Source organism: Arenibaculum pallidiluteum (assembly GCF_017355985.1).
GTDB classification, from domain to species: Bacteria; Pseudomonadota; Alphaproteobacteria; order Azospirillales; family Azospirillaceae; genus Arenibaculum; species Arenibaculum pallidiluteum.
In genome coordinates this window covers 52867-107881 of the sequence record NZ_JAFIQU010000015.1, presented here as the reverse complement: position 1 = coordinate 107881, position 55015 = coordinate 52867, and the positions used below count along the sequence as shown (strand labels likewise).

At 69.9% G+C, this 55015-nt stretch carries 54 protein-coding genes and 1 pseudogene (1 of these 55 cut by a window edge); 23 read left to right on the top strand and 32 right to left on the bottom strand.

Features of this window, described 5'->3' with window-relative positions:
* Positions 1-4 precede the first annotated feature (4 nt).
* Together ahcY and JUB13_RS23635 are read right to left on the bottom strand one after the other, a co-directional pair.
* Positions 5-1306 (bottom strand): adenosylhomocysteinase, encoded by a 1302-nt coding sequence (gene ahcY / locus JUB13_RS23640; protein ID WP_207483331.1) that lies wholly within the window; start codon positions 1304-1306, stop codon positions 5-7.
* Between the two features lie 136 nt (positions 1307-1442).
* Positions 1443-2276: an SDR family oxidoreductase gene (locus tag JUB13_RS23635; RefSeq protein ID WP_207483329.1), complete on the bottom strand. Its 834-nt coding sequence runs from the start codon at positions 2274-2276 to the stop codon at positions 1443-1445.
* Positions 2277-2374: 98 nt separating this feature from the next.
* Between JUB13_RS23635 and JUB13_RS23630 the strand changes: the two genes are divergently transcribed.
* The 3 genes from JUB13_RS23630 to JUB13_RS23620 all read left to right on the top strand — a co-directional run bounded on the left by JUB13_RS23630 (position 2375) and on the right by JUB13_RS23620 (position 6283).
* On the top strand, positions 2375-3268 hold the full coding sequence (locus JUB13_RS23630; protein ID WP_207483327.1) for a LysR family transcriptional regulator: 894 nt from the start codon (positions 2375-2377) through the stop codon (positions 3266-3268).
* Positions 3269-3626: 358 nt separating this feature from the next.
* Complete coding sequence (locus JUB13_RS23625) at positions 3627-5906, top strand: PAS domain-containing sensor histidine kinase (RefSeq protein ID WP_207483325.1); 2280 nt, start codon at positions 3627-3629, stop codon at positions 5904-5906.
* A complete protein-coding gene (locus JUB13_RS23620) occupies positions 5906-6283 on the top strand; it encodes a response regulator (protein ID WP_207483323.1) in 378 nt (125 codons plus the stop codon). Before JUB13_RS23625 ends, JUB13_RS23620 begins: the two co-directional genes overlap by 1 nt.
* 71 nt (positions 6284-6354) lie before the next feature.
* On the opposite strand, the gene JUB13_RS23615 is transcribed toward JUB13_RS23620, so the two are convergent.
* From JUB13_RS23615 to JUB13_RS23585, 7 genes are read right to left on the bottom strand one after another with little or no spacing between them, the layout of a single operon-like run.
* A complete protein-coding gene (locus JUB13_RS23615; RefSeq protein ID WP_207483321.1) occupies positions 6355-6810 on the bottom strand; it encodes a GNAT family N-acetyltransferase in 456 nt (151 codons plus the stop codon).
* Positions 6797-8572, bottom strand: a complete 1776-nt coding sequence (gene ptsP / locus JUB13_RS23610; RefSeq protein WP_207483319.1) for a phosphoenolpyruvate--protein phosphotransferase — start codon at positions 8570-8572, stop codon at positions 6797-6799. The genes JUB13_RS23615 and ptsP overlap by 14 nt, the downstream gene beginning before the upstream one ends.
* Entirely contained in the window at positions 8562-8849 is a 288-nt protein-coding gene (locus JUB13_RS23605; RefSeq protein ID WP_207483317.1) for an HPr family phosphocarrier protein, read from the bottom strand. The genes ptsP and JUB13_RS23605 overlap by 11 nt, the downstream gene beginning before the upstream one ends.
* Before the next feature lie 4 nt (positions 8850-8853).
* Entirely contained in the window at positions 8854-9255 is a 402-nt protein-coding gene (locus JUB13_RS23600) for a PTS sugar transporter subunit IIA (protein WP_207483314.1), read from the bottom strand.
* 34 nt (positions 9256-9289) lie between these two features.
* On the bottom strand, positions 9290-10234 hold the full coding sequence (gene rapZ / locus JUB13_RS23595) for an RNase adapter RapZ (RefSeq protein ID WP_207483312.1): 945 nt from the start codon (positions 10232-10234) through the stop codon (positions 9290-9292).
* Positions 10231-10671, bottom strand: coding sequence for an HPr kinase/phosphorylase (locus tag JUB13_RS23590; protein ID WP_207483310.1), 441 nt, complete (start codon positions 10669-10671; stop codon positions 10231-10233). Before JUB13_RS23590 ends, rapZ begins: the two co-directional genes overlap by 4 nt.
* A gap of 60 nt (positions 10672-10731) precedes the next feature.
* Positions 10732-10995 carry an usg protein gene (locus tag JUB13_RS23585; RefSeq protein WP_207483308.1) on the bottom strand — a complete coding sequence of 88 codons (264 nt, stop codon included), beginning with the start codon at positions 10993-10995 and terminating at the stop codon, positions 10732-10734.
* A gap of 256 nt (positions 10996-11251) precedes the next feature.
* On the opposite strand from JUB13_RS23585, the gene groES reads away from it, so the two are divergent.
* From groES to JUB13_RS23565, 4 genes are all read left to right on the top strand, one after another.
* Positions 11252-11566, top strand: a complete 315-nt coding sequence (groES, locus tag JUB13_RS23580; RefSeq protein WP_207483306.1) for a co-chaperone GroES — start codon at positions 11252-11254, stop codon at positions 11564-11566.
* Positions 11567-11599: 33 nt separating this feature from the next.
* Positions 11600-13237 carry a chaperonin GroEL gene (gene groL / locus JUB13_RS23575; RefSeq protein ID WP_207483304.1) on the top strand — a complete coding sequence of 546 codons (1638 nt, stop codon included), beginning with the start codon at positions 11600-11602 and terminating at the stop codon, positions 13235-13237.
* Positions 13238-13396: 159 nt separating this feature from the next.
* Positions 13397-15649, top strand: a complete 2253-nt coding sequence (locus tag JUB13_RS23570; RefSeq protein WP_207483302.1) for a CheR family methyltransferase — start codon at positions 13397-13399, stop codon at positions 15647-15649.
* 99 nt (positions 15650-15748) lie between these two features.
* Positions 15749-16168: a hypothetical protein gene (locus tag JUB13_RS23565; RefSeq protein ID WP_207483300.1), complete on the top strand. Its 420-nt coding sequence runs from the start codon at positions 15749-15751 to the stop codon at positions 16166-16168.
* Positions 16169-16204: 36 nt separating this feature from the next.
* Here the strand turns inward: JUB13_RS23565 and JUB13_RS23560 are convergent, their stop codons facing one another.
* The gene (locus JUB13_RS23560; RefSeq protein ID WP_207483298.1) at positions 16205-16618 is read right to left on the bottom strand and encodes a hypothetical protein; all 414 of its coding nucleotides are present in this window, start codon (positions 16616-16618) and stop codon (positions 16205-16207) included.
* A 216-nt stretch (positions 16619-16834) separates the two neighbouring features.
* Between JUB13_RS23560 and JUB13_RS23555 the strand changes: the two genes are divergently transcribed.
* From JUB13_RS23555 to JUB13_RS23545, 3 genes are read left to right on the top strand one after another with little or no spacing between them, the layout of a single operon-like run.
* Positions 16835-18103, top strand: coding sequence for a hybrid sensor histidine kinase/response regulator (locus tag JUB13_RS23555; RefSeq protein WP_207483295.1), 1269 nt, complete (start codon positions 16835-16837; stop codon positions 18101-18103).
* A gap of 11 nt (positions 18104-18114) precedes the next feature.
* Complete coding sequence (locus tag JUB13_RS23550; RefSeq protein ID WP_207483293.1) at positions 18115-19605, top strand: ATPase domain-containing protein; 1491 nt, start codon at positions 18115-18117, stop codon at positions 19603-19605.
* Between the two features lie 4 nt (positions 19606-19609).
* A complete protein-coding gene (locus tag JUB13_RS23545) occupies positions 19610-19969 on the top strand; it encodes a response regulator (protein WP_207483291.1) in 360 nt (119 codons plus the stop codon).
* 51 nt (positions 19970-20020) lie between these two features.
* On the opposite strand, the gene JUB13_RS23540 is transcribed toward JUB13_RS23545, so the two are convergent.
* Entirely contained in the window at positions 20021-20320 is a 300-nt protein-coding gene (locus JUB13_RS23540; protein WP_207483289.1) for a SelT/SelW/SelH family protein, read from the bottom strand.
* A 440-nt stretch (positions 20321-20760) separates the two neighbouring features.
* Between JUB13_RS23540 and JUB13_RS23535 the strand changes: the two genes are divergently transcribed.
* On the top strand, positions 20761-22638 hold the full coding sequence (locus JUB13_RS23535; RefSeq protein ID WP_207483287.1) for an ATP-binding response regulator: 1878 nt from the start codon (positions 20761-20763) through the stop codon (positions 22636-22638).
* 123 nt (positions 22639-22761) lie between these two features.
* Positions 22762-24174, top strand: coding sequence for a sensor histidine kinase (locus JUB13_RS23530; RefSeq protein WP_207483285.1), 1413 nt, complete (start codon positions 22762-22764; stop codon positions 24172-24174).
* Between the two features lie 113 nt (positions 24175-24287).
* Here JUB13_RS23530 and JUB13_RS23525 read toward each other — a convergent pair whose 3' ends face one another.
* The 7 genes from JUB13_RS23525 to JUB13_RS23495 all read right to left on the bottom strand — a co-directional run bounded on the left by JUB13_RS23525 (position 24288) and on the right by JUB13_RS23495 (position 31746).
* Complete coding sequence (locus JUB13_RS23525; RefSeq protein ID WP_207483283.1) at positions 24288-25829, bottom strand: amidase; 1542 nt, start codon at positions 25827-25829, stop codon at positions 24288-24290.
* A 60-nt stretch (positions 25830-25889) separates the two neighbouring features.
* Positions 25890-26600 (bottom strand): ABC transporter ATP-binding protein, encoded by a 711-nt coding sequence (locus JUB13_RS23520; protein WP_207483281.1) that lies wholly within the window; start codon positions 26598-26600, stop codon positions 25890-25892.
* Positions 26597-27328, bottom strand: coding sequence for an ATP-binding cassette domain-containing protein (locus tag JUB13_RS23515; protein ID WP_207483279.1), 732 nt, complete (start codon positions 27326-27328; stop codon positions 26597-26599). The genes JUB13_RS23520 and JUB13_RS23515 overlap by 4 nt, the downstream gene beginning before the upstream one ends.
* A gap of 5 nt (positions 27329-27333) precedes the next feature.
* On the bottom strand, positions 27334-28401 hold the full coding sequence (locus tag JUB13_RS23510; RefSeq protein WP_207483277.1) for an ABC transporter permease subunit: 1068 nt from the start codon (positions 28399-28401) through the stop codon (positions 27334-27336).
* A complete protein-coding gene (locus tag JUB13_RS23505) occupies positions 28401-29267 on the bottom strand; it encodes an ABC transporter permease subunit (protein ID WP_207483275.1) in 867 nt (288 codons plus the stop codon). The genes JUB13_RS23510 and JUB13_RS23505 overlap by 1 nt, the downstream gene beginning before the upstream one ends.
* A 40-nt stretch (positions 29268-29307) precedes the next feature.
* The gene (locus tag JUB13_RS23500) at positions 29308-30549 is read right to left on the bottom strand and encodes an urea ABC transporter substrate-binding protein (protein WP_207483273.1); all 1242 of its coding nucleotides are present in this window, start codon (positions 30547-30549) and stop codon (positions 29308-29310) included.
* Between the two features lie 144 nt (positions 30550-30693).
* Complete coding sequence (locus JUB13_RS23495) at positions 30694-31746, bottom strand: substrate-binding domain-containing protein (protein WP_207483271.1); 1053 nt, start codon at positions 31744-31746, stop codon at positions 30694-30696.
* A 356-nt stretch (positions 31747-32102) separates the two neighbouring features.
* On the opposite strand from JUB13_RS23495, the gene JUB13_RS23490 reads away from it, so the two are divergent.
* The 5 genes from JUB13_RS23490 to JUB13_RS23470 all read left to right on the top strand — a co-directional run bounded on the left by JUB13_RS23490 (position 32103) and on the right by JUB13_RS23470 (position 36387).
* Positions 32103-32510 carry a MarR family winged helix-turn-helix transcriptional regulator gene (locus JUB13_RS23490; RefSeq protein WP_207483270.1) on the top strand — a complete coding sequence of 136 codons (408 nt, stop codon included), beginning with the start codon at positions 32103-32105 and terminating at the stop codon, positions 32508-32510.
* A gap of 194 nt (positions 32511-32704) precedes the next feature.
* A complete protein-coding gene (locus tag JUB13_RS23485; protein ID WP_207483268.1) occupies positions 32705-33649 on the top strand; it encodes an acetamidase/formamidase family protein in 945 nt (314 codons plus the stop codon).
* Positions 33650-33795: 146 nt separating this feature from the next.
* Positions 33796-35199 carry an amidase gene (locus tag JUB13_RS23480; RefSeq protein ID WP_207483266.1) on the top strand — a complete coding sequence of 468 codons (1404 nt, stop codon included), beginning with the start codon at positions 33796-33798 and terminating at the stop codon, positions 35197-35199.
* A gap of 131 nt (positions 35200-35330) precedes the next feature.
* A complete protein-coding gene (locus JUB13_RS23475) occupies positions 35331-36038 on the top strand; it encodes a cysteine hydrolase family protein (RefSeq protein WP_207483263.1) in 708 nt (235 codons plus the stop codon).
* Positions 36039-36087: 49 nt separating this feature from the next.
* Positions 36088-36387 carry a putative quinol monooxygenase gene (locus tag JUB13_RS23470; protein WP_207483261.1) on the top strand — a complete coding sequence of 100 codons (300 nt, stop codon included), beginning with the start codon at positions 36088-36090 and terminating at the stop codon, positions 36385-36387.
* Between the two features lie 55 nt (positions 36388-36442).
* Here the strand turns inward: JUB13_RS23470 and JUB13_RS23465 are convergent, their stop codons facing one another.
* Both JUB13_RS23465 and JUB13_RS23460 read right to left on the bottom strand, forming a co-directional pair.
* On the bottom strand, positions 36443-37447 hold the full coding sequence (locus tag JUB13_RS23465; protein ID WP_207483259.1) for a chemotaxis protein CheB: 1005 nt from the start codon (positions 37445-37447) through the stop codon (positions 36443-36445).
* Between the two features lie 63 nt (positions 37448-37510).
* A complete protein-coding gene (locus tag JUB13_RS23460; RefSeq protein WP_207483257.1) occupies positions 37511-38578 on the bottom strand; it encodes a hypothetical protein in 1068 nt (355 codons plus the stop codon).
* A 159-nt stretch (positions 38579-38737) separates the two neighbouring features.
* On the opposite strand from JUB13_RS23460, the gene JUB13_RS23455 reads away from it, so the two are divergent.
* On the top strand, positions 38738-39529 hold the full coding sequence (locus JUB13_RS23455) for a DUF1194 domain-containing protein (RefSeq protein WP_207483255.1): 792 nt from the start codon (positions 38738-38740) through the stop codon (positions 39527-39529).
* A gap of 15 nt (positions 39530-39544) precedes the next feature.
* Here JUB13_RS23455 and JUB13_RS23450 read toward each other — a convergent pair whose 3' ends face one another.
* Positions 39545-40243, bottom strand: a complete 699-nt coding sequence (locus JUB13_RS23450) for a chemotaxis protein CheB (RefSeq protein WP_207483253.1) — start codon at positions 40241-40243, stop codon at positions 39545-39547.
* A 79-nt stretch (positions 40244-40322) separates the two neighbouring features.
* Between JUB13_RS23450 and JUB13_RS23445 the strand changes: the two genes are divergently transcribed.
* The 3 genes from JUB13_RS23445 (at position 40323) to JUB13_RS23435 (ending at position 43012) form a co-directional block, all read left to right on the top strand.
* Positions 40323-41033: a Crp/Fnr family transcriptional regulator gene (locus JUB13_RS23445; protein ID WP_207483251.1), complete on the top strand. Its 711-nt coding sequence runs from the start codon at positions 40323-40325 to the stop codon at positions 41031-41033.
* A 99-nt stretch (positions 41034-41132) separates the two neighbouring features.
* The gene (locus tag JUB13_RS23440) at positions 41133-42542 is read left to right on the top strand and encodes an HD-GYP domain-containing protein (RefSeq protein ID WP_328702993.1); all 1410 of its coding nucleotides are present in this window, start codon (positions 41133-41135) and stop codon (positions 42540-42542) included.
* A 62-nt stretch (positions 42543-42604) separates the two neighbouring features.
* Positions 42605-43012: a DoxX family protein gene (locus JUB13_RS23435; protein WP_207483249.1), complete on the top strand. Its 408-nt coding sequence runs from the start codon at positions 42605-42607 to the stop codon at positions 43010-43012.
* Positions 43013-43091: 79 nt separating this feature from the next.
* On the opposite strand, the gene JUB13_RS23430 is transcribed toward JUB13_RS23435, so the two are convergent.
* The 3 genes from JUB13_RS23430 to JUB13_RS23420 all read right to left on the bottom strand — a co-directional run bounded on the left by JUB13_RS23430 (position 43092) and on the right by JUB13_RS23420 (position 45058).
* Positions 43092-43997 (bottom strand): SDR family NAD(P)-dependent oxidoreductase, encoded by a 906-nt coding sequence (locus tag JUB13_RS23430; protein WP_207483247.1) that lies wholly within the window; start codon positions 43995-43997, stop codon positions 43092-43094.
* Between the two features lie 12 nt (positions 43998-44009).
* On the bottom strand, positions 44010-44759 hold the full coding sequence (locus tag JUB13_RS23425) for an SDR family oxidoreductase (protein WP_207483245.1): 750 nt from the start codon (positions 44757-44759) through the stop codon (positions 44010-44012).
* Positions 44760-44833: 74 nt separating this feature from the next.
* A complete protein-coding gene (locus JUB13_RS23420) occupies positions 44834-45058 on the bottom strand; it encodes a tautomerase family protein (RefSeq protein WP_207483243.1) in 225 nt (74 codons plus the stop codon).
* Positions 45059-45416: 358 nt separating this feature from the next.
* On the opposite strand from JUB13_RS23420, the gene JUB13_RS23415 reads away from it, so the two are divergent.
* On the top strand, positions 45417-46316 hold the full coding sequence (locus JUB13_RS23415) for a LysR family transcriptional regulator (protein WP_207483241.1): 900 nt from the start codon (positions 45417-45419) through the stop codon (positions 46314-46316).
* A gap of 81 nt (positions 46317-46397) precedes the next feature.
* On the opposite strand, the gene yjfF is transcribed toward JUB13_RS23415, so the two are convergent.
* From yjfF to JUB13_RS23390, 5 genes are all read right to left on the bottom strand, one after another.
* Positions 46398-47375: a galactofuranose ABC transporter, permease protein YjfF gene (gene yjfF, locus JUB13_RS23410; RefSeq protein WP_328702992.1), complete on the bottom strand. Its 978-nt coding sequence runs from the start codon at positions 47373-47375 to the stop codon at positions 46398-46400.
* Positions 47372-48382, bottom strand: coding sequence for an ABC transporter permease (locus JUB13_RS23405; protein ID WP_236025171.1), 1011 nt, complete (start codon positions 48380-48382; stop codon positions 47372-47374). The genes yjfF and JUB13_RS23405 overlap by 4 nt, the downstream gene beginning before the upstream one ends.
* Before the next feature lie 10 nt (positions 48383-48392).
* Positions 48393-49904 carry a sugar ABC transporter ATP-binding protein gene (locus tag JUB13_RS23400; RefSeq protein WP_207483239.1) on the bottom strand — a complete coding sequence of 504 codons (1512 nt, stop codon included), beginning with the start codon at positions 49902-49904 and terminating at the stop codon, positions 48393-48395.
* A gap of 106 nt (positions 49905-50010) precedes the next feature.
* On the bottom strand, positions 50011-50967 hold the full coding sequence (gene ytfQ, locus JUB13_RS23395; RefSeq protein ID WP_207483237.1) for a galactofuranose ABC transporter, galactofuranose-binding protein YtfQ: 957 nt from the start codon (positions 50965-50967) through the stop codon (positions 50011-50013).
* A 150-nt stretch (positions 50968-51117) separates the two neighbouring features.
* Positions 51118-51393, bottom strand: a complete 276-nt coding sequence (locus JUB13_RS23390) for a hypothetical protein (protein WP_207483235.1) — start codon at positions 51391-51393, stop codon at positions 51118-51120.
* Between the two features lie 71 nt (positions 51394-51464).
* Here JUB13_RS23390 and tyrS point away from each other — a divergent pair.
* Positions 51465-52738, top strand: a pseudogene (gene tyrS / locus JUB13_RS23385) (tyrosine--tRNA ligase).
* Positions 52739-52918: 180 nt separating this feature from the next.
* Here the strand turns inward: tyrS and JUB13_RS23380 are convergent.
* The 3 genes from JUB13_RS23380 to JUB13_RS23370 form a co-directional block, all read right to left on the bottom strand.
* On the bottom strand, positions 52919-53452 hold the full coding sequence (locus tag JUB13_RS23380) for a glycine cleavage system protein R (protein WP_207483233.1): 534 nt from the start codon (positions 53450-53452) through the stop codon (positions 52919-52921).
* A 129-nt stretch (positions 53453-53581) separates the two neighbouring features.
* A complete protein-coding gene (locus JUB13_RS32120) occupies positions 53582-54427 on the bottom strand; it encodes a TrmH family RNA methyltransferase (RefSeq protein ID WP_207483231.1) in 846 nt (281 codons plus the stop codon).
* A gap of 73 nt (positions 54428-54500) precedes the next feature.
* Positions 54501-55015: the 3' portion of an MBL fold metallo-hydrolase gene (locus tag JUB13_RS23370; RefSeq protein WP_207483229.1), read on the bottom strand. Its footprint extends 514 nt past the window's final position; the window shows 515 of its 1029 coding nt (coding positions 515-1029); its start codon lies beyond the right edge, outside the window; it ends in the stop codon at positions 54501-54503.

Below are 55015 nucleotides of genomic sequence, written 5' to 3'. Positions count from 1 at the left end.
CGCATCAGTAGCGGTAGTGGTCGGGCTTGAAGGGGCCCTGCTGGGGGACGCCGATGTATTCCGACTGCTTGTCGGTCAGCGCCGTCAGCTTGGCGCCGATCTTATCGAGGTGCAGCCGGGCGACCTTCTCGTCGAGGTGCTTGGGCAGCACGTAGACCTTGCGCTCGTAGTTCTGGTGGTTCTGCCAGAGCTCGATCTGCGCCAGCACCTGGTTGGTGAAGCTGGCGGACATCACGAAGCTCGGGTGGCCGGTCGCGCAGCCGAGGTTCACCAGCCGCCCCTTGGCCAGGACGATCAGGCGCTTGCCATCGGGGAAGACGACCTCGTCGACCTGCGGCTTGACCTCTTCCCAGCGGTAGTTGCGCAGGGAGTCGATCTGGATCTCGCTGTCGAAGTGGCCGATGTTGCAGACGATCGCGCGGTCCTTCATGGCCCGCATGTGGTCCAGCGTGATCACGTCCACGTTGCCGGTCGCGGTCACGAAGATGTCGCCGAGCGGGGCGGCGTCCTCCATGGTGACGACCTGGTAGCCCTCCATCGCGGCCTGGAGCGCGTTGATGGGGTCGATCTCGGTGACCATGACGCGGGCGCCCTGGCTGCGCAGCGAGGCGGCCGAGCCCTTGCCCACGTCGCCGTAGCCGCAGACCACCGCGACCTTGCCGGCCATCATGACGTCGGTCGCGCGCTTGATGCCGTCGACCAGGCTCTCGCGGCAGCCGTAGAGGTTGTCGAACTTCGACTTGGTGACGCTGTCGTTCACGTTGATGGCGGGAACCAGCAGCTTGCCGGCCTTCATCATCTCGTAGAGACGGTGCACGCCCGTGGTGGTCTCCTCCGAGAGGCCGCGGACGTCCGCCAGCATGGCCGGGTACTTGTCGTGCATGATCTGGGTGACGTCGCCGCCGTCGTCCAGGATCATGTTCGGCGTCCAGCCGTCCGGACCGCGCAGCGTCTGCTCGATGCACCACCAGAACTCCTCCTCGGTCTCGCCCTTCCAGGCGAAAACGGGGATGCCGGCGGCGGCGATCGCGGCGGCGGCATGGTCCTGGGTCGAGAAGATGTTGCAGGACGACCAGCGGACGGTCGCGCCCAGCGCCGTCAACGTCTCGATCAGCACGGCGGTCTGGATCGTCATGTGCAGGCAGCCGACGATGCGCGCGCCCTTGAGGGGCTTGGACTCACCGTACTCGGCGCGCAGCGCCATCAGGCCGGGCATCTCGGTCTCGGCGATCGTGATTTCCCGGCGGCCCCAGCCGGCCAGGGAGATGTCTGCGACCTTGTAGTCGGTGAAGGCGGTGGCGCTCATCGCGCGTGCTCCTGCAAATCCACGGGGTTGGCAGCGGTTTACCAGCGCCGCCGCTGACGGGCAAGCATAAAGATATCTTTATGTATCCGATCAAGGCTCCGGGCGGCGGGCCCGTCCGGGCCCGCCCCCGCACCCTTCAGGCCGGGTCCGCGTCGGTGGAGAGCGCGACCTCCCTCTGCGCCTCCAGCGCTGCAAGGCGCTCCGTCAGGGCGGCCCGGACCGAGGCATAGGCGGTGCCGCCCAGGGTCAGGCGGCGCGGCGGGTCGCCGGCATCCGCGGCCTCGATCATGCGGTCCACCATCTTGACGGGATCGCCGACGACCGCGAAGGAGCCGTCCGCCATGCCCCGGCGGACGATGTCCGCCGGCGTGCCGTCATAGGCCGGCATCGTCCTGGAATGGGCGAGGCCTCTCCCGAAATTGGTGCGGGTGGGGCCGGGCTCCACCAGGGTCAGGCGGATGCCGAAGGGCGCGACCTCCTGCGCGACCGCCTCGGCGAAGCCTTCGATGCCCCACTTGGTCGCGTGATAGAGGCCGAAGCCGGGATAGGCCATCTGCCCGCCCTCTGAGGAGACCTGCAGGATCCGGCCGCCGCCCTGGGCGCGCAGGTGGGGCAGGCTGTGCCGGATGACCGCGATGGAGCCCAGCAGGTTCGTGTCGACGATGCGCCGGATCTCGGCCTCGTCGAGCTCCTCGGCCGCGCCGAACAGGCCGTAGCCGGCATTGCTGACGACGACGTCGATGCGGCCGAGCCGGGCGAAGCATTCGTCGAGCACGCGCCGTACAGCCTGCGGGTCGCTGACGTCCAGCCGCCGCACCAGCAGGGCATCGCCATGGCGTTCGGCCAGGGGGGCGAGCGTGTCGGGATTGCGCAGGGTCGCGGCGACGCGGTCGCCGCGGGCGAGGGCCTTCTCGGCCAGGATCCGGCCGAAGCCGGAGGACGCGCCGGTGATGAACCAGGTCTTTGTCATGGTGAGGCTCCTTGAAAGGGTGCCCCCGGAAGCTAGGCGCGGTTGATTGCTGGCGGTATATCCGGAAATCTGCATGACCTGATGGGGATTCGCCAGCAATGCCGCAGCCCACGCTGAACGACCTGACGGCCTTCCTCGCCGTGGCGGAGCATCGGAGCTTCCGCCGCGCGGCCGACGCGCTCGGCCTCTCGCCCTCGTCCCTCAGCCACACGCTGCGCGCGCTGGAGCAGGACCTCGGCGTGCGCCTGCTGAACCGCACGACGCGCAGCGTCGCGCCCACGGAGGCCGGCCAGCGCCTGGTCGAGCAGCTTCGCCCGGTGCTGACGGAGCTCGACCGGGCGCTCGGCGCCGTCGATGCGTTCCGCGGGACGCCGAGCGGCACGGTGCGGATCAACGCGCCGCGGACCGGCGCCCGCCTGCTGCTCGGGCGCGTCGCGCCGGTATTTCTCGCGCGCTTTCCCGACGTGACGCTGGACATCGTCGCGGAAGGGCGCCTCGTCGATATCGTCGCCCAGGGCTTCGATGCGGGCGTGCGCCTGGGCGAGGCGCTTCCCCAGGACATGGTCCGCGTGCCGCTCGGCGGGGAGGGCCGTTTCGTGCCGGTCGCCTCGCCGGCCTACCTGGCCCGCGCGGGAACGCCCCGCACTCCTGACGACCTGCGCCTGCACGCCTGCGTGCGCATCCGGCTGCCCAGCGGCAGGCTCTACCTCTGGGAGTTCGAGCGGCACGGGCAAGAAATGGCCGTCGACGTGCCCGGCCCGCTGATCCTGGACGACATGGAACTGATGATCGAGGCCGCTGCCGCCGGCCTGGGCATCGCCTACGTGTTCGAGCGCACGGCCGGGCCCGAGCTGGATGCGGGGCGCCTCGTCACGGTGCTCGACGAATGGTGCCCGTACATCCCGGGCATCTGCCTCTACTATCCCGAGCGCCGCCAGATGCCTCCGGCGCTGCGGGCCTTCATCGACACCGCCAGGGAGATCCTGTCCTGAGTCCGCGGGATTGCAGTGCCGGTGCCGGCCTCAGCCTGCCGACCCGAAGCGCGTCGGCGACGAAAATCAAAATTACTTTATCTCTGAATTCGATATATCCCATGTGCTTTGCGATTGGTCTTGCCGGTATTTTCGATCCTCTGATCCAATTGTCGCAACTCGGCCAAAAGAACGGCTGTCACAATTGGTCCCGTGTGTCGTAATAGAGATGCGATAGTGCAACGACTGATTGAACGGCGGGAAGGCATTCCGGGACGATGCCCGCCGACACCATCGCATCCGCTCGCCCGAAGCGGCGCGCAAGGACGCGGTTCCCCGGAACGCACCGCGCCTCGGCATGCAGGGAAGACGGCCTGACATGACGCCTACGACTTCTCATGCGACCCGTCCGGCCCATGCGCCGGACGACCCGTGGACGCGCATTGCCGCCCTGGAGGCGGAGAACGCCCGGCTCTGGCGGGCTGTCCGGGCTGCGGGCTTCGTCGGCACCTGGGACTGGGACATTCCCGGGGACCGGATCGTCGCCCGGGGCAGCCTTGTCGAGTACTACGGGGCCGATCCGGAAACGAGCCCGTGCAGCGTGGCCAGGGCCAACTATCTGGCGGCGCTCCATCCCGAGGACCGGCCGCGCGTCGAGGCCGCGATCGCGCGCGCCTTGCGCGAGGGCGGCGAGTACGGCTGCGAATACCGCCTCGTCGGCCCGGGCCGGGCCCAGCGCTGGGTGCTGTCCCAAGGTCTGTGCCAGCACGACGGGAACGGCTCCCCGATACGCTTTTCGGGCGTGGTGATGGACATCACCGACCGGAAGGAGGTCGAGGACGCGTTGCGCGAGAAGGAGCGGGCGCGGGCCGAGAGCGAGGCGACGCTGCAGGCCGTGCTGGACGCGCTTCCGGCCGGCGTGCTGATCGCGGATGCCGGCGGGGCGATCCTTCGCGACAACGCGGCGCATCGCGAGCTCTGGGGCGTCGCGCCGGAGACCACGAGCTGGGAGAAGTACGCGGACTGGGTCGGCTACTGGCCCGAGACCGGCGAACGCATCAAGGCCGAGGAATGGGCCATGTCCCGCGCCCTGCTCAAGGGCGAGGTGGTCAAGGGCGAGCTGGTGGAGTGCGAGCAGTTCCATACCGGCCGGCGGCGCTTCTACCTGAACAATGCCGCGCCCATCCGCGATGCCTCGGGCCGGATCATCGCGGGCGTCGTCGCCGAGATGGACGTCACGGACCGCCGCCGGGCCGAGGCGGAGCTGGCTGCAAGCGAGGCCCGCTTCCGGGTTCTCTTCGATGCCGCCCCGCTCGCGGCCTATGTCAGCGCGCCCGGCGACCTCAGCATCGTCGACTGCAACGAAGCCGCGGCCGAGATGCTCGGCCACACGCGCGATGCGTTGCGCGCCATGCGCCTGACGGACATCGATGCCGGGCAGGACGAGAGCCAGATCCTGGAGCGCAGGGCCGGCATGAGCGCCGGGCGCCTGCTGCGCTACGAGACGCGGCACCGCACGCGCGACGGCAGGCTCCGCGACGTCCTGATCTCGGCCGTCCCGGTGGTGCTCGACGGCAGGATGCTGTTCTACAGCTCGGTCATGGACGTGACCGAGCGGCGGGAGGCCGAGGCCCGTCTCTCGGACAGCCTGGCCCAGCTCGAGGCGATCTTCGGGACGGCGCCGGTCGGCCTGGCCCTGGTCGACCGCGGCTTCCGCTTCGTCCGGATCAACGACCACCTCGCCGCGGCGGCCGGCCTTCCCGCCGAAGGCCATATTGGGCGGACCGTCCGCGAGGTGCTGCCCGATCTCGGCGAGGGCATCGAGGCGGCCTACCGCCGCGTGATCGCCGGGGAGGACGTCCTGGACCTTGAGATCCGCGGCGCCTCGCCCATGACGGGCGATCAGCGCACCTGGCTGCTGTCCTGCCGGCTGGTCGGCGGGCAGGGGGCGGAGACCGGCGGCATCCTGTGCGCCGTGCTCGACATCACCGAGCGCAAACGGGCGGAGGAGCTGCGCGAGCTGCTCGTCAACGAGCTGAACCACCGGGTCAAGAACACTCTGGCGACCGTCCAGTCCATCGCCGCGCAGACCCTGAAGGGCGGCTGCAGCGAATCGCTCCTGTCGGTCTTCGACGAGCGGCTGCTCGCCTTCGCGAAGGCGCATGACCTTCTGACGCGCGAGAACTGGAAGGGGGCGGCGCTCAACGACGTGGTGCTGACCGCGCTCCGCCCGCACATGGAGGGCCTGCATTGCGCCCGGGTCTCGGTCGGCGGCCCGAACCTTCGCCTGAGCCCCAAGGCCGCGCTCGCCCTGGGCATGGCTTTCCACGAGCTCGCGACCAACGCCGCCAAGTACGGGGCGCTGTCGACGCGGGACGGGCACGTGGACCTGTCCTGGTCGGTGGCGGAGGGTCGGCTGCGCTTGGTGTGGCGCGAGAGCGGCGGCCCGGAGGTGGTCCCGCCGGCCCATCGCGGCTTCGGCTCGCGCCTGATCGAGCGCGGGCTCGCCCACGAGCTTCTCGGCGAGGCGGTCCTGAGCTACGAGCCCGGCGGCGTGGTCTGCCGCATCGACATGCCGTTCCCGGCCCCCGCCAGTGGGGCCGCAGCCGGGACTGTCCTGGGGACTGCCCAGGCGCACACGGCGGGACGGTACGGCTGATGCTGGCGCCTGGCTCAGTCCGGGGCCGTCGCGTCCTCGTCGTCGAGGACGAGATGATGGTCGCCATGTTCATCGGGGACGTGCTCGCCGATCTCGGCTGCGTGGTCGTCGGCATGGCCTCTCGCGCCGAGGAGGCGATCGCCCTCGTCGAGGCGCGGGAGATCGACGCCGCCGTCCTCGACATCAATCTCGGCCACGGGCACACCAGCTATCCCGTGGCCGAGGTCCTGGCGCGGCGCGGCGTCCCCTTCGCCTTCGTCACGGGCTATGGCGTGCAGGGCCTGCGCGAGGACTACCGGGACCGCCCGATCCTCGCGAAGCCCTTCAGGAACCGGGACCTCGAGCGGGTCATGGCGACGCTTCTGGGGGGCGGCTGAGGGGCTCGGCCGGCCGGGTGGCCCGTCAGGGAACGGCCAGTCAGGTGGAAGGCCGGTCAGGTGGAAGCCGGTCAGGCGGAGGGCCCGTCGATGCGCCGGGCCATGAAGTGGCGGGCGCTGCCGGGCGGGTAGCCTTCGATGGTGCCGAAGGCCCGATATCCGAGCCGCTCGTAGAAGCCGCGGGCCTGGAAGCTGAAGGTGTCGAGCCACACGCCGACGCAGCCGCGCGCCAGCGCCTCGGCCTCGGCCCGGCGCATCAGCGCGATTCCCAGTCCGCTGCCGCGCATGTCCGCGGGCAGGTAGAGCAGCTCCACGAACAGCCAGCGGAGGGAATAGCGGCCGGTCAGCCCGCCCGCGATCCGGCCGGTGTAGGGGTCCCGTACGGCGAGCTGCAGCTCGCCGCGGGGCATCTCGCCCACGGCGGCGGTATTGTGCGCGACGATGCCCTCGAGGATCGCCGCGCGAACCTCCGGTTCGACGGCGTCCGAGACCTCGATCCGCTGGTCCATGGCATCAGCCCATGCCATTCAGGTCGTCCAGCAGGGTCGCGATGCGGCCCCGGTCCGTCTGCTCCATGATCTGGCCGGCGCGGCGCGTCGCCTCGACCATGTCCAGCGTGCGCAGGCGCCGCTTGACCGCCAGCAGCGAGCCCGGCGACATGGAGAGCTCGCGGATCCCGAGGCCCACCAGCAGCGCCGTGTAGCGCGGGTCGCCCGCGATCTCGCCGCACAGGCTGATGGGGATCCCCGCCCGCTTGGCCGCCCCGGTCGCGAACTGGATCAGGCGCAGCACCGCCGGGTGCAGCGGGTCGTAGAGATAGGCCACCTGCTCGTCGCCGCGGTCGATGGCCAGCGTGTACTGCGTCAGGTCGTTGGTGCCGATCGCGAAGAAGTCGCTGCACAGCGCCAGCCCGTCGGCGGCCAGCGCCGCCCCGGGGATCTCGATCATGCAGCCCAGCGGCGGCAGCGGGTCGGCCATGGGGGTCCCCGCGGCCCTGAGCCGCGCGGCCACGCCGTGCATCATCTCGCGCACGCGCCGGACCTCGACCGGGCTGCAGATCATCGGCAGCAGGATCCGCAGTGGGCCATGGGCGCTCGCCCGCAGCATGGCGGCAAGCTGGATCTCCAGCAGCCGTGGCTCCTTCAGGCCGAGGCGCACGGCGCGCAGCCCCAGGGCCGGGTTCGCCGAGGGATGGAAATGGTCGCCCAGCGCCGATGCCAGCTTCTCGCCGCCGACGTCCAGCGTGCGCGCGGTGATGGGGCGTCCGCCCATGCCCTCGACGATGCTGCGCAGCGCCTCGTACTGCTCGTCCTCGCCGGGCAGGTCGTCGCGGTTCATGTAGAGGAACTCGGTGCGCAGCAGCCCGACGCCGGCGGCGCCGGCCTCCAGCGCGCCGGGCACGTCGCGCGGCAGCTCCAGGTTCGCCAGCAGCGCGACCTCCGTGCCGTCGCGCGTGGCCGCGGGCAGGCTCGCCAGCCGCTTGAGCTGCTCGCGCTCGGTGCGCAGGTCCTGCTGGCGCTTGCGGTAGGCCGCCAGCGTCGCCTCGCCCGGGTTGACGAAGACCCGGCCGGCGATGCCGTCGACGATCACCATGTCGCCGTTGCGCACGCCCTGGAGCAGGCCCGCCACGCCCAGCACGGCCGGAAGCCCCAGCGAGCGTGCCATGATCGCCGTGTGCCCCTCGGCCCCGCCGAGGACCGAGGCGAAGCCGGCGACCCGGGCCGGGTCCATCAGCGCCGTGTCGGCCGGGGTCAGCTCCTCGGCCAGGACGATGCTGCCCTCGGGGAGCGTCGAGAAGGGCTGGTAGCGCTGCTGCATCAGCGTCCGGATCAGCCGGGAGCCGACCTCGCGCACATCCGCGGCGCGTGCCGCGAGATAGGCATCGCCCAGCCGTTCGAAGCTCTGGGACAGGGCCGTGATCTCGTGATGGACGGCCGCCTCGGCATTCATGCGGCCGGACGAGATCCGCCGCTCCACCCCGCGCACGAGGCGCGAGCCCGTCAGCATGGACAGATGGGCGTCGAGCAGGAAGCCGATCTCCTCGGCCGCGGAGACCGGCAGCGAGGAGGCCTTCGTCTTCAGCTTGCTGATCTGGCGCCGGGCCTTTTCCAGGGCCTCGGCGAAGCGGGCCGCCTCGCCGGCGACCTCGGATTCCGCGAGCTGGCGCTCGGGCACCTGCAGCTCGCGGCTCTCGACCAGGTGGGCGGGGCCGATCGCGACGCCGGCGGAAACGCCGAGCCCGCGCAGGACCCTTTCGCCTTCGGGCGGCTTGCTCCGGTCAGTCCTCATCGAACTTGCGCTCCACCAGGTCGACCAGGGCGTCGAGCGCCTCCTGCGCCTGCGGCCCCAGGGCCGCGAGGCATATGGTGGTCCCGGGAGCGGCGGCCAGCATCATCAGGCCCATGATGGAGCGGCCCGACACGGTGGTGTCGTTGCGCGTCACCTCCACGTCGGCCTCGAACTGGGCCGCGACCTTGACGAACTTCGCCGCGGCGCGGGCGTGCAGCCCCCGCTGGTTGCGGATAGTGACCGAGCGTCCGGTGCCCGGCGCCACGTGGTCTTCCATGGTTTCAGCCGTCGGAGAGCAGCGAGGAGGCGACGTTGATGTATTTCTGGCCGGCATCGCGCGCCGCCTTGACGGCCTGGGCCAGCGTCTCGGACCGACGGACCGAGGCGAGCTTGATCAGCATGGGGAGGTTGACCCCCGCGATCACCTCGACCTTCGCCTTGTCCATGATGCTGATGGCGAGATTCGAGGGCGTGCCGCCGAACATGTCGGTCAGCACGACGACGCCGGAGCCGTCGTCCACCTCGGCCACGCTGTGCAGGATGTCGAGCCGGCGCTGCTCCATGTCGTCGTCGGGGCCGATGCACACGGCGCGCACGCGCTCCTGCTCGCCGACCACGTGCTCGAGCGCCGCGACGAACTCGTCGGCGAGATGGCCGTGGGTCACCAACACCATTCCGATCATCGGTATTCCTTCCTGGGCCGGTCCGCGGCGCCGCTCACGCGGTTCCGCTGCCGGGCCGCCACCTTTCCATGTCGCGGTGGTAGAGACCAACGCGGTATCCCTGCTCGCCCAGCCATTCCGCCAGCCGGGCCGCCACGAAGACCGAGCGGTGCCGGCCTCCGGTGCAGCCCACCGCGATGGTCAGGTAGCTCTTTCCCTCGCGCGCGTAGCGCGGCAGCAGCGGCTGCAGCAGATCCTTCAGATGGGTGAAGAAGCCGGGATAATCCGGGTCCGAGGCGACCTTGCGCGCCACCGGCTCGTCCAGGCCGGACAGGGGGCGCAGCTCGGGGTCGTAGTGGGGATTGTCCAGGAACCGGACGTCGAAGAGAAGGTCCGCCTCGCGCGGGACGCCGAGGCGGAAGGAGAAGCTTGTCACGAAGACGTGGATCGGCGAATCGGCGCTCAGCCGAAGGTGGCCCGCCACCAGGCGGCGCAGGTCCGCGGTCGAGAGCAGCGAGGTGTCGAGCGTCAGGTCCGCGCGCAGGCGCAGCGGCCAGAGGATCTCGCGCTCGCGCCGGATGCCGTCCATCACCGGGCGGTCGTTGGCCTGCGGATGGCGCCGCCGCGTCTCGGTGAAGCGGCGCTGCAGCACCTCGTCGGCGCAGTCCAGGAAGACCAGCCGGACCCAGAGGTCGGTCCGCGCGGAGAGCTCGTCCAGCCGGGCGGTCAGCGCCGCGGCCGTGAAGGCGCGGGTTCGGCTGTCGACCACCAGCGCCAGCGGCCGGCCCGCGGCCTCGCCCGGCGGCACCAGGGCGGGCAGCAGCGAGAGCGGCAGGTTGTCCACGGCCTCGTAGCCGACATCCTCCAGCGCCTTCAGCGCCGTCGAGAGCCCCGCTCCCGAAAGACCGGTCAGCAGCACGACGGGGCGCCGGCCTTCGGGCCGGCCCGGGTGGCCGCCCGCAGGCCCGCCCGCCGGCTGCTCGGGGGGAAGTTCGGTCATGACGGGACCGGAGCCAGCGTTCCCGCGCCGACGCGCTCGGCGGCGATCCTGACCTTCGCGGGGGTCGAGGCGTGGAAGGGCGCCAGGGCGACGCGGCGCACCGGGCGGCCCAGCACCTCCTCGACCTCGATCTCGGGCAGGCGCTCGACGCGGTCCTCGGGGACGAGATCGACCAAAAGGCCGAGCGGCGCCTCGGCGACGCAGTCGAAGCGCAGGATGCCAAGCCCGCGTACCTCCAGCAGGCCGCGCAGCGCCGGTGGCGCCCCGGCCATCGGGCCGGACGGCCCGGCCGAAAGAAGGACCTGGTCGTCGGCGACCAGACGGCCGCCGCCGTCGATCAGACGCAAGGCCAGATCGGACTTCCCGCTCCCTGAAGGGCCGCGCAGAAGGACTCCCGTTCCGGACAGCAGCACGCAGGTCCCATGCACACGTCGCATTGTGTGCGGAGGGTGCGTCCGCCGTCCGTCGGAGTCAATGGCGCCCTAAGGATTGCCCGATCAGTGCAAGCGGAACTCCGCGTCCAGGAAGCGCATCTCGCCGGGCGAGATGATCCTGTTGTTCGCGACGCGGACCGAATGCAGCCGCCCTTCGAGCTCGCGCTCCCAGAAGGTCAGGAACCGCCTCAGGACGGGGAATTCGGGGGCCAGGTCCAGGTCCTGCCAGACATAGCTCTGCAGCAGGTTCGGATGATCCGGCATGTGGTAGAGGATCTCTGCCACGGTCAGTCGGTAGTTCTCGAGCTGCGGCTTCAAGGTGCCCATCCGGTTCTCCCTCGTGGTTTCTGCGATGGCGATCCGATCCTGCCCCCTTCTTTCGGATCAGCTTGCCACCGACCCCTTCCGAGATCAACAAAGCCGAATGAAATCAGATCCTTAGCAGCCGGCACGACAGAGTGCTGACAACCCTCTTGAACTCCGTTTCGGCTTGGATTAGATCGTTGGCACTCGCCGCTCAGGAGTGCCAACCGGGGCTCCGGCGGCGCCGCTATCCCGCATACGGATTTGGGGAGGTCGTTTCATGAAGTTCCGTCCGCTGCATGACCGGGTGGTCGTCCGTCGCATCGAGGCCGACCAGAAGACCCCGGGCGGCATCATCATTCCCGACACCGCGAAGGAGAAGCCCCAGGAGGGCGAGGTCGTCGCGGTCGGCCCGGGCGCGCGCGACGAGTCCGGCAAGGTGAACCCGCTCGAGGTCAAGGCGGGCGACCGCATCCTCTTCGGCAAGTGGTCGGGGACCGAGGTCAAGATCGACGGCGTCGATTACCTGATCATGAAGGAGTCCGACATCCTCGGCGTGCTCGAGGGTGTTGCCGCCACCGCCAAGGCCGCCTGATCCAGGGGCCACTGAGAAAGCGAGGACACGAAGATGGCTGCCAAGGACGTTAAGTTTTCGACGGAAGCCCGCAACAAGATGCTGCGGGGCGTCGACATTCTGGCTGATGCGGTGAAGGTCACGCTGGGTCCGAAGGGCCGCAACGTCGTGATCGAGAAGAGCTTCGGCGCGCCGCGCATCACCAAGGACGGCGTCACCGTCGCCAAGGAGATCGAGCTCTCCGACAAGTTCGAGAACATGGGCGCGCAGATGGTGCGCGAGGTCGCCAGCAAGACCAACGACCTGGCCGGCGACGGCACCACCACCGCGACCGTGCTGGCCCAGGCCATCGTGCGCGAGGGCGCCAAGTCGGTGGCCGCCGGCATGAACCCCATGGACCTCAAGCGCGGCGTCGACATGGCCGTCGAGGCCGTGGTCGCCGACATCAAGGCGCGTTCGCGCAAGGTCGCGACCAACGAGGAGGTCGCGCAGGTCGGCACGATCTCGGCCAACGGCGAGCGCGAGATCGGCGAGATGATCGCCCGCGCCATGGAGAAGGTCGGCAACGAGGGCGTGATCACGGTCGAGGAGGCCAAGAGCCTGGAGACCGAGCTCGAGGTCGTCGAGGGCATGCAGTTCGACCGCGGCTATCTGAGCCCGTACTTCGTGACCAACCCCGACAAGATGATCGCGGAGCTGGAGAACCCCTACATCCTGCTGCACGAGAAGAAGCTCTCGGGCCTGCAGGCGCTGCTGCCGGTTCTCGAGAGCGTGGTGCAGTCGGGCCGTCCGCTGCTGATCGTCGCCGAGGACGTCGAGGGCGAGGCGCTGGCCACCCTGGTCGTCAACCGCCTGCGCGGCGGCCTGAAGGTCGCGGCGGTGAAGGCGCCGGGCTTCGGTGACCGCCGCAAGGCGATGCTGGAGGACATGGCGATCCTGACCGGCGGCCAGGTGATCTCCGAGGATCTCGGCATCAAGCTCGAGAACGTCACGGTCGACATGCTCGGCACCGCCAAGAAGGTCCAGATCTCCAAGGAGGAGACCACGATCGTCGACGGCGCAGGCCAGCGTGCCGACATCGAGGCGCGGATCAAGCAGATCAAGCAGCAGATCGAGGAGACGACCTCGGACTACGACCGCGAGAAGCTGCAGGAGCGCTTGGCCAAGCTGGCGGGCGGCGTCGCGGTGATCCGCGTCGGCGGCGCCACCGAGGTCGAGGTGAAGGAGCGCAAGGACCGCGTCGATGACGCCATGCACGCGACCCGCGCGGCCGTGGAGGAGGGCATCGTCGCCGGCGGCGGCGTCGCGCTGCTCTACGCCATCAAGGCGCTGGACGCGCTGAAGCCCACCAACGACGACCAGCGGGTCGGCATCGAGATCGTCCGCCGCGCGCTCCAGGCGCCGGTGCGCCAGATCGCGAACAACGCCGGCACCGACGGCTCCATCGTGGTCGGCAAGCTGCTGGACCAGAAGGACGTGAACTTCGGGTTCAACGCCCAGACCAACGAATACGGCGACATGTTCAAGTTCGGCGTGATCGACCCCACCAAGGTCGTCCGCACCGCGCTCCAGGACGCCGCGTCGGTCGCCAGCCTGCTGATCACCACCGAGGCGATGGTCGCCGAGAAGCCCAAGAAGGAAGCCGCCCCCGCCGGCGGCCCCGGCGCGGGCATGGGCGACATGGACTTCTGATCGGGAACCGCCGATCGGGGACTTCCTATCAGGAGCGTCCCCGTCGCTTCCGAGGGGCCGCCGGGAGACCGGCGGCCCCTTCTTTTCTGCGCTTTCCGTTGCATTCCGCAGAGGAATTTGCGCCTAGTGTTCGGTGGGCAGACGGGATCGGCGCGGACGATGAGCGGCAAGGACGAGGATGGCAAGGATCCGGAGTTCGAGAGCCTGATCCAGTTCATCCAGGAGGCCCGGGGGCTCGATTTCCGGGGCTACAAGCGGACCAGCCTGCGCAGGCGTATCCTGCGCCGGATGGAGCAGATCGGCTGCGACGACTTCAACCGATACCACGACATCCTGGAGGCGGACCCGCAGGAGTTCCTGCACCTGCTCGACACCGTGCTGATCAACGTCACGGCCTTCTTCCGCGACCCCGAGGGATGGGAGGTCCTGCGGCGCGACGTGATCCCGCGCATCGTCGAGAAGCGCAAGTCCGGCCCGATCCGCGTCTGGAGCGTCGGCTGCGCCTCGGGCGAGGAGCCCTATTCGCTGGCCATGCTGTTCGCCGAGGAGCTCGGCCTGGAAGCCTTCTGCAAGCGCGTCAAGATCTACGCGACCGATCTCGACGAGAGCGCCCTGGGCACGGCGCGCCACGCGGTCTATTCCACGCGCGAGGTCGAGAACGTGCCGGCGGACCTGCTGGAGCGGTATTTCGAGCGCACCAACAGCCACTACGTCTTCCAGCGCGAGCTCCGCAAATGCGTGATCTTCGGCCGGCACAACATCGTGACGGACGCGCCGATCTCGCGCATCGACCTGCTGACCTGCCGGAACCTGCTGATCTACCTGGAGGCCGAGACCCAGAACGCGGTGCTGCCGCGGCTGCACTATTCGCTGGTGAACGACGGCTATATGTTCCTCGGCAAGGCCGAGACGCAGCTCGCGCGCTCGAAGCTGTTCGAGCCCGTGGACCTCAAGCACCGGATCTTCCGCAAGGTCGCGCAGGAATGGCGGCGCAGCCTGGGCGGCAGCGTCGCCCTGGCGTCCGAGGCGGCCCAGAACCGCCCGACGCTGCAGGCCCGGCTGATGGAGGCGATCGTCGACACCAGCCCTTCGGCCTATCTCGCCATCAACCCCGAAGGGCTGCTGGTCTTCGCGAGCACCATGGCGCGGCGCCTGCTCGAGATCGGCGAGGGCGACCTGGGGCGGCCCTTCCAGGACCTGGCGGTCTCCTACCGGCCGACCGAGCTGCGCTCCCGGATCGAGGAGGTGAACCGCACCGGACGGAGCATCCGGATCGAGCACCAGGACTTTCCGCGCCAGGGCTCCGAGCCCATGCGCCTGACCATCGAGGTCTCATCGCTGCAGGGACGGGACGGCAAGGCCTTCGCCACGCTGCTGTCCTTCGCGGACACGACGCGCACCTTCCTGCTCCAGCAGGAGCTGGAGGCCGCCCAGGAAAGCCTCGAGACCACCATCGAGGAGCTTCAGTCCGCCAACGAGGAGCTGGAGACCACGAACGAGGAGCTCCAGTCCACGAACGAGGAGCTGGAGACCACGAACGAGGAGCTCCAGTCCACGAACGAGGAGCTGGAGACCATGAACGAGGAGCTCCGCTCCGCCAATGAGGAGCTGGAGGTCGCAAACGAGGAGCTTCGACGCCACTCCGAGGAATCCGGCGAGTACCGCCGCTATTCCGAAGCGGTCCTGCGCAGCATGGATGTCGGCATCATCGTGCTGGCGCCGGACTACGAGGTCCGGTCCTGGAACCGGTGGTGCGAGAACGCCTGGGGCCTGCGCAGCGAGGAGGTGACCGGCGGCAACTTCTTCGCCCTCGATATCGGCCTGCCGGTCCAGCGCCTGCGCCCGGATATCCGGCGCGTCCTCGAGAACGCGGACGCGCAGCCCCAGGTCACGCTGGACGCCCTCGACCGGCGGGGGCGGAAGATCCAGTGCCGGGTGCGCCTGACTCCGCTGCTGATCGAGACGCGCAGCCCGAAAGGCGTGGTGCTGATCATCGAGGACATCACCGAACAGTCCCGCGCCGAGGAATTCACGCGGTATCTCGGCCGCGTGATCGGCGAATCCCTGAACGAGGTCTATTTCCTGGACCCCGCGACGCTCCGCTTCGCGCTGGTCAACCGGGGCGCCGAGGAGCGGCTGGGCTACACGCTCTCGCAGCTTCGCCAGATGCCGATCACCGCGCTGATCCCAGGCGTGCAGGAAGAGGAGCTTCGAAGTTTCATCGAGCCCGTGCTGTCGGGCAGGAAGGAGGACATGGTCTTCGAGACGCGCATGCAGACCCGCGATGGCCGGCAGCGGCCGGTCGAGATGTGCCTCCAGTACCTTGAGGGCGAGCAGCCGCCGATCCTGGTGGCGATCGTGCACGACACGACCGAGCGCAAGGTGCTCACCGAGGCCGGCGGCCGAGGCTGACATTTCCCCATCGTCCCTATGATCCGGTGACACGCCCGGGGGGACGTGCGAGGTTGGCGGCGCGGCCTTGCAAGGCCGCGCCCGATCACGGGGACTGCCATGGCCAGGAAGAGATCCGTTGCCGCGCGTCCTTGGGTCCTGGCGGGGATCGCACCGGACGGATTCCTGGTCCGGCGCGTCGAGGCGGCGGCAGCCAGGGACGGTATGGCGGTCGATGCCTGGGTGGAGCGCTGGCTGGCGACGGTCCTGCGCCACCATTACGGCCCGGTGCGCGACGAGGGCGACCGGTCGCAGACGCCGCAGACGTTGATCGGACAGAGCGTCGCTGCCCGCGCCGACATCCAGCGAAATCTCACGGCCATGTCGGAGCAGTTGAGCCGCCTCTCCCGGGCCGTCGGGATCGCGCACGCCCAGGTCGAGGGCGTCGAGAGGGAAGTCCACGGGCTGGAGAAGGACGTCAGCGTCACCAGCGAGGCGATCCAACGTCTTCCGGTCAACCTCCGCGGCCGGGGGCAATGAAGGTCCGCGACGGCGGACCGGCTCGGGGCCGTGGACTCAGGAGCCGCGTGCCGGCCCGGTGTCGCCTTCGAAGCCGGATTGGCCGATCTCCCGCTCGATCATGCGCTGCTCCGCGTCGGAGGTGCGGCTGTCCTCCTGCTGCTGGCGGATGGCTTCGGCCAGGCCGCGCGTCTCTTCGTTGAGCCGCCGCGCCTGCTCCATCGCGCGCCGTGCCTCTTCCATCGCCTCGCGCGCGTCCTCCGCATAGGCCCGGGCATCCTCGGCCGCGCGGCGCGCGGTCTCGGCCTCCTCGCGCAGTGACTCTCCCGTGCGGCGGCCCTCCTCGGCGATCTCGCGCTGGGCTTCGGACCTCTGGCGGTCTGCCTCGGCATTCTCCATGCGCGTGAAGGTCTCGGCCCTGTGCTGCTCGGCGCCTTCGGCGTCCCGACTGTCCCGGTTGCGAGTGGTCATCGATCTCATCCACTTCCGGTGGCCGCAAGCCCGGCAGGGCAGGTTCCTCGTCCGAAGTCCTGTGGCGATCCGCCAGGCCATTTCGATGCCGCAGCCGCACCCGCGGCTGGAGGCTGTTGCGGACGCCACGGAGCGTGCCCCGCTGGCATACGCCCGAATGTCTTCTCCCTACCGGCCCACCAGCCTGTTAGGTCCGGTAGCCCCGGAGAGGAATGCATGCGCATCGTCATCGTGGAGAATAACGCGCTCGTTGCAAAGGGGCTTGAGCTTACCTTGCGCAATCTCGAGCATCAGGTCTGCGACGTGGCCGGCACCGCCGCGGCGGCTCTGGCCGCGATCGAACGGCACCGGCCGGACGTCATCACCTGCGATGTCGACCTCGGGTCCGGCGGCTCCGGCGTCGACGTGGCGCGCGCGGCCTATGAGCGATGGAACATCCGGGCCCTCTTCATCGCCGCCGTCGTGGACGAGGTGCTCATGGCGTCGACAGGGACCCTGGAGCCCTTGGGCTATCTGGTGAAAGGCCATTTCGGTCGCGGGCTGTCGGCCGGGACCTTCGACGAGGCGCTCGAACGTGCTCTCGGATCCGGCCTGCAATCGCGCAGCACAGCCGGGGATTGCCGCGATCTCCTGCGTGCTTCGGTTGTTGACCGCGGACAAGGGCTACAGTTATCGGGCGGCTCGCCGCGCTGCGTCGTTCACGGGTCCAGGCAACCGGACGGTCCTGACAGGGAGGTGCGGCGAGGCATGAAGGAAAACGGGCGCACGACGGAGACGGTCGACGATCTGCGGGAGGCGGTGGAAGCCAGGGACGCCTTCATCGCGGTTACGGCGCACGAGCTCCGGAATCCCATCTTCGCCCTGGCCCTTCTCGTGGACCAGGCCCAGAAGGCCGCAATCGTCGAAGGTGCCGGGAAGACGGCCGAGCGGTTGGAGCTGGTCCGGCTCGCCCTGGACAGCTACGTCGCGCGCGCGACGACCCTCCTGGATGTCTCCCGCGTCAATGCCGGGGCCATGCACCTGGACATCGAGGAGGTGGATCTTGCCGCCATCCTTCGCCAGGTCGTCGGCACGCATGCACCGCACGCGAAGCTCAATGAGACGTCCCTCCACCTGGACGCCCCGGAACACCTGCGCGGGTGCTGGGACCGGCTGGCGGTCGAGCAGGTCGCCGCGAACCTCGTGTCCAATGCGATCAAGTATGGCGCCGGCGATCCCGTGGACATCGTCCTGGCGGAGGAGGAGGGGGAGGCACGCCTGGTCGTGCGCGACCGCGGCATCGGCATCGCGCCCGAGGACCAGCAGCGCATTTTCGAACGGTTCGAACGTGTCGCGGTCCGCAGCGCACGCAGCGGCTTCGGGGTCGGCCTGTGGCTCGTCCGGCGCCTGGTCGAAGCGCATGGCGGCACGATCACGATCGAGAGCGTGCCTGGCGAAGGTTCGACCTTCACGGTCGGCCTCCCGCTCAACCGAACTCAAGCTTAGCGGAGGCGCTCATGGCGGGTCAGGATCGCGAACCGGGCATCGAGCGGTTTCCCAGCGGCATACCCGGGCTGGACGAGATCCTGAGAGGCGGCCTCCTGGTCGGCGCCGCCTACATCGTCAATGGCGTGCCGGGCGCGGGCAAGACCATCCTGGCCAACCAGATCTGCTTCAACCACGTCGCCGGCGGCGGGCGTGCCGTCTACCTGACCCTGCTGGCCGAGCTGCACACGCGCATGCTCCAGCACCTGCGGCCGATGTCGTTCTTCGACGAGCAGGCGATCCCGGACCGCCTTACCTATCTCGGGGCCTTCAAGGTCCTGGAGGAGGAAGGGCTCGGGGGATTGCTCGACCTGCTGCAGCGGGAAATGCGCGGGGCTGGAGCGACGCTGATGATCCTGGACGGGCTCGTCGCCGCGGAGGAGGCGGCCCCCTCGCCACGCGAGTTCAAGAAATTCGTCCACGAGCTTCAGATCCATGCCGCTGCCAACGGGTGCACCGTGCTGCTCCTGACCACGGGGGGCATAGGGCAGATCAGCCCCGAGCACACCATGGTGGACGGGATCATCGAGCTCGACGACGAACTCTTCGGTGTCCGCACCGCGCGCAGTCTCCAGGTCCGCAAGTTCCGGGGCTCCGGCTTTCTGCGCGGGCGCCATGCGTTCCGGATCACGTCCGACGGTCTCGTCGTGCATCCGCGTATCGAGGCCATCTTCGCAATGCCTTCGCGCCGGGACCGACCTCCGGTCGCACGGGTCTCGACCGGGACCGAGGGCCTGGACCGGATGCTTGGAGGGGGACTGATCGCCGGCACCACCACGATCGTCATGGGGCCTACGGGCATTGGGAAGACGACGCTGGGTTTCCACTTCCTCTCGGGCGCAACAGCCGAGGAGCCCGGCCTCTTCTTCGGCTTCTACGAAACGCCCGAACGCCTTCGGCTCAGCGCCAGGGAGAAGGGCATCGACCTCGAAGGCCTGGAAGCCCGGGGCGCGGTGGAGATCGTCTGGCAGCCGCAGGGGGAGCACGCCCTGGACGAGCTCGGGCACCGGCTCCTCGATGCCGTCCTGCGGCGTGGCGCGCACCGGCTGTTCCTGGACGGCGTCGGCGGGCTCCTCGAATCCGCGATCCATCCGGATCGCATCAGCCGGTACATCTCGGTGCTCGCGAACGAGATCCGGGCGCTCGGCGTGACCTCGATTCTCACGATGGAAACGCGCGAGATCGTGGCGCCCACCGTCCAGGTGCCGATCAACGGCATCTCGTCATTGTCCGAGGGATTGATCGTCCTGCGCTACACGGAGCTGGACGCCGCGCTCCTCCGGACAGCATCGGTCCTGAAGATCCGGGACAGCGATTTCGATCCGCGCCTGCACGTCTATGAGATCACCGGCAAGGGGCTGCACATCCTCGGACCCTATCGGGAGCGCTACGAGGAAATCCTGAGCGGGTCCGCGCACAGGCGACCGGAACCGCCGGCGGCCGCCAACCCGGGCGAGGAATGAGCCGATGCGCACGGTCCTCCTGGTCGAGGATGAGTTCGGCATCGCGGATGTCCTGGCACGCGTGCTCGAGGACGAGGGATACCGGGTGGTGACGGCCGGGAACGGGCGCCGCGGGCTCGAGCGGCTGGCCGAGTCGAAGCCGGACCTGGTGGTGCTCGACTTCATGATGCCCGTGACGGACGGGGCGGCCATGGGCAGGGCCATGCGCGCGGACCCCGCCTATGCCGGGATCCCGATCATCATGATGAGCGCGGTGTCGGAGGCCACGGTGCGCGCGCGTTTCGACGGCTACACCGCCTTCATCCGCAAGCCGTTCCTCGTTCCCCGCTTCCTGGACCTGATCGCCCGCACGCTCGGCCAGTGATTCCAGCGGCCTCAGGGGGCGCTGAAGATCCATGGGCCGCAGGCAAGGCCCCTAGCTTTCCCCGGCTGGTTTCCGGCGGTCGGAATGGCCCAGCGGCCTGTCCGGGGCGACGAGGTCGCGCACCCGCTGCTTCAGCTCGGCCGCGTCCGGGAAGCGGCCCTCATCCTTGCGGGACCACAGGATGTCGGCGCCGACCCTGACCACGAAGACGCCGCCGGTCCCCGGGACCAGCGTAACCCCGCCGAGCTCCTCCTCGAAGGTCGTCAGGAGCTCCTGCGCCATCCAGGCGGCGCGCAACAGCCAGCGGCACTGCCGGCAGTACTCGATCTCGACACGTGGCTTGTCGGGCATGGGCTCCGCTCCGGCTGCTCTGCCTTGCGATCATAGGGCATCGCCGGCGAGATGGCGCAGGGCAAGCCGGGCCGTCGGTGCGGCGTGCCCGCTCATTCCATGCGCGCGCGGCGCGTGCGGGCGGCCCGGGACGCACGCCGGCCGCTTCGGGCGAGACGTGCTGGACCAGGAACGGCGCCGCTGGCAGATTCCTCGGCAGTTCCGCACACAGGCGCTGCATGACGCGGACGCCGCCAGAGGGCGCCCCAGCGCGATGATGCTCCTGCGGCACGAAAGCTCCGTGACCGGACCGTTCTCGGGCGGTGGCATGGCGAGCCGGCTCGGCCCCTTTGTCCAGCAATTCTTCGCCGGCCCTCCTGTTCTAGGATCGGGGTGCTGCGGGGGAAGCATTGAAACAGCAGGGGACGGCTAGGGTGCCGGCAATCCGTGGGGGTATCGGCGTGGATGCCAATCAGGAGATGCGGCGCCTGCAGGCGGAATGCGACCAGGCGCTCGCCGCGGCCGAGGACGCCCGGGACGAGGCTTCCCGCTATGCCCAGGAGAACGCCCTTCTGGCGGCGGAGCTTGCGGCGCGAACGGCCGAGCTGGAAAGGCTGCGCGCCGAGTCCGAGCGCCGCGAAGCCGAAGCCCGCGCGGCCCTGAAGGCGGCCGTCGCCCAGGCCGGCAGCGTCCTCGCCGAGCAGGAGAGCGCGGGAATCCTGCAGGAGGAGCTGCGGGTCACGATGGAGGAGCTGCAGGCCGCGAACGAGGAGCTCCTCAATGCGACCGAGAGCCTCGAGCGCCGGGTCCTGGAGCGCACCGCCGAGCTACGCCGCAGCGAGGAACGCCTGAGGCTCGCCCAGCACTATGCCGATGCCGGCATTTGGGACTGGGACATCGTGGCCGACCGCGTCACCTGGACCGAGCCCTATTTCGCGCTGTACGGCCTGAGTCCGGCGACGACCACGCCGTCGCGCGACGCCTGGCTGCAGAGCATTCATCCCGAGGACCGGCCGGCAGCGGCGGCTGCGCTGAAACGCTGCATCGACGAAAGGACTCCCGACTTCGTGGTGGAGTACCGGATCCTGCACCCCGAGCGCGGGATCCGTTGGCTGCTCGGCCGCGGGCGGATGGAGTTCGACGCGAAGCGCAGGCCCGTCCGCCTGGTCGGCCTGAACCTGGACGTGACGGACCGCCGCCGCGCCGAGGAGGAGGCCCGGGCCGCCAGGGAGGAGGCGGAGCGGGCGAACGCCGCCAAGTCCCGGCTGCTTGCCGCGGCCAGCCACGACCTGCGCCAGCCGGTGATGGCGGCAGGGCTCTTCATGGGGCTGCTGCGGCGGCGGTCCGATCCTGCGGCGACCGAGGTGCTGGACCTGCTCCAGACCTCGCTGGACAGCCTGGACCGCATGCTGTCCTCGCTGCTCGACATGGCGAAGCTCGAGGCGGGGATCGTCTCGCCCAGGCTGCGCGCCTTCCCGCTGAGCGACATCCTGCAGCGCCTGATGCCGGAATTCGAAGGCATGGCCCAGCAGAACGGGCTGTGGTTCCGGATCCCCGACAAGCCATGCGTGCTGCACAGCGACCCGCTTCTGGTCGAGCAGATCCTGCGAAACCTGCTGTCCAACGCCATCAAGTACACCCAGGAGGGCGGCGTAACGGTCGACTGCGCGACCGAGGGGGACCGAATCCGGATCGACGTCATCGATACGGGCCCTGGTATCCCCGATGAGGAGCTGGAGCGGATCTTCGGGGAGTTCTACCAGACCGGCACCTCGGGCCAGGATCACGCCCGCGGCTTCGGCCTGGGACTCGCGACCGTGGACCGGGTCGCCCGTCTGCTGGGCACGCAGGTGAGGGTCAGCTCGGCCCCCGGGCGCGGCTCGGTCTTCAGCATCGCGCTTCCGGCCTCGGACAGCGCCGAGGCCGACGCCCCGGCCGCGCAGGCGTCTGCGGGAGGAAACCTCGCGGGCGCGCGGGTCCTGCTGGTCGAGGACGATCCCGCCGTGCTCGCGGCCATGCGCCTGATGCTGCATGAATGGGGCATGCAGGTCCATGCGGCCTCGTCCCTTGCCGAGGTCCGGCCGCTGCTGGATGCCCTGGATGTGCCGCCGGACATCGTGATCGCGGACTACAGCCTCGGCCGAGGCAAGCGCGGAACCGAGGCCGTGGCGATGGTCCGCGAGCGCTGGCCGGTTCCGGCCGTGATCGTCACGGGCGACACCTCGGCCAGGCGACTGGCCGAGGCGAAGCGCTCGGGCCTGCTCCTCGTCCACAAGCCAATGAAGCCGGAGGCGCTGCACGAGCTGCTGGGATCCCTCCTGGCATCGCGGGCGGCCTGAGCGTCCCCCGATCCCGCAGCGCCGGCCGTCGCACGCGATTGGTCGCAGAACCTCCCCTGGGAACCGACACGGCGGAACGGATATGCTGGGGCCGAGGGTGTGAGCCGGCGGCTGGGAGGACCCATGGAACTGGACATCCGCACGCTGCTGCTGGTCCATACGCTGGTCACGGTGTCGCTGGCCGCGTTGATGGCGCTGTACTGGCGTGCGCATCCCCGCACGCCGGGGGTCGGGCTCTGGACCCTGGGCACGGCGCTGGTCGGGCTGGGGACCCTGGGCGGCTTCCTGCGCGGCTTCGTCCCGGACCTGCTGTCGATCCCGGTTGCGCACGGGGCGCTGGCGCTGGGCACCTTCGCCCTGTGGAACGGAATCCGGCGCTTCGACGACAAGCCCGTTCGCTGGGCCGGCTGCGGGGCGCTGGTGGCCCTGCTGGTGGCGTTCCTTTACTACCGGACCGATGTCAGCCCGGATGCCCCCCAGCGGCTCGCGGCGCTGTCGCTCGTGCTGGGTTCGGGCGTGCTGCTCTGCGCGGGGGAACTGCTGAGCGGCACGCCGCGCTGCGTGCGCATGACCGCGCGCGTCGCGGCGGCGCTCTTCGCCGTCGTCGGAGTATCGTTCCTGCTCCGCGCGATCCAGGCGGTGGGGCCCGCGGCAACGGCCGACCTCGTCTCGCATGTCACGGCGCGCGGTCCGCATGTCCTGGTCTCCATCGTCGCGAACGTGCTGACGGTCTTCTCGCTGCTGCTGATGGCCGCCCAGCGGCTGCACCATGCCGTCGAGGAGCGCAACGCCGAGCTGGTCCTGGCGCGCGATCGGGCCGAGGCCGCCAGCCGCGCCAAGACCCAGTTCCTCGCCATGATGAGCCACGAGCTGCGCACGCCGCTGAACGCGATCATCGGCTTCTCGGACGTGATGCGCAGCGCCGTCTTCGGCCCGCTCGGCCACGAGCGCTACCGGGTCTATGCCGAGGACATCCATGCGTCGGGCCATCACCTGCTCGGCCTGATCACGGCGATCCTGGACATCTCGAAGGCCGAGGCCGGAAAGCTGGAGATCGCGCCCGAACCCGTCGACCTGCCGCAACTCGTGCAGGACGCGGTCCGGCTGGCGCGGGTCGATGCCGACCGCAAGGGCATCCACCTGACGGTCGAGATCGCGGAGACGCGGCCCTTCCGGGCCGATCCCATGGCGCTGCGGCAGATCCTGCTGAACCTGTTGACGAACGGGATCAAGTTCACGGCGAGCGGCGGGCGGGTGTCCCTCCAGGTGCACGCAAGCGGCTCCGGCACCGCGTTCCGCGTGGTCGACGACGGGATCGGCATGGATCCCGCCGAGATCCCGCGCCTGCTGCGGCCTTTCGAGCAGGCGAGCCCCGGCCTCGCCGCCGCCAACGGGGGGACCGGGCTCGGCCTCCCGCTGGTCGACACGCTGGTGCGGCTGCATGGCGGGCGCTTCGAGATCCAGAGCCATCCCGGGCGCGGCACCGCGGCGACGGTCTGGCTGCCCCAGGTTCCGTCCGTCCAGGCCGTCGCCTGACCTCAAGCCGGCCCGGCCTGCTCCGCACGGAAAGCGCCCAGGGCGCGGGGGCCGTGCGCCCTGGGCGGAAGCCGGCCGGGAAGTCCGGCCGGCGGGAGGGGCTGGCGCGGCCCCTACGCGGCCCGGTTCGCGACCGGGGCGGCCGAGCCCTTCCAGTCCACGCCCGCCTCGAAGGCGGCCGCGGCCTGGTAGATCGTCGCCTCGGCGTAATCCCGGGCGACGAGCTGCAGCCCGATGGGCAGCCCCTCGCTGAGCCCGCAGGGGATCGACATGGCGGGATGGCCCGTGATGTCGAATTGCGAGGTGTTGTAGATCATCTCGAAGGCGCGGGTCACGACCTCGGTGATCGAGGCGCCGGGCGCCGGCAGCGCACTCGCCCGGATCGGCAGGGTCGGCATCAGCAGCAGGTCGTACCTGGCCAGCACGGCGTCGTAGCAGGCCTTCAGGCGCCGCGCGATGTTCTGGGCCTTGGCGTAATAGCGGCCGCGGTATCTGGTCATGCCGTAGGCGCCCATGAACATGCAGACCTTCAGGCTGTCCGAGAGCTCGTCCGCGCGCTCGCGCCAGGCGGCGTGCGCGTCCATCAGCCCGACGTTGTACTGGCCCTTCCAGTTGAAGCCCATGCCGTTGCCGAGCATCATCTGGGCGTGCAGCCCCTCGACGGCGATCGGCGTCCAGACGGAGGCCGCCAGCACGTGCTCGGGCAGCGAGATCTCCTCCACCACGGCGCCCAGCGCGCGGTACTGCTCAGCGGCCTCGAGCACCGCGTCACGGACGTCGGGCTGGACCACCGGCGCCGCGAAGGCCTCCTTCACCACCGCGATCCGGAGCCCGCCCGCGCCCCGGCCGAGGCCGGCCGTGTAGGCGTCGGTCTTCGGCGCGTACTGGCGCGGGTCGAGCCCGTCGGGGCCGGCGAGCACCTCGAGCAGCAGGGCGTTGTCGGCGACCGTGGCGGTCATCGGGCCCGTGTGATCGATGGTGGATTCGATGGGCATCACCCCGGTATAGGGCACGAGGCCATGGGTCGGCTTCATGCCGTAGATCCCGCAGAACGAGGCGGGCATGCGGATCGAGCCGCCCTGATCGCCTCCGATCGCCATGTCGACCTCGCCCGCCGCGACCAGCGCGCCGCTGCCGGAGGAGGACCCGCCCGCCGAATAGCCGTGCTTCCACGGGTTGTGCACCGGCACCGGCGCCGAGGTGTGGCTGCCGCCGGACAGGCAGAAGTACTCGCACACGGCCTTGCCGAGGATCGTCGCGCCTTCGTCGAGCATGCGGGTGACGATGGTCGCGTCCATGTTGGGGACGTAGCCTTCGAGCGTCGAGGCGCCGTTCATCATGGGAACGCCCGCGAGGCAGACATTGTCCTTCAGGGCCACGGTCTTGCCCGCGAGCTTGCCGCCCGGGGCGCCTTTCACCTCGGACTTCCAGTACCAGGCATTGTGCCTGTTCTCCTCCGGCCCCGGACGGTAGCCGGGCGTGCGCGGGTACTTGACCGCGGGCACCTCGTCGGGAAGGGCGTCGACGACGTCGTAGGCGTTCAGCATCGGCTGCATCAGGGCGAGATACTCTTCGGCCTGCGCGGCCGTGATGCTCATGCCGAGGCCCTTGGCCAGGTCGATCAGCTGCTCCGAGGAAATCCGGGCGATGGCCATCGTCTGCTCTCCCATGCTGAGGCGAAGGAAATCGGGTTTCGAAACGGGGAGGGCGCGGCGCTAGGCCGTCGCCATCCCGACGAACTCGGAAACGAGTTCCGGGTCGTTGAGCTGATGCGGCTGCAGCTCGCCGGTGATGCGGCCCTTCTGGATGATCAGGATCCGCTCCGAGAGCGCCGCGATGAATTCCAGGTTCTGCTCCACCAGGATCATGGCGATCCCCCGGCTGGTCCGAAGCCGCAGGAGGCTTTCCACGATCTCGTCGATGATCGAGGGCTGGATGCCCTCGGTCGGCTCGTCCAGGAGGATCAGCTTCGGCTTCGTGCACAGGCAGCGCGCGAGCGCCAGAAGCTGCTGCTCGCCACCGGACAGCGCGCCGCCCCTGCGGTCCAGCAGCCGCTTGAGCCGCGGGAACTCCGCCAGCACCTCCTCGATGACGCCGAGATCCTCCCTGGCCGAGGTGACGAGGCCCATGCGCAGGTTCTCCATCACCGTCAGGTTCGGGAAGATCTCGCGCCCCTGCGGCACGTAGCCCATGCCCCCGCGCGCGCGGGACGAGGTCGTGGCCCTGGTGATGTCGCGCCCTTCCAGCGCCACCCGGCCGTCGGTCGCCGGCAGGTAGCCCATCAGGGTGCGCATCAGCGTCGTCTTGCCCATGCCGTTGTGGCCGAGCACGCCGAGATACTCCCCGGCCGCGAGCTGGAGCGTCACGCCCGCCAGGATCGGGATCCGCCCGTAGCCCGAGCGCAGGCCTTCCACCGAGAGGATCATGCCGCCACCTTCTTGCCGAGATAGACGTCGCGCACGCGCTGGTCGGCCATGACGGCCCCGATCGTGTCCTCCATCAGGATCTGCCCCTGGTGGAAGACGGTCACCGTCTTGGCGATCATCCGGATGAACTGCATGTCGTGCTCGACCACGATCAGCGCCCGGGTGCGGTTGATCTCCTTGATGATCTCCGCGGTGCGCAGCACCTCGGCGTCGGTCATGCCGGCCGCGGGCTCGTCCAGCAGGATCAGGTCCGGCTCTCCGGCGAGCACCGTCCCGATCTCGACCCACTGGCGCTGGCCGTGGGCGAGGTGTCCGACCAGGTCGCCCGCCCGGTCCGTCAGGCGGATCTTGTCCAGGACCTCGTCGGTGATCCGCCTGGAGACCGGCGGCGTGTGCTTGCGGCTCGCCGCGATCCAGATGTTCTCGCGCACGGACAGGCCGTTGAAGACGTTGGGGACCTGGGTCTTGATCCCCATGCCGAGCCGGGCGATCTCGTGCGGGGCGGCGCCCGCGATGGACTGACCGCGGAAGGTGATGCTGCCCGAGCTCGGCGTGAGCTGTCCCGAGAGCATCTTGAAGAAGGTGCTCTTGCCGGCGCCGTTGGGACCGATCAGGCAGCGCAGCTCGGCCTCCTTCAGGGTGAAGGAGACGTCGTTGTTCGCGACCACGCCGCCGAAGCGCATGGTCAGGTTGCGGGTCTCGAGGAGCGTCGCGGAATAGTCCTGCATGGCTCTTACTCCGCCGCCTTCGCGATGTGGTCGTCCTTGCCCCCGGGGCCTCCCTCGAACAGGGCCGCGCCGCCGCGCCGCGCCTTCAGGGCCAGCGCGCGTGACCACAGGATCTGGGCCGTGGGCACGAGGCCCCTGGGCAGCAGCAGGACGAAGGCGATCAGGATCACGCCCAGCACCAGGTTGGAGTTGAACTCCTGCTGGGAGCCGATCTCCGTCACGATGGCCTGGATCGCGACGCAGCCGAGGACGGGGCCGATCAGCGTCCCGAGGCCGCCGATGGTGATCCAGATGATGATCTCGGCCGAGAGCGACAGCGCGAAGATCGTCGGGCTCACGAAGGCGCCCCAGTTCGTGTAGAGGACGCCCGCGAGGCCGGCTATGGCGCCGCCGATCACGAAGACCAGCAGCTTGTAGAGGCGCGGGTCGTAGCCCAGCAGGCTGGCGCGGGTCTCGTTCTCGCGGATCGCGACGGCGACGCGGCCGAAATGGCTGACCAGGACCAGACGCAGGATCACGTAGACCGCGATCAGCGCGCCCGCCGTGACGAACCAGATCTCCTCTGGCTCCAGCACGGCGGACGGGTCGCCCGGCGCGTTCAGGCCGGGCACCGATGGCATGCCGTTGAACCCGCCGAGCTGGGCCGCGCCGATGCGGTATTCGTCGCCGGCGGTCGAGTTGATGAGGTTGAACAGGATCAGCGTCACCGTCAGCGTGATCACGCCGAGATAGACGTCGCTGATGCGGCCGTAGAACATGAAGTAGCCCAGCGCCGCCGCGAAGGCGGCCGGGACCAGCATGCCAACGAAGACGGCGCCGGTGCTGTCGCCGAGATTGATCGCGGCGACCGCATAGGCGTAGCCGCCGAGGCCGAAGAAGGCCGTCTGGCCGAAGCACAGGATTCCGCCGAAGCCCCAGATGAAGCCCAGGCTGAGCGCCAGGATCGACATCGCCGCGAACAGGGTGATCTGCATCAGCGTGAAGATTTCGAGGACCTGGGGGGCGAGGGCCACGCCCGCGATGGCGGCGGCGAGCAGGACGAGCTGAAGGCCCGTCGAGAGCGAGCGGGACATCACAGGCTCCTCCGGAAGTAGCGGTCGGAAATCCCCTGGGGCAGCAGCCGGATCAGCACGATCGCGGAGATGAAGAGGATCACCTCGCCGAAGACCGGCGTGGTCAGGAAGGCCGCGATCTGGTTGATCGTGCCGAAGAGGGCGGAGGCCGAGGCCGTGCCGGCCAGGATCGCGGAGCCGCCGCCGACCACCGTGATGAACGCCTTGGCGATGTAGGCGCCGCCCATGGTGGGCACGATGCCGGAGACGGGGGCGAGCAGGCCGCCCGCGAGCCCCGTGATCGCCGCGCCGATGCCGAAGGTCACCATGTAGACCCGGGTCGGGTTCAGCCCCATGGCCGCGGCCATGTTGGGGTTCTGCATGGTGGCCCGGGCGATCAGGCCGTAGCGGGTGTAGCGCAGCACCGCCCAGACCGAGCCGACCAGCAGCAGCGCCATGGCGACCAGGAACAGGGTGTAGAGGCTGGACCGGTACTGCCCGATGGCGAAGCCGCCGAGCGGCGTCGGCACGCCGTTGATGGTGTTCCCGAAGACCGTCGTGACCAGGCCGACGATCAGCAGGCTGAGGCCCCAGGTCGCCAGCATCGTGTCGACGAGCCGGCCGTAGAGGAACCGGATCAGGCAGCGCTCGACCACGATGCCGACGATGCCGACGAAGAGGGGCGCGATCACGAGCATGGCGATCCAGATGTTCACCCCCGCATTGGCCGAGACGACCGTCGCGTAGGCGCCGAGCATCAGGAACTCGCCATGGGCGAGGTTGATGACCTTCATCATTCCGAAGATGATCGCCAGGCCCATGCAGAGGAGCACGAGCGAGGCGATCCCGTTCAGGACGTCGAGCGCGAGAACGATGCCGAGATCCATGTGCCGTCGGCCTTTCTGGTGTCCGGGAAGGGAGGGCGGGTCAGATCTCGATCACGTACTGCTTGTTGTCTCCGGGGTTCTTGACGAGGTCGCAGACCATGGCGGTGTCGCTCGGAGGCTGCTGCTCGTAGGTCTCCAGCACGACGAACTTCTTGCTGCGGACCTCGGCCAGGTAGGCGTTGCGCACGGCGTGGTGCGTGGGCCGGTCGATCACGACCTTGCCCGTGGGTCCCATGATTGAGAGGCCGGATTCGAGCGCCGCCGTGACGGCTTCGCGGTCGGTCTTGCCGGCCTTGCGGACGCCCTCGACCCACAGCATGAAGCCCTCGTAGGACCCGGCCGCGGGCTCGCCGATATAGGGCATGTCGGCGCCGAACCGCTGCTTGAGCTTCGTGACGTAGGCCTTGTTGGCGGCGTCCTCGAGCTCCTCGAAATAGCCGTAGGCGGCGAGGATGCCGTCGCTCTCGTTGGCGTCGAGCGTCGTGTGCTCGTTCACGAGGCCGAAGGTCGTCGAGGCGATGGGGATCTGGCTCTTCATGCCGGCCGAGGCCCACTGCCGGTAGAAGGAGGTGTGGTTGCCGCCGACCAGCGCCGACAGGATGATGTCGGGCTTGGCGGCCTGGATCTTCGAGATGGTCGGGCCGAAGTTCGTGACGTCCAGCGGGAAGAAGTCGGTCGACAGGATCTGGCCGCCGTTGTCGCGGACGTACTTGGTCATCCACTTGGCCGTGATCTGGCCGTAGTTGTAGTCGGCCGCGATGATGTAGGCCTTCTTGCCCCACTTGCTCATGGCGTAGGGGACGAGCTTCTCGACGGTCTGGGCCGGCGTCGTCCCGATATTGAAGGTGTTCCGGTCGCACACGCCGCCTTCGTAGAGCGTGTTGTAGAAGTAGGGGACCTTGTAGCGCCCGAAGACCGGCCGGATCGCCTCGCGCGAGGCCGAGGTGATGCCGCCGTGGACGACCAGGACCTTGTCCTTGAGGGCGAGCTGCTGCGCGTATTGGGTGTAGCGCTGGATGTTGGACTGGGTGTCGTAGTGCACGAGCTTCAGCGGCCGGCCCAGCAGGCCGCCCGCGGCGTTCACCTCCTCGACGGCGAGGATCAGGCTGTTCACGATCGGCACGCCCGTGGCGGCGATCGGCCCGGACTGGTCGTGAAGGCTGCCGATCAGGATCGGAGCGTCCTGGCCCAGGGCGGTGTGCCTCAGGATCGCGGGGCTCGCCACCAGGCCGGCCGCAGCAAGACCCGTCCCCTTCAGAAACTCGCGTCTCAGCATGCTCATGCGACTTCCCCATTCCCTGCTTCTTGTGCGGCGCCCATTTCCCGGATGCCGCGCATGGCAGATATTGGAAACTGCAAAATTTGAATTCGCAAGGATTTTTTGCGACGCACAAGCCGGTCGGGACGGGAACCCTGGTGGCGGCTCTCAGAAGCTGGCGATGTGCCGGAACTCGACCCCGTTCGCCATGGCCATGTGGACGAGCCGCCGCCCGTCCGCCGTCGCCCGGGAGGTGCGCCGGCGGCCGCGGAAGCCCATCCGGTCCCCGCGCGAGCGCTGCACGTCGCAGGTCCGCAGCCCGCCGTAGCTCTCCGCCATCTGGGCGATGTAGTGGATACCCTCGTAGCAGGATTCGCTGAAGGCGTTCGGCATGGGCGCGTGGGTGCCGAAGCAGGTCCGGTACTTTTCCAGGAACGCGTCGTTCTCGCGGTAGCGGACGTTCGCCAGATAGGAGGCGGTGACGTAGAACTCCTCGAGGTGGTCCGGGCCGATCCCGTAGACGACGGTTTCGTCCGTCGCCGTCGAGTAGCGGATGTGGCGCGCCCCGAGCCCGGCCTCGGAGAAGGCGCGGTTGAACTCGATGGCCTCCTGGCCGAGTAGGTACATCAGCACGACGTCTGGGCTGGTGCGCCGGATCAGGTCGAAGGTGCGCGCGTAATCGCGCTCCCCGATCGGCAGCAGGATGTCGCCGACCACATGGGCGCCGCGGTCGCGGACGATGCGCCGGGCCGCGGCGTGCGAGATGCGGGGCCAGATGTAGTCGTTGCCGACCAGCAGGAAGCGCCGCGCATGGCGGTTCTCGACGAGCCAGGAGATGCCGGGACGCATCAGCTCGTCCGCGGTCTCGCCGATCGCGAGGACGTCGACCTGGTCGACGCCGCCCTCGTACTGGGGCGTGTAGATGTAGGGGACCCGCCCGCCGATGGCGGACATCACGGCGTTGCGGGTGTCGCTGGGATGCATGCCGACGACGGCGGAGACGCCCTCGACCTCGACCAGCCCGGCAGCCTCCTCGGCGGCCTCGGCCGCGCCGACGCCGATGTCGCCGACGACGATCTGGACGGGCCTGCCGAGGATGCCGCCCTGCGCATTGATCTCGGCCGCGGCCAGCAGCGCGCAGGCCTCGGACGACGGCGTCCAGATGCCGGCGGGGCCGCTGAAGGGAAGGAGCAGTCCGATCTTCAGGTCCGTGCGCGGCATCTTCGAGATCCTTCCACCTGGGGTCGGCTCGCGGCGTCGGCGGGCATCGCGCCTGGACGGCGGTGATCCGCGCGTGTTCGGCGTCAACAGCGTTAATCGCTCTGCAATAATCGGACCACGGTCGTGACGCATGCCGCGCGCGAGGATCTCCGCCGCCGCGTCTCGGAAGGGCACCGTCCGGCCGCTGCCCTTCCGGCGGGCCGGAATGCCCGTCCCTTGGGCCATTGCCCGTCTAGGCACCAGCGCGGCGGCGCCCCGGCGATTGATTTCGGCGCATAGCGCCGCTATCTAGGGATTGGTAGAAGTATCAGATATTGAAAAATGATAAGTCTAGGAATCCGCCCGTGACCCTGCCGATGACCGACCAACTGGCCTATCTGATCGCCAGCGTGAACCGCCGCCTCGAGGAGGAGCTCGAGGAAAAGCTGCGCGGCGAAGGCGTTCCCATCGAGCAGATGCGGATCCTGACGGCGCTGTCCGACGGCGGCGGGCTGCCCATGGGCGATCTGGCCGGCATCGTCCTCGTCGAGGGGCCGACGCTCACGAAGATCGTCGACCGCATGGTGACCAACGGCCTCGTCTACCGCTCCCCGGACGAGAAGGACCGCCGCCGGATCCTCATCTACCTGACGAACAGGGGCAAGGCGCTGCACGACCGGCTGCACGGCATCGTCGCCGAGCAGCAGACGCGCCTGCGAGAACGCCTTGAGGGCGCCCAGTACGAGCAGCTCAAGGCGCTGCTGCAGAATCTCGGGAACGCCTGAGCCGAAGGCGGGGCCGGGCCGGTGCCCGTTCGGGCGCGGCCGGACATACCGGCCGCGCCATATGTTGAAACGGCAAATATTGACTTTACAAGTTTCTGCGGCCGCTCCTAGCATCCCGTGACGGCCGGCCCCGCGGATCTCCGATGCGGTTCCCTGCGGTGGCCGGCGCTGCACCCGAGGCAGAGGAGCGCGGAATGACGCACCATACCGTCACGGCGAGGCCGGAGAACGTCTTCTGGGGGTTCTTCGATGCGCGGACCGAGCCGGTCCTGCAGGTGGACTCCGGCGATCTCGTGACCTTCAACACGCTGCCGGGCGGCTCCGCCGACGACCTGCCCGCGGACATGTCCCTGGTCCTTCCCGACCATCTGGCGGCGCTCGAGGCGCTGGCCCCGTCCAAGGGGCCCGGGCCGCACCTGATGACGGGGCCCGTGCATGTCCGCGGGGCCGTGCCAGGCGACGTGCTTCAGGTCGACATCCTGGACGTGCGGCCCCGCCAGCGCTGGGGCTACTGCTCGATCCTGCCGCTGCTGGGCACGCTCCCCGAGGAGTTCACGGATTACGAGCGCATCCATATCGAGGTCGACGTGGAGCGCTGGGTCGGCGTCCTGCCCTGGGGCAAGGAGCTGCCGCTGGACCCGTTCTTCGGGATCATGGCCGTCGCGCCGCCGCCGCAATGGGGCCGCGTCGGGTCGGCCGAGCCGCGCGCCTTCGGCGGCAACATGGACAACAAGGACCTGCGCGCCGGAACCACGGTCTACTTCCCGGTCTTCAACGAGGGCGCCCTGTTCTCCTGCGGCGACGGCCACGGCTGCCAGGGCGACGGCGAGGTCTGCATCACCGCGCTGGAGACGGCGCTCGACGGCACGTTCCGGCTGACAGTGCGCAAGGACATGCCCGCGATCTCCCAGCCCTTCGCCGAGACCGGCGAGCACCTGATCTCCATGGGCTTCCACGAGGACCTGGACGACGCCGCCAGACAGGCGGTGCGCGAGATGGTTCGGCTGGTCACGGAGCGCACCGAGCTCACGCGCAACCATGCCTACATGCTGTGCAGCCTGGCCGGCGATCTCAAGGCGACCCAGCTCGTCGACGGCAACAAGGGCATCCACATGGTCCTGCCCAAATCGGCCCTCTGATCCCGCCCCGATCCACGGACCTACGTCCACGGCCCTGAGTCCACGGCCCGAATCCCGGACCCGTTCCCATGACGACGGTTCCGCGCATCCGATCCGGCGCGCCGTGCCGCGCGTTCCCGCCCCGCTCTCGAAGGAGCATCCGATCCATGACCGAGGCCCTGCATTTCCAGCCGCTCACGACGATTGCCGAGCGGATCCGCCGGCGCGAGCTGTCGCCCGTCGACGTCGCGGCGGCGGCGCTCGACCGCATCGCCGTGCTGGACGCCCGGGTCCGCGCCTACAAGCTGGTGCTGGCCGAACGGGCGATGGACCAGGCCAGGCGGGCCGAGGCCGAGATCGCCAGGGGCATCTGGCGCGGCCCACTGCACGGCGTTCCCGTGGCGGTGAAGGACCTCTGCTACACCGACTACGCGCCCACGGCCTGCGGCACGCGCATGCTGGAGGGCTGGGTGCCCGACCACAGCGCCACGGTGGTCGAGCGTCTGGAGATGGCCGGCGCCGTGATGCTCGGCAAGCTGCGCATGACCGAGGGCGCCTATACCAGCCACCATCCCGAGGAGCCGGCGCCCCTCAACCCCTGGAGCACGGAACACTGGGTGGGGTCCTCCTCCTCGGGCTCCGGGGTCGCGCCGGCCGCGGGGCTCTGCTATGGGGCCATCGGCACCGATACCGGTGGCTCGATCCGCTTCCCCTCGGCCAATTGCGGGCTGACCGGCATCAAGCCGACCTGGGGCCGGGTCAGCCGGCACGGGGTGTTCCCGCTGGCGGCCTCGCTGGACCATGTCGGGCCCATGTGCCGCAGCGCGGCCGACGCCGCAGCCATGCTGGGCGCGATCGCCGGGCCGGATCCGCGCGATCCGACCTCGCTGCCGGCCGCGGTGCCGGACTACATGGCGGAGATCGGCCGCAACATCCGCGGGCTGCGCCTCGGCATCGACCGCCGCTATCTCGAGGAATCGACGGAGGCCGAGGTGACCCAGGCCGTCCTTGCGGCGGAGGCCGTGCTTCGGAGCCTCGGCGCCCGCGTCGTCGAGGTGGACTTCCCCGATGTCGACGCGCTGGTGAAGGGCTGGATCCCGCTCTGCGCCATCGAGACTGCCGCCGCGCATCGCGAGCACTATCCTGCCAGGGCCGCGCAGTACGGCCCCGACCTGGCGCGGCTGATCGAGCAGGGCAGGGCCGCGACCAGCGCCGAGATCGCGGCGGCCTTCCACGAGCGCATCGCCTTCGCGGGCCGGCTCGCGACGCTGTTCGAATCCGTGGACGTCCTGCTGATGCCGACGCTGCCCTTCCCGATCCCGAGCCTCGCCAAGCTCTCGGAGTTCGGCCAGGACGACAGGGTCCTGAACCGGCTGATCCGCTCCACGGCGCCCTTCAACCTGTCGGGCAGCCCCACGGTGACCCTGCCCTGCGGCATCGACGGGGGCGGGTTGCCGCTGAGCCTTCAGCTCGTGGGCCCGCACCTGTCCGAGGCCACGCTGTGTCGCGCCGCCCATGCCTATCAGCAGGCGACCGACTGGCATACCCGGCGTCCCGCCGGGCTCGCCTGACGCCGCCCCGGTCGGATCGCCCCGGTCGGACCGCCCCGGTCGGACCGCCGGGTCCACCCGCCCGGTTCCATCGGATCGGGCCGGCCCATCGTCCGCCCATCCGTCCATCCGCCAGCGAAGGAAACCACCCGATGCACAGGATCGAGATCTCTCCCGACGTGGTCGAGCGCAGCCGGCGCCAGCGCGGGCGCGCGCATGTGTTCGAGACGATCGCGCCGTCGCGCACCGCCCATGTGGTCGTCGACCTGCAGGTCGGCTTCATGGCCCCTGGCGCGCCCGTCGAGGTGCCGGCGGCGCGCGAGGTCGTCGCCCCGGTGAACCGGATCAGCGCGGCGCTGCGGGCGGCCGGCGGGCTGGTCGTCTACCTGCGCTACGCCTTCGACCCTGCCAAGCCCATGGACTGGTCGTCCTGGTACGGCACGATCCTGGAACCCGGCTATTCGGCGACGCTCAGCAGGGCCTTCACGCCGGGCTCGCCGGACTTCGCGCTCTGGCCGGATCTGGAGGTGACGCCGGCCGACCTGATCGTCGACAAGACGCGCTTCAGCGCCTTCGTGCCGGGAACCTGCGACCTGCACGAGCTGCTGCAGGCCCGCGGCATCGAGACGGTGATCGTCACCGGCACGCTGACCAACTGCTGCTGCGAATCGACCGCGCGGGACGCCGCCCAGCGGAACTACAACGTGATCTTCGTCTCGGACGGCAACGCCGCGCTGAGCGATGCCGAGCACAATGCGACGCTGACCAACATGACGGCCTTCTTCGGCGACGTGATGTCCTCCGACGAGCTGATTCCGGTGATCGCGGCCGGCCGCGTTCCCGGAACCGCCGCGGCCTGATCCCGCCTTTGCCGAGAGGAGGTCCCATGATCACGGTCAGGGAGGATCCATGATCACGATCACCGCCGTAATCAGGGCGAAGCCGGGAACCGAGGGGACGATGGCGGACGCGCTGCTCGCCGTCGCGGAGAACGTGCGCGCCAGCGAGCCCGGGACGCTGGGCTTCTACGTCTCGCAGAAGCTCGACGATCCCTGCGTCTTCACGACATACGAGCGCTTCGCGGACCAGGCGGCCATGGATGCCCACAACGGCTCGGCCGCGGTGGCGCGCTTCTTCGAGACCGCGCAGCCGATCCTGGACGGCCCGGTGATCCTCGAGATCGGCCGGGAGATGTCCAGCAAGCCCTGACCCCGGCGCCGCGCGGCCGCAGGCCGCTGCATGCGCAGCGATCCCTGGGAGGGTCTCAGCCGGCGCCGGTCCCCGCGGCTCGGTGCTCCTCCCCGTCGGGTTCGGGGCGCGTCCAGTCCTGCTGAAGGAAGCGCCGCAGCACCTCGGCCCGCTCCCGGGTCTCGCGCGCGCTGTCTTCCCAGTGCTCCGCGACCATGCCGTGGCCCTTCCGCCGCGCGGCCTCGCCCATGCGCTCGCACAGGGACATCCGCTCGTTCAGGCTGCGCAGCGCGACCTCCAGCGCCTGCTCCATCTGCCGGAACTGGGCTGCCTCCATGTCGGGAGCAGCCAGGCGGTGACCAATGTGGCAGGTGTAGTAGGGCAGCGAATCGACGGTTCTCTCCTTCATGGCCCCGCCGCATTCCGGACAGGTCAGCGCGACGGGCGGGTTCAGCTCGAACTCACCGCTCATGTCCCTTTCCTCCGTCGAGGGCCCGCGCGCTGCCGCCGGGGGCCGGTTCTTGGCGGTCAGGCCGACCAGCAGCTCGGCCAAGTCGCCGATGGGCACGCAATGGTCGACCGTCACGTTCGCCAGCGCGCTCGACGGCATGCCGGGCGCCCGCGCGCCGGCGGGATCCTGGACGACGGTGGTGCCCCCGTGGCCCTTGATCTCGCTGAGGCCCGCGGTGCCGTCGCTGAGGCTGCCCGACAGGATCACGCCCACCACGCGCGGGCCGTAGGCCTCGGCTGCCGAGCGGAACAGCGGATCGATGGCGGGCCTGGTATAGTTCTCGCGGGGGCCGCGGGACAGCCGCATGCGCCCGGGCGCGAGCAGCATGTGGTGGTCCGGCGGCGCGACGTAGATCGCGCCGGCCGCGATGGGCATGCCGTCAGCCGCGAACAGGGAGGGCAGGAGCCCCGCCCGCCCCAGGATCTCGGGCGCATTGCTGCGCCGTGCGCCGATATGCAGCACGACGAAGACCGCCGCGGGAAACCAGCGTGGCAGGCCGGCGACCAGCGTCCGCAGCGCTTCCAGGCCACCGGCGGAGCCACCGATGACGATGATGTCCTTGGGCGCCATGGACCGTGAACAGCCGGGATGCCCGTTGGTCCCGGGCCTCCTTCCGCGGCGCGCGGGCACCTCCTATTCGGGCGTGCAGCCTGCGCGGTCCATCAGCGCCGCCCGTCCGCAGACCGAGGTCAGGACTTCGCGCGCATCGTGCTCGGCGCCGGGAACCTCGATCAGCCTGTGCGTGGACAGGCGCGGATGGCGGGCTGCCAGATGCCTGTAAAAGGCCCAGCCCCGGGCCAGCCGATGCGGCCCCTGGAGCCGGGCCGCGCAGGACCGGTCCAGGGAATGATGCTCGGGGTCGCGGTCCTCGGCTCCCAGCAGGTAGACGACCTGGCGCCCCGCATAGGCGGCCTCGATCCGCCCGGGCGGAACGCCGTCGAGATAGCGCGGCGGGTCGCCGAGGCCGTAGCGCCAGGTGTCATAGCCCGGGCATGCCTCGCGCGGGGGCAGGGCGAAGCCGCCGGCGCCGTCCGGACGTTCGGGCCCGAAATAGAGATAGCTGCCCGGATTGGCGAGAACCGTGCGCACCTGCCGCCCGGCGGCTTCGAGGCGGTCCAGGCCGCGTCCGACCGCGGCATAGCGCTGCGCGAGCTGGGCGCCGCCGGAATGCCCGGCGATCACCACCGCGGCCAGGTCGGGGAACAGCGCGCGGTCCGCGAGCCGGGCCATCACCGCGTCCAGCGCCTCGAAGGCGCTGACCGGCGCGGGGCCGTCGGCCTCTGCGCCGGCCTGCCAGGAATCCGGCGCCCAGCGCAGGATTTCGGCCGGCAGGGCGTTCGCCGCCGCATCGACCGGTGCCAGGAACTGCGGGGCGACGACCAGCGTGGCCGCCATGGCGGCGGGGCCGCCCTCGGCCAGGACCGCCTCGACGATCCGCCGGTAGGTGTCGGCGTTGCGCAGGCGCCCGTGCAGGACCACCACGGCTCTGCGGATCCCGGGCAGGGGCCGGGTCCAGTCCGCCGAGACGTGCAGGGCCAGGAAGGCGCGGGGGCCGCCGGCGGGCACGTCGAGACGCCCGGCCACCACGGTACGGACCGCCCTCCGGCCGGTGTCCTCCTTGGGGCCGGCGCAGGCGGCGCCGGAGGCGCCGACGAGAGCGAGCCAGCCCAGCGCCGCAAGCAGGCATCGGATCGTCCGCACGGCCGCACCCCCGAAAGGGATTAATTCGTTCGAGAAGAATACCCCATCGGGCCGCTGCGAGTCTCCCCCCGCGCCGATCCCCGCCCCGGGCTCGGCGGTTGCCAAGGCGGCGCGTGACAGCCCATCATCGATTCCGGCACGGCGGTCGAGGGGCACCTCATGGACGGCTTCGGCGAAGGACTGCGGCGGCTCGCCGGGAGGTCGGTCCGGCGGTTCGGCCTGGCGGCGGCGCTGTCGACGATCGGGCTGGCCGCCGCCGCGCAGACGCCGGTCGACGTGGAGCTGGTCCTCGCCGTGGACATCTCCGGCTCGGTCGACCTCGAGGAGGGGCGGCTGCAGCGCCAGGGCTACATCGATGCCATCGCCCACCCGCAGGTGGTCGACGCGATCACCTCGGGGCCCATGGGGCGGATCGCCGTCTGCTACGTGGAATGGTCCGGCGACGCGCAGCAATATGTCGTCGTGCCCTGGAGGGTGATCGACGGCCCGGCGACGGCCGAGGCCTTCTCGGACCTGCTGGCCGAAGCGCCGGTGGGCAGCGGCCGCTACACCTCGATCAGCGGCGCGATCGACTTCTCGGTGCCCCTGTTCGAGAGCAACGCCTTCGAGGGATTGCGCAGGGTGATCGACGTCTCGGGCGACGGCGTCAACAACCGCGGCCGCCTGGTCACCATGGCCCGGGACGCGGCGGTGGCGGCGGGGGTGACCATCAACGGGCTGCCGATCATCAACGACCGCCCGAACCCCTTCGGCACCTACACGCCCAAGGACCTGGACGCCTACTACGAGCGCGAGGTGATCGGCGGCCCCGGCGCCTTCGTGATGGTCGCCGAGAGCTTCCAGACCTTCGGTTCGGCGATCCTGGCGAAGCTGCTGCGCGAGATCGCGGCCACGCCGCCCGAGCCTGGCAGTCGGCCAACACGTCGCCAGACGGCGGAATCGGCACGCTAGCGCGCTGGCGCGGCGTCAGCCCGGTATACGCCCCTGGATAGCGGGCGCCGGGGCCGTGGCGGCCGGTTGCCCGGCTCGGGCGGCCTCGCCCGCCAGCACCTCGAGCGCGAAGGGGATCCGGTCCAGCGGAAGGACGAGGTCGGCCTGGCCGATATCCACCGCCGCGCGGGGCATCTCCCCGACTTCCGCCGTCGCCTCGTCCTGGGCGATCGCCATGCCGCCCTGCCGCCGGACCGCCTCGACCCCGCGCGCGCCGTCGCGGCCCCTGCCGGTCAGCACCACCGCGATGGCGCGGCGGCCGTGGACCTCGGCCATGGAACGGAACAGCACGTCCGCCGCCGGGCGGCAGAAATTGACGGGATCGGAATCGGCGAGGCCGAGCGTGCCGTCCGGCCGGACCAGCAGATGGCGGTCCGGCGGCGCGACATGGACATGGCCCGGCAGCGGCCGGTCGCCTTCCCGGGCGGACGTCACGGCGAGCCGGGTGCGCGCGGCCAGGATGCCGGGCAGCAGGCTCGGGCGGTCCCGGCGGACATGCTGCACGATCAGGATCGGAAGCGGAAAATCCGGTTGCAGCCCCGCCAGGGTACGGGACAGCGCCAGCACGCCGCCCAGGGACGCGACGATGCCGACCACGTCATACGCCCTGTCCTGATCGGCATCAGCCTTCGGCGGCGCCTGCGCGGCGGAGTGGATCGGCTGTTGATGACGCATGAGGCCCGTTATGTACGGTATCGAACATAATGGGCGCCGCGCGCCATGTCAGCCACCGTACAGAGGGGGTAGGGGCCCGATGCCGCAGCACGAGAGGACGACCGACATGGGCAACCGCCTGCTGGCGGCGATGCCGCAGGCCGAGCGCGACCGCATCGAACCCGACCTGGAGACCGTCCCGCTGGAGCTCCGGGCCGAGCTCTATGGCGTGAACGCTCCCGTCGATCACGTCTACTTCCCGCACGAAGGCGTGGTCTCGCTGCTGAACGTGCTGGAAGACGGCACCGCCGTCGAGTTCGCCACCGTCGGGAACGAAGGAATGGCCGGCGTCGCCGTCCTGCTGGGCGCGTCGAGCATGCCGAGCAAGGCGTTCGCGCAGATCCCGGGCACGGCGTCGCGTATGGCGGCAAAGGCGTTTCGCGACGCCCTTCCGAAGACCCCTGCCTTCCACGCGCTGCTGCTGCGCTACACCCAGGCGCTGCTGAACCAGATCGCGCAGTCGGCGACCTGCAACCGCATCCACCCGATCGAGGAGCGCTGCGCGCGCTGGCTGCTGATGACGCACGACCGGGTCAAGGCGAAGCATTTCCCGCTCACCCAGGAGTTCCTGGCGCAGATGCTGGGCGTGCGGCGGCCCAGCGTATCCGTGGCGGCCGGCATGCTGCAGAAGGCCGGCATGATCCGGTATACGCGCGGCACCATGACCATCCTCGACAGGGAGGCGCTGGAAGCGGTGTCCTGCCCCTGCTACGGCATCGTCAGGACCGATTTCGAGCGCCTGCTGCGCTGAGGCGGGGCGGGAAACCACTCCTTAACGGGATGCGTCCTCCATTCGGGCAGCGCCGGACTTCCCGGAGCGGCAGCGGGCGCAGGCCCGAGGAGAACAGCCGTGATCACCGCTCCGCCCAGGGCGCCCTCGGCCGCTGCGATCCTGCCGGATGCGGCGCGATCCGGCGTGCCGGCCATGCCCCTGGCCGAGATCCTGGGCGCGCTCAGCCATGCGCTCGACCTGACCGAGGGGCAGCCCGCCGGCCATTGCATGCGGAGCTGCTGGATCGGCATGCATGTCGGGCGGGAGATGGGGCTCGACGCCGCGGCGCTGCACGACCTCTACTATGCGGTCCTGCTCAAGGATCTCGGCTGCAGCAGCAATGCGGCCCGGCTCTGCCAGCTCTATCTCGCCGATGACCTCGGCTTCAAGCGGGACTTCAAGCGGGTCGGCGACCGCCTGCCCGAGGTGCTGCGCTTCGTGGTCACCCATACCGGGCTGAGGGCAGGGCTGGCCGAGCGCTTCCGCGCCATCGCGAACATCGTCAGGAACGGCGGGGAGATCGCGCGCGAGCTGATCGAGACGCGCTGCCAGCGTGGGGCGGAGATCGCGTTGCGGCTGCGCTTCGCCGAGGAGGTGGCCGACGGCATCCGTGCGCTGGACGAGCACTGGAGCGGCAACGGCAAGCCGCGCGGCCTCGCGGGGGCGGCGATCCCGGTCCAGGCGCGCATCGCACTGCTCGCCCAGGTCGTCGACGTCTTCCATACGGGCTCGGGCAGGGACGCGGCCCTGCACGAAGCGCGCAGGCGGGCGGGCAGCTGGTTCGACCCGCAGGCGGTGGAGGCCCTTCATCGCCTGGAGGGCGACCGCGGCTTCTGGGAGATGCTGCGCTCGCCGGAGCTGGAGGCGGCCGTGCTCAGGCTCGAGCCGGCGCGGCGGGCCGAGGCCGTGGACGACGGCTATCTCGACGACGTCGCCGCGGCCTTCGCAACCGTGATCGACGCCAAGAGTCCCTACACGCGCGGCCACAGCGAGCGCGTCGCGGTCTTCACCGACCTGATCGCCGAGGCGATGGACCTGGAGGACGCGCCGCGCCGCCGGCTCAGGCGCGCGGCGCTGCTGCACGACATCGGCAAGCTCGGCGTCAGCAATCAGATCTTGGACAAGCCCGGCCGGCTGGACGAGGCGGAATGGGCCGCGATGCGCGGCCACGCCCTGCACAGCGAGCGGATCCTGTCGCGCATCGGCGCCTTCGGCGAGCTGGCCCGCATCGGCGGGGCCCATCACGAGCGGCTGGACGGCAAGGGCTATCCGCGCGGGCTCGAGGGGGACGAGATCTGCCCTGCGACGCGCATCGTCACGACGGCCGACGTCTTCGACGCCCTGACCGCCGAGCGGCCGTACCGCGCTGCCATGCCCCTCCCCGAGGCGCTGTCGATCATGGAGAAGGACGTGGGCAGCGCCTTCGATCCCGACTGCTTCGAGGCATTGCGGCGGGCGCTGGGCCGCGCCGGCATGATGCCCGCCTAGACAGGTGGGGAAACCTGGGGCAGGCTTCGGCGTTGCCGCGTCGCAACCGCCGGAGATTGCACATGCCTACAGGAACGATCGCCGCCGTCTGGGCCCCGCGCGTCCTCAGCATCCTGCGGATCGTCGCGGCCCTGATCTTCTTCGAGCATGGATCGCAGAAGCTGCTGGGCTTCCCGGCCCATCCGACCCCGCCCGAGATCCTGTCCCTGTCCTGGATCGCCGGGGCGATGGAGCTCGTGGGCGGTGCCCTGCTGGCGATCGGCCTCTTCACCCGGCCGGTGGCCTTCATCCTGTCCGGCGAGATGGCCTTCGCCTACTGGATCGCCCATGCGCCGCGCAGCTTCTTCCCCGTGCTGAACGGCGGCGATGCGGCGATCCTCTACTGCTTCGTCTTCCTCTACATCGCGTTCGCGGGCGGCGGGCCCTGGAGCGTCGACGCCACGCGCGAGCGGAACGCCGGCATGGGCTGAGCCCTGTCGCAGGGAGGCCGGCCGATCGCCGGCTCCCTACGGCACTCCGGCGCTCCGACTTGAACGGCGGCGCGAGGGGCTATGCACCGCCGTGGTCTGTCGGCCACATCAGGCCAGGGAAGCCGATGCGGTGCAGGAACTGCTCCCGTACTCGGTCGATCACCGCGTAGGAGACGGCCGAGCCATCGCTGGCCGGGTCGACCACGATGCGGAACGGCCTCTTTCCGAACGGCGCATCGACCGCGGCGACGACCGCGTCGGCGACGATCCCGGGCTCCGCGTCGTCCGGCACGGTTTCCGCCAGCGCCTTCAGCATCCTGTCGGAGAAGCCCGCGGGAAGACCCGCCTCGTACTCGGCCGCGCGGGCCTCGTCGGCGGGCGAGCCGGCATGGGCGAAGTGGTTCGTTCCCTTGGTGAAGGCCCCGGGAACGACGATCGTGGTCTCGATGCCGAACGGCGCCAGCTCGCGGGCGTAGCAGACCGCAAGGGCGTCCATGCCGGCCTTGGCCGCGAAATAGGGGCCGAGCATCGGCGGGACGCCGCCCGCCGCGCTGCTGCTGCCGATCCAGAGCACGAGGCCACGCCGGGCCCTGCGCATATGCGGCAGGGCGGCCCGGCTGACGCGTTGGGCACCGAGCACGTTCACGTCGTAGAGCTGGGCAAGCTGCTCCGCGGTGAACGCCTCGCTCGGGCCCCAGACCATGTGTCCGGCATTGTGGATCAGGACGTCGAGCCGGCCATGCGCCGCGATGATCGCGGCGATGGCGGATTCCGCCGAGGCCTCGGACTGCACGTCGAGCTCGATCGTGCGAAGGTCCACCTTGTTCTCGTCCGCATAGGCCGCGACCTGGGCGACCTGCGCGGCGTTCCTGCCGCCGAGATCGCGCATGGACGCATAGACGGTGTGGCCGGACGCGGCCAGCGCATTGGCCATCAGGCGGCCGAAACCGCTCGACGCGCCGGTGATCAAAACGACCTGCTTCATGGCTCCCGCTCCTCAGACCGCGCCGCCGTTCACCCGCACGACCTGGCCGTTGATCCAGCCGCTGTCGGGCCCCGCGAGCAGGGAGACGACCCGGGCGATGTCCTCCGCCTCGCCCAGGCGGCCGAGCGGGATCATCTGCCTGGCGCGGTCCAGCGCGGCCTCGTCCTTGCCCTTCAGGAAAAGCTCCGTGGCGACCGGGCCGGGCGCAACCGCGTTGACCCTGATCCCGCGGGGGCCGAGCTCCTTTGCGAGGATATGGGTCAGCGCCTCGACCGCCGCCTTCGTGGCCGCATAGACGCCATAGGTCGGCTGATAGAGCCCCACGACGCTGGTGGAGAAGCTCACGATGCGGCCGCCGTCGCGCAGCCGCCTCGCAGCCTCGCGAAGGCCGTTGAAGGTGCCCTTGAGGTTGATGGCGATGGTCTGGTCGAAGGTCGCGTCGTCGGTCTCGGCCACGGGCATCAGCTTCATGATGCCTGCGTTGTTCACCAGCACGTCGACGCCGCCATAGGCCGCCTCGGCGGCGTCGAACAGCCGCGTCACCGCCTGCGGGTCGCTGACATCGGCCTGGACCGAGATGGCCCGGCCGCCCGCCTTCTCGATCTCCTCGACCACCTCGGCGGCCGGGCCGGCGCTGCCGGCATAGTTGACGACGACCTGGAAGCCGTCGCCGGCCAGGCGCCGGGCGATGGCGGCCCCGATCCCGCGGGACGCCCCCGTGACGATCGCGGCCCTGGACGAAGAGTTCGTCGGATTCGCCATGTGTCTGCTTCCCCTGCTGTGTTGCTCCATCGAACGGCGAGGCGCTGCCCTCGGGGTCGCCCCCGGGCAGTCGATCAGCCGGAGTTCCGCTTCTGCATCTCCTGCATCCTGGCGATGGTGAAGGTCTCGTCGGCGCGGCCCCAGCCGCCATCGACGACCTCGTCGACAAGGAGCATGGTGTGGGAGCGAACATCCTCGCCGAAGTACTCGGCGAAGATCGCCGTAGTCTTGTGGATGATCTCTTCCTTCTGTTCCGCGGTCAGCATGCCTTGGGGGAACATGTAGTTCGCGAACGGCATAATCTTCGCTCCTCTCGGTTCGTTGAAAGGGTCGAATCGACTCGTCGAACGGAGATCTAGGAGCCATCGAGTCCCCGCAGCTGCGGGAATCGGATGGCGCTGTCGGATCACTGATCTTGGGGCAGGGGAAGGACCACCGGCTCTGCACGCTCGCAGGAATGGCGACTGCGCCGGGCCGGGGAGATGCCGCCGGCCGGGCGAGGCGACAACGCTGGATGGCTGTTCATCTCCGCCATTCGGGGCTTCCTCCGTCGCTGCTCTTGGCGAATAAGGTATCCGCTATGGAGACCGGCGGTAGAGAGGCCATAACTGGGACTCTCCATTTCCGGAGGCGTAACAATCAGCGACGGGCCGGGGGATGGATCGCATCGACGTCATGCGGCTGTTTGTCAGGATCGTGGAGCGCGGGAGCTTCGCGCAGGCCGCTCGGGACCTGCAGGTTCCGCGCGCCACCGCGACCCATGCGATCCAGCGCCTGGAGGCGGATCTCGGCGCGCGGCTGCTCGAGCGGACGACCCGCATCGTCAGGCCGACGCTCGATGGCGCGCTCTACCACGAGCGTTGCCTGCGGATCCTCGCGGACCTCGACGATGCGGAGAGCATCTTCAGGAACGCCGAGCCCCGGGGCCCGCTCCGGGTGGACATGCAGGGCACCATCGCCCGGTTCTTCGTCCTGCCGGGGCTGCCCGAGTTCATCGCGCGCTATCCCGGGATCGCGCTTACCCTCAGCGAGGGGGACAGGATGGTCGACCTCATCACCGAGGGGGTCGACTGCGTCGTGCGGGCCGGCGAGCTCTCGGATTCCTCCCTGACCGGCCGCCGCATCGCTGCCTTGAAGCAGGCGACCCTGGCGAGCCCGGCCTATCTCGAACGCCATGGCATCCCAGCGACGCCGGACGCGCTCGATGGCCACCGGATGGTCGCCTATCTGGCCTCCGCGACGGGACGGCCCTATCCCCTGGAGTTCGAGAGGGACGGCCGGAGGTGGGAGGTCCCGCTGCCCTACGACATCGTCGTCCAGGGCGCGGAGATCTACACGGCGTCCGGCGTCGCCGGGCTGGGGCTGTTCCAGGTTCCGCGCTACCGCGTCGAGCACCAGATCGCGGCCCGACAGCTCGTGCCGGTGCTGGAGGATTTCCCGCCGCCGCCGATGCCGGTGTCGGTACTCTATCCGCAGAGCCGCCATCTCCCATCGCGGCTCAGGGTCTTCATCGACTGGCTCGCCGACCGGCTGCGATCCGCGGAGACGTCCCGCTGAGCTGCTTCTGGATCCGAACCTGCGCCGCCTCTGCGTTCTGCCCGGACGCGGGGGTGAGCGGCGTCCTCGGCCCGCCGCCCCTCAGACGCGGGCGACGGTGGCCGGGCGGGCGGACCAGCCGAGGATCAGCACGCGCTGGAGCACGATGAAGGCGAAGAGCAGGACGCCGACCGCGATCTTCGTCCACCAGCTGCTGAGCGTCCCGTCGAATGTGATGTAGGTCTGGATCAGCCCCTGGATCAGGATCCCGATGAAGGTCCCGAACACGTAGCCCTGCCCGCCCGTCAGCAGCGTCCCGCCGATCACCACGGCGGCGATGGTGTCCAGCTCCACTCCCGTTGCCGCCAGCGAGTAGCCGGCCGAGGTGTAGAGCGAGAAGACGATCCCCGCGAGCCCGGCCAGCGTACTGGACAGCATGTAGATCCCGACCGTGGTGCGCGCGATCGGAACGCCCATCAGCTCGGCCGAGACGCGGTTGCCGCCGATGGCGTAGACATTGGCGCCGAACCGCGTCAGGTGGGCCAGAACCATGCCCGCCGCGAAGACCGCCAGCATCACCATGGCGACCAGGCTGAGCCGCCCACCCCCCGCCATGCGGATCGCCACGTCGCCGAGTTCGCCGTAGAGCGGGTGGTTCACGGGGATCGAATCCGTGGTGAGCAGGAAGCTTGCCCCGCGTGCGAGGAACATGCCGGCCAGGGTCACGATGAAGGGCGGCAGCCGGAACCAGTGGATCAGAGCGCCCATGGCCGCCCCGAACAGGCCCGCGATGGCGAGCACCAGGGCGAAGGCCAGGAAGGGTGGAATGCCGAGCTGCTCGATCGCGACCGCCAGGAACACGGTGGTGAAGGCGATCACCGATCCCACCGACAGGTCGATCCCGCCCGACAGGATCACGAAGGTCATCCCGACCGCGGCGATTCCGACGAAGGCGTTGTCGGTCAGGAGGTTCCCGAGCACCCGGGTCGACGCGAAGTTCGGGAACTGCAACGCGCAGAACAGCGTCCCCGCGATGAGCACGGCCAGCGTCGCGGCGAGCGGCATGAAGCGGCGGCTCACGGGCGGGTCCTCCGGGCCCGGACGACGGGAAGCCGCAGCCTGGGCATGCCGAGCGCCGGCGACTGGAGCAGCAGCACCGCGAGCACGACCAGCGCCTTCACGATCAGGTTGAACTCGGGCTTCAACCCGCTCAGCAGGATGCCCGTGTTCATGGCCTGGATGATCAGCGCCCCGACGACCGAGAGCACGAGGCTGAACCGCCCTCCGAAGAGCGAGGTGCCGCCGACAACGACGGCGAGGATCGCGTCCAGCTCCAGCCAGAGCCCCGCATTGTTGGCATCGGCCCCCCGGATGTCGGCGGTCACGATCAGCCCGGCCACGGCGGCGCACAACCCGCACCAGACATAGACGAGGATCCCCACGGCCCGCGTGTCGACGCCGGAATAGAAGCTGGCGAGGCGGTTCAGCCCGGTGGCCTCGATCATGAGGCCGAGCGCCGTTCCCCGCACGAGCAGCGCGGTCAACAGCAGCATGCCCAGGCAGATCACCACCGGCATGGGCACCGCGAGCAGCGAGCCGCTGCCGATGGCGGCGAGCGCCGGGCTCACGAAGGTGACGATCTGCCCCTCGGTGATCAGCTGGGCGATGCCGCGCCCGGCCACCATCAGGATCAGCGTGGCCACGATGGGCTGGATCTCAAGCACGGCGACCAGCAGCCCGTTCCACAGCCCGCAGACGAGCCCGACGCCAAGCGCTGCCGGCACCACCACGCCCAGGCCGTGACCCGAGGCGGTCAGCGTCGCCGCGGTGGCCCCGGCGATCGCCATGACGGCGCCGACCGACAGGTCGACCCCGCGCGTCGCGATCACCAGCGTCATGCCGAGCGCCAGCAGCGCCACCGGGGCGCCGCGGTTCAGCACGTCGATCACGCTGCCGAACAGCCGGCCATCCTGCAGGCGCACCTGGAAGAAATCCGGGAAGACCATCCAGTTGGCCAGCAGCACGACGACGAGCGCCGCGATCTGCGGCAGGCTCCTGGATGGGGTGAGGCCGGCGGGCATCGGCATGCGGGGGCCCTCAGGCGCTGGCCGCGATGGCGGTCATGATGCGCTCGACGCTGACCTCGCCGTCCAGTTCGGCAACATGGCGACGGTCGCGCAGGACGACCACTCGGCGGCTGTAGGCGACGATTTCCTCGAGCTCGGACGATATCACCATCAGGGCCAGCCCATTGGCCCGGAGCCTGTTGATCAGGCGGATGATCTCCGCGTGGGCGCCCACGTCGATGCCCCGGGTGGGCTCGTCCAGGATCAGGAAGCGCGGCTCGGTTGCGAGCCAGCGGGCCAGCAGGGCCTTCTGCTGATTGCCGCCCGACAAGGTCTGGATCGGCCGCTCGGTGTCGGCCGCGCGGATGTCCAGCAGCCGCACGAAGCGCGCGACGATCTCGTCCTGCTCGCGCCTGGGCAGCGGGGCCAGCCAGCCGCGCCGTGCCTGGAGCGCGAGGACGATGTTCTCGCGCACCGACAGCTCGCCGACGATCCCTTCGGTCTTGCGGTCCTCGGGACAGTAGCCGAAGCCCAGCCGGGCAGCGTCACGCGGCGAGCGCAGCCGCGCTGCGGTCCCCGCGACCGCGACCGCGCCGGTCCCGGCGCGCTCGGCACCGAAGGCGAGCTTCGCCGTCTCCGTCCGGCCGGAGCCCAGCAGCCCCGCCACGCCGACGACCTCGCCCGCTCTGATCTCAAGATCGAAGGGCTCCAGATAACCGCGCCGGCCGTAGCCCTTGAAGGCCACCAGCGGCGGTCCGCCGGAAGGCGGCGCGGCGCGGGCGGTCTGGCGCTCCTCCTCGGCCAGCTCGCGGCCGAGCATCATGGAGACCAACTCCAGGCGCGGCAGGTCGGCGATGGCGCGCTCGCCGACCAGACGGCCGTTGCGCAGCACCGTGATCCGGTCGCAGACGGCGTAGACCTGATCCAGGAAATGGGTGATGAAGACGATGCCGATGCCCCGGGCCTTCAGCAGGCGCATGGTCGCGAAGAGTTGGGCGACCTCCTGCGCGTCCAGGCTGGCGGTGGGCTCGTCCAGGATCAGGACACGCGCCGACAGGTCGACGGCGCGGGCGATGGCCACGATCTGCTGGACCGCCACCGAGAACTGGCCCAGCGGCGTGGCGGGATCCAGGTCGAGGCCGTAGCCGCGCATGATCTCGCGGGCGGCGCGGCGCATGGCGCGGCCGTCCACGAATCCGAAACGCATGGGCTCGCGCCCGAGGAACAGGTTCTGCGCCACCGACAGGTTGGGAAGGAGGTTCACCTCCTGATAGACCGTGCCGATGCGCAGGCGCTGGGCATCGGCCACGTCGCGCGGCGCGATCTCGGCCCCGTCCATCCGGATGGTGCCGGCGTCCCGCGGATGGACCCCCGTCAGCGTCTTGATCAGGGTGGACTTGCCGGCGCCGTTCTCGCCCAGCAGCCCGTGCACCTCGCCGGCGCGCAGGGTGAAATCGACGTGATCCAGGGCCAGCACGCCCGGGAACCGCTTCACCAGCCCCTCGATGCGCAGCAGGGGCGGCGTATCCGCCGGCCCGGTCATGGAAGCTCCTCGCGCCGGCGCGGCATGGCCGGGGTGCCACGCGGCACCCCGGATGCAGGACGGGCGAAGGGCCGTGGCGGCTTCGTCGCCATTTCCGGCCCGGCGCTCAGTACAGGTCCTTGCGCCGCTCGTATTCCGCCTTCGCGGTGTCCGGGAGGTAGAGCTTGGATTCCGTCTGGATCCACTTGGGCGGCACCTTGCCGTCCTTCTTGTAGGCCATCAGAGCATCGAAGGCGGGGCCGGCCATGTTGGGCGTCAGCTCCACCGTGGCGTTGGCCTCGCCATCGGCCATGGCCTTGAAGATGTCGGGCACGGCGTCGATTGAGACGACCAGGATGTCCTTGCCCGGCTTCAGCCCGGCCTCCTTGACGGCCTGGATCGCGCCGATCGCCATGTCGTCGTTGTGGGCGTAGACGGCGCAGATGTTCCGTCCGCCGCCCTCGGCCTTGATGAAGCTCTCCATCACCTCCTTGCCCTTGGCGCGGGTGAAGTCGCCCGACTGGGTGCGGATGATCTTGAGCCCCGGATTCTTGGCTACGACCTCGTCAAAGCCCTTCTTGCGGTTGATCGCGGGGCTCGAGCCCACGGTCCCCTGCAGTTCGACGACGTTGCAGGTGCCGCCCGTCTGCTTGAGCAGCCATTCGCCCGCGACCCGACCCTCGTGCACCGTGTCCGAGGTCACGGCGGTCAGGTAGAGGCTGTCGTCCCTGGTGTCGATGGAACGGTCCAGCAGGACGACGGGGATCTTGGCCTCCTTGGCCTCCTTCAGCACGGAATCCCAGCCGGTCGCGACCACCGGGGCGACGAAGATCGCATCCACGCCCTGGGCCACGAAGGAGCGGATGGCCTTGATCTGGTTCTCCTGCTTCTGCTGGGCGTCGGAGATCCGGAAGTCGATGCCGCGCTTCTGGGCCTCGATCTTGCCGACCTTGGTCTCGGCCGCGCGCCAGCCCGATTCCGAGCCGATCTGCGAGAACCCGATCGTGAGCTTGGTCTGTGCCTGCGCGGCCCCCGCGAATCCCGCGGTCACGGCAAGCGCCACGACAAAACTGCGGAAAGTCATGCGCCGGTCCTCCCCATCTGGTTCGTCTTGCTTGCCTCGTCCGCCGGGGCCATCCCACGCCGGGCGGGAAAGGACCGCGCACGAACCATCAGCTTAGCGAACAGATTACGGGCGTGATCAATTACCGTCCAATGGCGTATTGGCCGCGAGTCATGCCAAAAACCACATGATGCGGATGCCGCGCACCGGGGCAGGGGGCCGACTCTCGATCCGATCGACGATTCCGGCCACCGGTTCCGTCGCCTTCGGTCCCATGCTCGCGCCGGTGCGAATAGCACCGAAGGCGATTTGGGACGAACCGATCGCTTGATCAGGATGTTCGGCGTGTCTAGGTTCTGCGCCATGATCGAGCGCGCCCACCAGACCAGCACCTATTATCCGCTGTCCCCATAGGGCGGCGCCGTTCGATCGTGACCAGATGAACATGCCGCCGCAGTCCGGCGGCATGTGGATCTACGAGACCTCCGGAATGCGGCTTTCCTCCGGAGATCTCGACAATGACTTCCCTCCTTGCGACATCGGACGAACCGCAGGCCGCCTTTCTGCGGACGCTGACCGAACGCGGCTTTCTGAACCAATGCAGCGATCGGGCCGGCTTGGACGCGGTGCTGCGCCGGGGCGTGGTGAGTGCCTACATCGGCTTCGATGCGACGGCCGACAGCCTGCATGTCGGGCACCTGATGTCGATCATGACCCTGCGCTGGCTTCAGCAAACCGGTCACAAGCCCATCGTCCTGATCGGCGGCGGGACCACGCGGATCGGTGATCCGAGTTTTCGCGACAGCAGCCGCCCCATGCTCGACGACGGCCAGATCGCCGCGAATATGGCGGGCATCCGAAAGGTCTTCGCGAAGTACCTGGCGTTCGGCGACGGGCCGACCGACGCCATGATGGTCAACAACGCGGATTGGCTGGACGAACTGCGCTACCTGGCGTTGCTGCGCGACGTGGGGCGGCACTTCACGGTCAATCGCATGCTGAGCTTCGACTCGGTCAGGCAGCGTCTAGACCGTGAACAGCCGCTGACCTTCCTGGAGTTCAACTACATGATCCTTCAGGCCTTCGACTTCGTGGAACTGGGACGGCGCCAGGGCTGCGTGCTCCAGATGGGCGGGGCCGACCAATGGGGCAACATCGTCAACGGCATCGAGCTTGGCCGGCGGATGGACGGACGGGACTCTTCGGACTGACCACGCCCCTGCTGACCACCGCATCGGGGGCGAAGATGGGCAAGACCGCGTCCGGAGCCGTTTGGCTCAACGCGGACCGTCTGAGCCCCTGGGAGTTCTGGCAGTTCTGGCGCAACACCGAGGATGCGGATGTCGGGCGCTTCCTGCGCCTGTTCACGGACCTGCCCCTGGACGAGATCGCCCGTCTCGAAGCGCTGGAGGGGGCAGAGATCAACGACGCGAAGAAGGTCCTGGCGAACGAGGCGACCCGGCTCTGCCATGGCCGGGAGGCCGCGGCCGAAGCGGCGGAGACTGCCCGCCGCACCTTCGTGTCCGGGGAACTCGCAGACGGCCTGCGCACCGTCGAGGTCACGCGAGCCGACCTCGAGCCAGGCATGCGGATCGTGGACCTGCTGGTGCGGGCAGGTCTCTCGGAATCAAAGGGGGCAGCGAGGCGCTTGATCCGGGACAACGGGGCCCGCGTGAAGGGCGTCGTCGTCAGCGACGAGGCGGCCGTGGTCGGCGTTGCCGACCTGGATGAGGACGATCGGGTGATGATCTCGGCCGGACGCAAGCGCCACGCAGTGGTTCGGTGCCTCTGAGGGTTGGGTGCCTCTGAGAGAGTGCATCCGGGCATGGGCCGCGGGATCATCGCCTCTGGTGATCCCGCGCTCATTCCTCGGCGAGCGTCCGCATTTGGCAGCGAGTTCAAAAACCGCGCTTGAGAACCAAGGTGGCTGCGCAGGGCGCCACCGCGCGCCATGGCGCGCCAGACAGAGGCCCTAACCCTCCGGCCCGACCTCATCCACCTGGCAGTCCAGACGCAGGCTGCCCGCGGTGTTGGCCACCGCCGCAAGGCAGGATTCCTGCCGGTCCGCGGGGATGGAGACCGAGAAGCGCGCCATGTAGTCGCCGCGCTCGCCCGGCAGCTTCTGGGAGTCCAGCCGGACGATGTTGGCCCCGAACTGGGTGAAGATGTCGGCGAGGCGCGCGACGAGGCCGAGCTGGTCGCCGCCGCTGACCTCGATCCGGTGCGTGACCCGGCCGAGCGGCCCGTGGCGCGGATCGAAGGTGAAGGGCCGGATGTCCACCTCCGCCCCGTCCAGCTCGGGCAGGGCGCGCAGGCGGGATGCCGTCTCGTCCATGGAGAAATGGGCGGGCACCTCGCAGACCGCCGTGAACTCGGCCCCCGAACCCAGGGCGGCGAAGGTCGTGTCGCGCAGATTCACCCCGGCGTCGTAGAGCGTGCCCGCAACGGCCGAGATCAGCCCGACCCGATCGGGGCCGAGCACCGAAACCAGGACCACCTTCGCCATGTCGCGTCTCCTTCCCAGGGGGCTTGTTCCCAGGGGCTTGTTCCCAGGGGCGGCTGGCCCGTGGCGGCCTTCTCGCCGGGCCGCGCGGGGGACAGAGTGCCGGACGGTCGGGGCCGTGAACAGGCCAATTCAGGGGGCGTTCCGGGTCGCCTCCGGCGCCGGACGGCCGGACCGCGCGAGATCGGCGAAATGGTGCATCGCGATGGCGCCGGCCGTGGCGACGTTCAGGGAATCGAAGCCTGGCGCCATCGGGATCGCCACGGTGCGCGCCCGGGCCAGCACATTTGCCGGCAGGCCGGGCCCCTCGGTCCCCAGCAGCAGCGCCACCCGCTCCGGCCGCTCCATGGCCGACAGCGGCACCGCGCCGGCGGGGCTCAGCGCGACCGGCACGAAGCCGTGGCGCTCCAGCAGGGAAACGGGATCCGTGTCGGGCTCCATCCGGGCCGTCGGCACGATCAGCGCCGCGCCCACGGAGACGCGGATCGCCTTGCGGTAAAGCGGGTCGCAGCAGCCGGCATCCAGGATCACCGCGTCCGCGCCGAAGGCCGCGGCGTTCCGGAAGATCCCGCCCATGTTGTCGTGGTTGCCGATGCCGCAGGCGACGACCACCATGGCCCTCGGCCCGGCCTCGGCGAGCAGCGCGCCGGCGGCGGGCATCGGCGCGCGGCGGCCGAGCGCGAGGATGCCGCGGTGCAGGTGGAAGCCCGCCACCGCGTCGAGCACCGCCTGCGCGGCGGCGTAGACGGGCACGTCGTCCGGCACGGAGGCCAGCAGCGGCGCGAGCGCCGCGAGGCGGTTCCCGGCCAGCAGCAGCGAGACCGGCCGGTGCTGCCGCGAGGCCAGGAGCAGCCTGAGCACCACCTCGCCCTCGGCCATGAACAGGCCCTGCCGGCCGACGAGGTCGCGCTCGCGCACGTCGCGATAGGCCGCGACGCGCGGGTCTTCGGGATCGTCGACGGGAATGATGGCGGGCACCGGCGCTGTCCTTCCTGGGGGCCGGCGCACCCTAGATCAGTTCCCGCCCCGGATTGAAGCGCCGGCCGGTTCCTCAGCCGGCCTGGGACAGGTACCGGGTCGCGGGCGCGATGTACTCGGCGTTCTCCCAGGTCGGGTAGCGGGCACGGATGCTGGCCTCCAGCCCGGGGCCGGGCTGGCCGGCGGCGCGCAGCATGGCGCGCAGCTCGCGGAAATAGCCCAGGAGCCCCTCCGCGATCTCGGGCCCGCCGAGATTGCCGTGGCCGGGCACGATCAGGCGCGGCTGCAGGGACAGGATGTCGGCCAGCGTCGTCTCCCACCGCGCGAGGTCGATGTCGCCGGCCCCGATCATCGGCGGGAAGAAGGGGACGATCGGGAACATGCGCTCCTCGATCAGGTCGCCGGCGAAGACGATGCGCTCCTCCGGCAGGAGGACGATCTGGTCGCCCGGGCTGTGCGCCGTGCCCCAGGTGCGGAACTCGACGATCCGGCCGCCGAGGTCCAGCGTCGCGCGGCTCCCGTCATAGGTCTGGTCCGGCGGGGGCGGGGCGATCCCGTCAAGCAGATGGCGCTGCGCCGGGGGAAGGA

Excerpts from the sequence above, each read along its gene's own strand:
- JUB13_RS23400 (WP_207483239.1), bottom strand. The coding sequence starts at position 49,904 with ATGACCGGGCCGGCGGATACGCCGCCCCTGCTGCGCATCGAGGGGCTG.
- JUB13_RS23545 (WP_207483291.1), top strand. The coding sequence starts at position 19,610 with ATGCGCACGGTCCTCCTGGTCGAGGATGAGTTCGGCATCGCGGATGTC.
- JUB13_RS23635 (WP_207483329.1), bottom strand. The coding sequence starts at position 2,276 with ATGACAAAGACCTGGTTCATCACCGGCGCGTCCTCCGGCTTCGGCCGG.
- JUB13_RS23625 (WP_207483325.1), top strand. The coding sequence starts at position 3,627 with ATGACGCCTACGACTTCTCATGCGACCCGTCCGGCCCATGCGCCGGAC.
- JUB13_RS23505 (WP_207483275.1), bottom strand. The coding sequence starts at position 29,267 with ATGGATCTCGGCATCGTTCTCGCGCTCGACGTCCTGAACGGGATCGCC.
- JUB13_RS23495 (WP_207483271.1), bottom strand. The coding sequence starts at position 31,746 with ATGCCGCGCACGGACCTGAAGATCGGACTGCTCCTTCCCTTCAGCGGC.
- JUB13_RS23415 (WP_207483241.1), top strand. The coding sequence starts at position 45,417 with ATGGATCGCATCGACGTCATGCGGCTGTTTGTCAGGATCGTGGAGCGC.
- JUB13_RS23455 (WP_207483255.1), top strand. The coding sequence starts at position 38,738 with ATGGACGGCTTCGGCGAAGGACTGCGGCGGCTCGCCGGGAGGTCGGTC.
- JUB13_RS23550 (WP_207483293.1), top strand. The coding sequence starts at position 18,115 with ATGGCGGGTCAGGATCGCGAACCGGGCATCGAGCGGTTTCCCAGCGGC.
- JUB13_RS23525 (WP_207483283.1), bottom strand. The coding sequence starts at position 25,829 with ATGGCCATCGCCCGGATTTCCTCGGAGCAGCTGATCGACCTGGCCAAG.
- ytfQ (WP_207483237.1), bottom strand. The coding sequence starts at position 50,967 with ATGACTTTCCGCAGTTTTGTCGTGGCGCTTGCCGTGACCGCGGGATTC.
- JUB13_RS23500 (WP_207483273.1), bottom strand. The coding sequence starts at position 30,549 with ATGAGCATGCTGAGACGCGAGTTTCTGAAGGGGACGGGTCTTGCTGCG.
- JUB13_RS23465 (WP_207483259.1), bottom strand. The coding sequence starts at position 37,447 with ATGGCGCCCAAGGACATCATCGTCATCGGTGGCTCCGCCGGTGGCCTG.
- JUB13_RS23615 (WP_207483321.1), bottom strand. The coding sequence starts at position 6,810 with ATGGCATGGGCTGATGCCATGGACCAGCGGATCGAGGTCTCGGACGCC.
- groL (WP_207483304.1), top strand. The coding sequence starts at position 11,600 with ATGGCTGCCAAGGACGTTAAGTTTTCGACGGAAGCCCGCAACAAGATG.
- JUB13_RS23540 (WP_207483289.1), bottom strand. The coding sequence starts at position 20,320 with ATGCCCGACAAGCCACGTGTCGAGATCGAGTACTGCCGGCAGTGCCGC.
- JUB13_RS23475 (WP_207483263.1), top strand. The coding sequence starts at position 35,331 with ATGCACAGGATCGAGATCTCTCCCGACGTGGTCGAGCGCAGCCGGCGC.
- JUB13_RS23470 (WP_207483261.1), top strand. The coding sequence starts at position 36,088 with ATGATCACGATCACCGCCGTAATCAGGGCGAAGCCGGGAACCGAGGGG.
- JUB13_RS23510 (WP_207483277.1), bottom strand. The coding sequence starts at position 28,401 with ATGTCCCGCTCGCTCTCGACGGGCCTTCAGCTCGTCCTGCTCGCCGCC.
- JUB13_RS23600 (WP_207483314.1), bottom strand. The coding sequence starts at position 9,255 with ATGATCGGAATGGTGTTGGTGACCCACGGCCATCTCGCCGACGAGTTC.
- JUB13_RS23445 (WP_207483251.1), top strand. The coding sequence starts at position 40,323 with ATGCCGCAGCACGAGAGGACGACCGACATGGGCAACCGCCTGCTGGCG.
- JUB13_RS23520 (WP_207483281.1), bottom strand. The coding sequence starts at position 26,600 with ATGATCCTCTCGGTGGAAGGCCTGCGCTCGGGCTACGGGCGGATCCCG.
- JUB13_RS23430 (WP_207483247.1), bottom strand. The coding sequence starts at position 43,997 with ATGAAGCAGGTCGTTTTGATCACCGGCGCGTCGAGCGGTTTCGGCCGC.
- JUB13_RS23435 (WP_207483249.1), top strand. The coding sequence starts at position 42,605 with ATGCCTACAGGAACGATCGCCGCCGTCTGGGCCCCGCGCGTCCTCAGC.
- ptsP (WP_207483319.1), bottom strand. The coding sequence starts at position 8,572 with ATGAGGACTGACCGGAGCAAGCCGCCCGAAGGCGAAAGGGTCCTGCGC.
- JUB13_RS23425 (WP_207483245.1), bottom strand. The coding sequence starts at position 44,759 with ATGGCGAATCCGACGAACTCTTCGTCCAGGGCCGCGATCGTCACGGGG.
- JUB13_RS23380 (WP_207483233.1), bottom strand. The coding sequence starts at position 53,452 with ATGGCGAAGGTGGTCCTGGTTTCGGTGCTCGGCCCCGATCGGGTCGGG.
- groES (WP_207483306.1), top strand. The coding sequence starts at position 11,252 with ATGAAGTTCCGTCCGCTGCATGACCGGGTGGTCGTCCGTCGCATCGAG.
- JUB13_RS23405 (WP_236025171.1), bottom strand. The coding sequence starts at position 48,382 with ATGCCGATGCCCGCCGGCCTCACCCCATCCAGGAGCCTGCCGCAGATC.
- JUB13_RS23485 (WP_207483268.1), top strand. The coding sequence starts at position 32,705 with ATGACGCACCATACCGTCACGGCGAGGCCGGAGAACGTCTTCTGGGGG.
- JUB13_RS23420 (WP_207483243.1), bottom strand. The coding sequence starts at position 45,058 with ATGCCGTTCGCGAACTACATGTTCCCCCAAGGCATGCTGACCGCGGAA.
- JUB13_RS23555 (WP_207483295.1), top strand. The coding sequence starts at position 16,835 with ATGCGCATCGTCATCGTGGAGAATAACGCGCTCGTTGCAAAGGGGCTT.
- JUB13_RS23570 (WP_207483302.1), top strand. The coding sequence starts at position 13,397 with ATGAGCGGCAAGGACGAGGATGGCAAGGATCCGGAGTTCGAGAGCCTG.
- JUB13_RS23390 (WP_207483235.1), bottom strand. The coding sequence starts at position 51,393 with ATGTTCATCTGGTCACGATCGAACGGCGCCGCCCTATGGGGACAGCGG.
- JUB13_RS23530 (WP_207483285.1), top strand. The coding sequence starts at position 22,762 with ATGGAACTGGACATCCGCACGCTGCTGCTGGTCCATACGCTGGTCACG.
- rapZ (WP_207483312.1), bottom strand. The coding sequence starts at position 10,234 with ATGACCGAACTTCCCCCCGAGCAGCCGGCGGGCGGGCCTGCGGGCGGC.
- JUB13_RS23605 (WP_207483317.1), bottom strand. The coding sequence starts at position 8,849 with ATGGAAGACCACGTGGCGCCGGGCACCGGACGCTCGGTCACTATCCGC.
- JUB13_RS23450 (WP_207483253.1), bottom strand. The coding sequence starts at position 40,243 with ATGCGTCATCAACAGCCGATCCACTCCGCCGCGCAGGCGCCGCCGAAG.
- JUB13_RS23480 (WP_207483266.1), top strand. The coding sequence starts at position 33,796 with ATGACCGAGGCCCTGCATTTCCAGCCGCTCACGACGATTGCCGAGCGG.
- JUB13_RS23630 (WP_207483327.1), top strand. The coding sequence starts at position 2,375 with ATGCCGCAGCCCACGCTGAACGACCTGACGGCCTTCCTCGCCGTGGCG.
- JUB13_RS23585 (WP_207483308.1), bottom strand. The coding sequence starts at position 10,995 with ATGGGCACCTTGAAGCCGCAGCTCGAGAACTACCGACTGACCGTGGCA.
- JUB13_RS23620 (WP_207483323.1), top strand. The coding sequence starts at position 5,906 with ATGCTGGCGCCTGGCTCAGTCCGGGGCCGTCGCGTCCTCGTCGTCGAG.
- JUB13_RS23560 (WP_207483298.1), bottom strand. The coding sequence starts at position 16,618 with ATGACCACTCGCAACCGGGACAGTCGGGACGCCGAAGGCGCCGAGCAG.
- JUB13_RS23590 (WP_207483310.1), bottom strand. The coding sequence starts at position 10,671 with ATGCGACGTGTGCATGGGACCTGCGTGCTGCTGTCCGGAACGGGAGTC.
- JUB13_RS23490 (WP_207483270.1), top strand. The coding sequence starts at position 32,103 with ATGACCGACCAACTGGCCTATCTGATCGCCAGCGTGAACCGCCGCCTC.
- JUB13_RS23515 (WP_207483279.1), bottom strand. The coding sequence starts at position 27,328 with ATGCAGGACTATTCCGCGACGCTCCTCGAGACCCGCAACCTGACCATG.
- ahcY (WP_207483331.1), bottom strand. The coding sequence starts at position 1,306 with ATGAGCGCCACCGCCTTCACCGACTACAAGGTCGCAGACATCTCCCTG.
- JUB13_RS23565 (WP_207483300.1), top strand. The coding sequence starts at position 15,749 with ATGGCCAGGAAGAGATCCGTTGCCGCGCGTCCTTGGGTCCTGGCGGGG.